The sequence below is a fragment of the Candidatus Dedyshia acidiphila genome, assembly GCF_051025295.1.
Classification (GTDB): domain Bacteria; phylum Acidobacteriota; class Terriglobia; order Terriglobales; family Acidobacteriaceae; genus KBS-83.
On record NZ_JBMGJV010000026.1, the window covers coordinates 1 to 56,892 of the forward strand.

53 protein-coding genes (1 of these 53 only partly in view) are annotated in these 56,892 nt (G+C 63.3%); 25 read left to right on the forward strand and 28 right to left on the reverse strand.

Features of this window, described 5'->3' with window-relative positions:
* The 3 genes from uxaC to AC5IJH_RS11780 all read left to right on the forward strand — a co-directional run.
* Positions 1-1,232, forward strand: a 1,232-nt coding sequence (gene uxaC, locus AC5IJH_RS11770; protein ID WP_491903015.1) for a glucuronate isomerase, incomplete at its 5' end; no start/stop codon positions are given.
* A 36-nt stretch (positions 1,233-1,268) separates the two neighbouring features.
* Positions 1,269-2,075 carry an SDR family NAD(P)-dependent oxidoreductase gene (locus AC5IJH_RS11775; protein WP_491903016.1) on the forward strand — a complete coding sequence of 269 codons (807 nt, stop codon included), beginning with the start codon at positions 1,269-1,271 and terminating at the stop codon, positions 2,073-2,075.
* Between the two features lie 19 nt (positions 2,076-2,094).
* Positions 2,095-2,532 (forward strand): hypothetical protein, encoded by a 438-nt coding sequence (locus AC5IJH_RS11780; protein WP_491903017.1) that lies wholly within the window; start codon positions 2,095-2,097, stop codon positions 2,530-2,532.
* Here AC5IJH_RS11780 and AC5IJH_RS11785 read toward each other — a convergent pair.
* Both AC5IJH_RS11785 and alaC read right to left on the reverse strand, forming a co-directional pair.
* Entirely contained in the window at positions 2,529-3,134 is a 606-nt protein-coding gene (locus AC5IJH_RS11785) for a hypothetical protein (protein WP_491903018.1), read from the reverse strand. The genes AC5IJH_RS11780 and AC5IJH_RS11785 overlap by 4 nt on opposite strands.
* 71 nt (positions 3,135-3,205) lie before the next feature.
* Positions 3,206-4,321 carry an alanine transaminase gene (gene alaC, locus AC5IJH_RS11790; RefSeq protein ID WP_491903068.1) on the reverse strand — a complete coding sequence of 372 codons (1,116 nt, stop codon included), beginning with the start codon at positions 4,319-4,321 and terminating at the stop codon, positions 3,206-3,208.
* Positions 4,322-4,634: 313 nt separating this feature from the next.
* On the opposite strand from alaC, the gene AC5IJH_RS11795 reads away from it, so the two are divergent.
* Complete coding sequence (locus AC5IJH_RS11795) at positions 4,635-6,449, forward strand: DUF8728 domain-containing protein (protein ID WP_491903019.1); 1,815 nt, start codon at positions 4,635-4,637, stop codon at positions 6,447-6,449.
* Positions 6,450-6,686: 237 nt separating this feature from the next.
* Positions 6,687-8,516, forward strand: coding sequence for a DUF8728 domain-containing protein (locus AC5IJH_RS11800; protein ID WP_491903020.1), 1,830 nt, complete (start codon positions 6,687-6,689; stop codon positions 8,514-8,516).
* A gap of 22 nt (positions 8,517-8,538) precedes the next feature.
* Here AC5IJH_RS11800 and AC5IJH_RS11805 read toward each other — a convergent pair whose 3' ends face one another.
* From AC5IJH_RS11805 to AC5IJH_RS11845, 9 genes are all read right to left on the reverse strand, one after another.
* On the reverse strand, positions 8,539-10,071 hold the full coding sequence (locus AC5IJH_RS11805; protein WP_491903021.1) for a glycosyltransferase family 39 protein: 1,533 nt from the start codon (positions 10,069-10,071) through the stop codon (positions 8,539-8,541).
* Positions 10,072-10,082: 11 nt separating this feature from the next.
* Positions 10,083-11,135: a flagellar motor protein MotB gene (locus tag AC5IJH_RS11810; RefSeq protein ID WP_491903022.1), complete on the reverse strand. Its 1,053-nt coding sequence runs from the start codon at positions 11,133-11,135 to the stop codon at positions 10,083-10,085.
* The gene (locus AC5IJH_RS11815) at positions 11,135-11,623 is read right to left on the reverse strand and encodes a MotA/TolQ/ExbB proton channel family protein (protein WP_491903023.1); all 489 of its coding nucleotides are present in this window, start codon (positions 11,621-11,623) and stop codon (positions 11,135-11,137) included. Before AC5IJH_RS11815 ends, AC5IJH_RS11810 begins: the two co-directional genes overlap by 1 nt.
* On the reverse strand, positions 11,610-12,035 hold the full coding sequence (locus AC5IJH_RS11820) for a motility-associated protein (RefSeq protein WP_491903024.1): 426 nt from the start codon (positions 12,033-12,035) through the stop codon (positions 11,610-11,612). The genes AC5IJH_RS11815 and AC5IJH_RS11820 overlap by 14 nt, the downstream gene beginning before the upstream one ends.
* A gap of 86 nt (positions 12,036-12,121) precedes the next feature.
* Positions 12,122-12,694, reverse strand: coding sequence for a GNAT family N-acetyltransferase (locus AC5IJH_RS11825; RefSeq protein WP_491903025.1), 573 nt, complete (start codon positions 12,692-12,694; stop codon positions 12,122-12,124).
* A gap of 52 nt (positions 12,695-12,746) precedes the next feature.
* Positions 12,747-13,184, reverse strand: coding sequence for an RNA-binding S4 domain-containing protein (locus AC5IJH_RS11830; RefSeq protein ID WP_491903026.1), 438 nt, complete (start codon positions 13,182-13,184; stop codon positions 12,747-12,749).
* Positions 13,185-13,234: 50 nt separating this feature from the next.
* Positions 13,235-13,603: a hypothetical protein gene (locus AC5IJH_RS11835; RefSeq protein WP_491903027.1), complete on the reverse strand. Its 369-nt coding sequence runs from the start codon at positions 13,601-13,603 to the stop codon at positions 13,235-13,237.
* A gap of 110 nt (positions 13,604-13,713) precedes the next feature.
* Positions 13,714-15,210 (reverse strand): sensor histidine kinase, encoded by a 1,497-nt coding sequence (locus AC5IJH_RS11840; RefSeq protein ID WP_491903028.1) that lies wholly within the window; start codon positions 15,208-15,210, stop codon positions 13,714-13,716.
* A 50-nt stretch (positions 15,211-15,260) separates the two neighbouring features.
* Positions 15,261-16,913, reverse strand: a complete 1,653-nt coding sequence (locus AC5IJH_RS11845; protein WP_491903029.1) for an FAD-dependent oxidoreductase — start codon at positions 16,911-16,913, stop codon at positions 15,261-15,263.
* Positions 16,914-17,480: 567 nt separating this feature from the next.
* Between AC5IJH_RS11845 and AC5IJH_RS11850 the strand changes: the two genes are divergently transcribed.
* Positions 17,481-18,200, forward strand: coding sequence for a response regulator transcription factor (locus AC5IJH_RS11850; protein ID WP_491903030.1), 720 nt, complete (start codon positions 17,481-17,483; stop codon positions 18,198-18,200).
* Between the two features lie 623 nt (positions 18,201-18,823).
* Positions 18,824-20,260 carry an MFS transporter gene (locus tag AC5IJH_RS11855; protein ID WP_491903031.1) on the forward strand — a complete coding sequence of 479 codons (1,437 nt, stop codon included), beginning with the start codon at positions 18,824-18,826 and terminating at the stop codon, positions 20,258-20,260.
* A gap of 59 nt (positions 20,261-20,319) precedes the next feature.
* Here AC5IJH_RS11855 and AC5IJH_RS11860 read toward each other — a convergent pair whose 3' ends face one another.
* The 3 genes from AC5IJH_RS11860 to AC5IJH_RS11870 all read right to left on the reverse strand — a co-directional run bounded on the left by AC5IJH_RS11860 (position 20,320) and on the right by AC5IJH_RS11870 (position 21,852).
* Positions 20,320-20,763 carry a DUF421 domain-containing protein gene (locus AC5IJH_RS11860; RefSeq protein WP_491903032.1) on the reverse strand — a complete coding sequence of 148 codons (444 nt, stop codon included), beginning with the start codon at positions 20,761-20,763 and terminating at the stop codon, positions 20,320-20,322.
* 37 nt (positions 20,764-20,800) lie between these two features.
* Positions 20,801-21,337, reverse strand: coding sequence for a hypothetical protein (locus AC5IJH_RS11865; protein ID WP_491903033.1), 537 nt, complete (start codon positions 21,335-21,337; stop codon positions 20,801-20,803).
* Between the two features lie 65 nt (positions 21,338-21,402).
* Positions 21,403-21,852 carry a DUF421 domain-containing protein gene (locus AC5IJH_RS11870; protein WP_491903034.1) on the reverse strand — a complete coding sequence of 150 codons (450 nt, stop codon included), beginning with the start codon at positions 21,850-21,852 and terminating at the stop codon, positions 21,403-21,405.
* A 344-nt stretch (positions 21,853-22,196) separates the two neighbouring features.
* Here AC5IJH_RS11870 and AC5IJH_RS11875 point away from each other — a divergent pair, with 344 nt between their 5' ends.
* From AC5IJH_RS11875 to AC5IJH_RS11885, 3 genes are all read left to right on the forward strand, one after another.
* Complete coding sequence (locus AC5IJH_RS11875) at positions 22,197-23,549, forward strand: DUF4382 domain-containing protein (RefSeq protein ID WP_491903035.1); 1,353 nt, start codon at positions 22,197-22,199, stop codon at positions 23,547-23,549.
* Positions 23,550-23,723: 174 nt separating this feature from the next.
* On the forward strand, positions 23,724-25,640 hold the full coding sequence (locus AC5IJH_RS11880) for an alkaline phosphatase family protein (RefSeq protein ID WP_491903036.1): 1,917 nt from the start codon (positions 23,724-23,726) through the stop codon (positions 25,638-25,640).
* A gap of 8 nt (positions 25,641-25,648) precedes the next feature.
* Positions 25,649-26,563 carry a dihydroorotate dehydrogenase gene (locus AC5IJH_RS11885; RefSeq protein WP_491903037.1) on the forward strand — a complete coding sequence of 305 codons (915 nt, stop codon included), beginning with the start codon at positions 25,649-25,651 and terminating at the stop codon, positions 26,561-26,563.
* Positions 26,564-26,642: 79 nt separating this feature from the next.
* Here the strand turns inward: AC5IJH_RS11885 and AC5IJH_RS11890 are convergent, their stop codons facing one another.
* The 6 genes from AC5IJH_RS11890 to ppk1 all read right to left on the reverse strand — a co-directional run bounded on the left by AC5IJH_RS11890 (position 26,643) and on the right by ppk1 (position 33,269).
* Positions 26,643-27,173, reverse strand: a complete 531-nt coding sequence (locus tag AC5IJH_RS11890) for a hypothetical protein (RefSeq protein ID WP_491903038.1) — start codon at positions 27,171-27,173, stop codon at positions 26,643-26,645.
* An 84-nt stretch (positions 27,174-27,257) separates the two neighbouring features.
* Entirely contained in the window at positions 27,258-28,253 is a 996-nt protein-coding gene (locus AC5IJH_RS11895; protein ID WP_491903039.1) for an MBL fold metallo-hydrolase, read from the reverse strand.
* Positions 28,254-28,354: 101 nt separating this feature from the next.
* Positions 28,355-29,257 (reverse strand): phosphotransferase, encoded by a 903-nt coding sequence (locus AC5IJH_RS11900; RefSeq protein ID WP_491903040.1) that lies wholly within the window; start codon positions 29,255-29,257, stop codon positions 28,355-28,357.
* 69 nt (positions 29,258-29,326) lie between these two features.
* Positions 29,327-30,187, reverse strand: a complete 861-nt coding sequence (locus AC5IJH_RS11905; RefSeq protein WP_491903041.1) for a 3-hydroxybutyryl-CoA dehydrogenase — start codon at positions 30,185-30,187, stop codon at positions 29,327-29,329.
* 73 nt (positions 30,188-30,260) lie between these two features.
* Positions 30,261-30,866, reverse strand: a complete 606-nt coding sequence (locus tag AC5IJH_RS11910; protein WP_491903042.1) for a YceI family protein — start codon at positions 30,864-30,866, stop codon at positions 30,261-30,263.
* A 108-nt stretch (positions 30,867-30,974) separates the two neighbouring features.
* Positions 30,975-33,269 (reverse strand): polyphosphate kinase 1, encoded by a 2,295-nt coding sequence (ppk1, locus tag AC5IJH_RS11915; protein WP_491903043.1) that lies wholly within the window; start codon positions 33,267-33,269, stop codon positions 30,975-30,977.
* A 229-nt stretch (positions 33,270-33,498) separates the two neighbouring features.
* Here ppk1 and AC5IJH_RS11920 point away from each other — a divergent pair, with 229 nt between their 5' ends.
* The 7 genes from AC5IJH_RS11920 (at position 33,499) to AC5IJH_RS11950 (ending at position 41,744) form a co-directional block, all read left to right on the forward strand.
* The gene (locus tag AC5IJH_RS11920; protein WP_491903044.1) at positions 33,499-34,122 is read left to right on the forward strand and encodes a hypothetical protein; all 624 of its coding nucleotides are present in this window, start codon (positions 33,499-33,501) and stop codon (positions 34,120-34,122) included.
* Positions 34,123-34,497: 375 nt separating this feature from the next.
* The gene (locus tag AC5IJH_RS11925; protein ID WP_491903045.1) at positions 34,498-35,781 is read left to right on the forward strand and encodes a TolC family protein; all 1,284 of its coding nucleotides are present in this window, start codon (positions 34,498-34,500) and stop codon (positions 35,779-35,781) included.
* A 1-nt stretch (position 35,782) separates the two neighbouring features.
* Complete coding sequence (locus tag AC5IJH_RS11930) at positions 35,783-37,042, forward strand: HlyD family secretion protein (RefSeq protein WP_491903046.1); 1,260 nt, start codon at positions 35,783-35,785, stop codon at positions 37,040-37,042.
* A gap of 218 nt (positions 37,043-37,260) precedes the next feature.
* Positions 37,261-37,905 (forward strand): Dps family protein, encoded by a 645-nt coding sequence (locus AC5IJH_RS11935; RefSeq protein WP_491903047.1) that lies wholly within the window; start codon positions 37,261-37,263, stop codon positions 37,903-37,905.
* A 146-nt stretch (positions 37,906-38,051) separates the two neighbouring features.
* The gene (locus AC5IJH_RS11940) at positions 38,052-39,005 is read left to right on the forward strand and encodes a rhodanese-like domain-containing protein (RefSeq protein WP_491903048.1); all 954 of its coding nucleotides are present in this window, start codon (positions 38,052-38,054) and stop codon (positions 39,003-39,005) included.
* 184 nt (positions 39,006-39,189) lie between these two features.
* Positions 39,190-40,827 carry a UbiD family decarboxylase gene (locus tag AC5IJH_RS11945; protein ID WP_491903049.1) on the forward strand — a complete coding sequence of 546 codons (1,638 nt, stop codon included), beginning with the start codon at positions 39,190-39,192 and terminating at the stop codon, positions 40,825-40,827.
* On the forward strand, positions 40,824-41,744 hold the full coding sequence (locus AC5IJH_RS11950; protein WP_491903050.1) for a hypothetical protein: 921 nt from the start codon (positions 40,824-40,826) through the stop codon (positions 41,742-41,744). Before AC5IJH_RS11945 ends, AC5IJH_RS11950 begins: the two co-directional genes overlap by 4 nt.
* 15 nt (positions 41,745-41,759) lie before the next feature.
* Here AC5IJH_RS11950 and AC5IJH_RS11955 read toward each other — a convergent pair whose 3' ends face one another.
* Positions 41,760-42,227, reverse strand: a complete 468-nt coding sequence (locus tag AC5IJH_RS11955) for a MarR family winged helix-turn-helix transcriptional regulator (protein ID WP_491903051.1) — start codon at positions 42,225-42,227, stop codon at positions 41,760-41,762.
* Between the two features lie 31 nt (positions 42,228-42,258).
* Here AC5IJH_RS11955 and AC5IJH_RS11960 point away from each other — a divergent pair, with 31 nt between their 5' ends.
* The 5 genes from AC5IJH_RS11960 (at position 42,259) to AC5IJH_RS11980 (ending at position 46,453) form a co-directional block, all read left to right on the forward strand.
* Entirely contained in the window at positions 42,259-43,830 is a 1,572-nt protein-coding gene (locus AC5IJH_RS11960; protein WP_491903052.1) for a DHA2 family efflux MFS transporter permease subunit, read from the forward strand.
* Positions 43,831-43,870: 40 nt separating this feature from the next.
* The gene (locus AC5IJH_RS11965; RefSeq protein WP_491903053.1) at positions 43,871-44,635 is read left to right on the forward strand and encodes a class I SAM-dependent methyltransferase; all 765 of its coding nucleotides are present in this window, start codon (positions 43,871-43,873) and stop codon (positions 44,633-44,635) included.
* 69 nt (positions 44,636-44,704) lie between these two features.
* Positions 44,705-45,559, forward strand: a complete 855-nt coding sequence (locus tag AC5IJH_RS11970; RefSeq protein ID WP_491903054.1) for a hypothetical protein — start codon at positions 44,705-44,707, stop codon at positions 45,557-45,559.
* Between the two features lie 106 nt (positions 45,560-45,665).
* On the forward strand, positions 45,666-46,250 hold the full coding sequence (locus tag AC5IJH_RS11975; RefSeq protein ID WP_491903055.1) for a class I SAM-dependent methyltransferase: 585 nt from the start codon (positions 45,666-45,668) through the stop codon (positions 46,248-46,250).
* Positions 46,247-46,453 carry a hypothetical protein gene (locus tag AC5IJH_RS11980; RefSeq protein ID WP_491903056.1) on the forward strand — a complete coding sequence of 69 codons (207 nt, stop codon included), beginning with the start codon at positions 46,247-46,249 and terminating at the stop codon, positions 46,451-46,453. The genes AC5IJH_RS11975 and AC5IJH_RS11980 overlap by 4 nt, the downstream gene beginning before the upstream one ends.
* Positions 46,454-46,465: 12 nt before the next feature.
* Here the strand turns inward: AC5IJH_RS11980 and AC5IJH_RS11985 are convergent, their stop codons facing one another.
* The gene (locus tag AC5IJH_RS11985) at positions 46,466-47,572 is read right to left on the reverse strand and encodes a hypothetical protein (protein ID WP_491903057.1); all 1,107 of its coding nucleotides are present in this window, start codon (positions 47,570-47,572) and stop codon (positions 46,466-46,468) included.
* Positions 47,573-47,693: 121 nt separating this feature from the next.
* On the opposite strand from AC5IJH_RS11985, the gene sixA reads away from it, so the two are divergent.
* Positions 47,694-48,227: a phosphohistidine phosphatase SixA gene (gene sixA, locus AC5IJH_RS11990; protein WP_491903058.1), complete on the forward strand. Its 534-nt coding sequence runs from the start codon at positions 47,694-47,696 to the stop codon at positions 48,225-48,227.
* On the opposite strand, the gene AC5IJH_RS11995 is transcribed toward sixA, so the two are convergent.
* On the reverse strand, positions 48,179-49,762 hold the full coding sequence (locus AC5IJH_RS11995) for a Ppx/GppA phosphatase family protein (protein WP_491903059.1): 1,584 nt from the start codon (positions 49,760-49,762) through the stop codon (positions 48,179-48,181). The genes sixA and AC5IJH_RS11995 overlap by 49 nt on opposite strands.
* Positions 49,763-49,812: 50 nt before the next feature.
* A complete protein-coding gene (locus AC5IJH_RS12000) occupies positions 49,813-50,829 on the reverse strand; it encodes a CHAD domain-containing protein (RefSeq protein WP_491903060.1) in 1,017 nt (338 codons plus the stop codon).
* Between AC5IJH_RS12000 and AC5IJH_RS12005 the strand changes: the two genes are divergently transcribed.
* On the forward strand, positions 50,828-52,774 hold the full coding sequence (locus AC5IJH_RS12005; RefSeq protein WP_491903061.1) for a glycosyltransferase family 39 protein: 1,947 nt from the start codon (positions 50,828-50,830) through the stop codon (positions 52,772-52,774). The two genes, AC5IJH_RS12000 and AC5IJH_RS12005, sit on opposite strands and share 2 nt — an antisense overlap.
* Positions 52,775-52,792: 18 nt before the next feature.
* On the opposite strand, the gene AC5IJH_RS12010 is transcribed toward AC5IJH_RS12005, so the two are convergent.
* Both AC5IJH_RS12010 and AC5IJH_RS12015 read right to left on the reverse strand, forming a co-directional pair.
* On the reverse strand, positions 52,793-54,028 hold the full coding sequence (locus AC5IJH_RS12010; protein ID WP_491903069.1) for a glycosyltransferase: 1,236 nt from the start codon (positions 54,026-54,028) through the stop codon (positions 52,793-52,795).
* A gap of 69 nt (positions 54,029-54,097) precedes the next feature.
* Positions 54,098-54,514 (reverse strand): MerR family transcriptional regulator, encoded by a 417-nt coding sequence (locus AC5IJH_RS12015; RefSeq protein WP_491903062.1) that lies wholly within the window; start codon positions 54,512-54,514, stop codon positions 54,098-54,100.
* A 391-nt stretch (positions 54,515-54,905) separates the two neighbouring features.
* On the opposite strand from AC5IJH_RS12015, the gene AC5IJH_RS12020 reads away from it, so the two are divergent.
* Positions 54,906-55,430 (forward strand): hypothetical protein, encoded by a 525-nt coding sequence (locus AC5IJH_RS12020; protein WP_491903063.1) that lies wholly within the window; start codon positions 54,906-54,908, stop codon positions 55,428-55,430.
* A 78-nt stretch (positions 55,431-55,508) separates the two neighbouring features.
* On the opposite strand, the gene AC5IJH_RS12025 is transcribed toward AC5IJH_RS12020, so the two are convergent.
* Positions 55,509-56,732 (reverse strand): DnaJ C-terminal domain-containing protein, encoded by a 1,224-nt coding sequence (locus tag AC5IJH_RS12025; protein WP_491903064.1) that lies wholly within the window; start codon positions 56,730-56,732, stop codon positions 55,509-55,511.
* A gap of 65 nt (positions 56,733-56,797) precedes the next feature.
* Positions 56,798-56,892 carry the 3' portion of an Fpg/Nei family DNA glycosylase gene (locus AC5IJH_RS12030; RefSeq protein ID WP_491903065.1) on the reverse strand. It continues 715 nt past the right edge of the window, so the window shows 95 of its 810 coding nt (coding positions 716-810); its start codon lies off the right edge, out of view — the gene reads right to left on this strand; the stop codon is at positions 56,798-56,800.

Genomic DNA, 56,892 nt, shown 5'->3' on the forward strand with positions numbered 1-56,892 from the left:
TTTTTTTGTTGCCCGATCACTACGTGCTGCGCATGCTGTACAGCCAGGGTGTGCCGATGGAGACGCTGCGCGCCGGCGCGGACTCGGCAAAGGCACGCGAAGTCTGGCGGCTCTTCGCCGCCCACTACTCTCTGTTCCGCGGCACTCCCACCCGCCTGTGGCTGGACTACGCGTTCGAAACGCTCTTCGGTCTCAGTGAGCGCCTGAGCCCAGCGACGGCCGATCTCTACTGGGACAGGCTCTCCGAGCGGCTCGCCGCACCCGACTTCCGGCCACGCGCACTCTATGAGCGCTTTGGCTTGGAGGTCATCGCCACCACGGACAGTGCGCTCGACGATCTGGCCGCGCATACCGCGATCCGCAACTCCGGCTGGTCCGGACGCGTGCTGCCCACCTTCCGCCCGGATGCAGTGGTCGATCCGGACTTCGCCGGGTTTCGCGCAAACGTAACCAAGCTGGGTGAGATCACGCGCGATGACACATCCACCTGGAAGGGCTACCTTGCCGCACTCGCGGCGCGCCGGCGCTTCTTCCGTGACCATGGTGCGACCGCCACCGACCACGGTCACCCGACGCCGGCCACGGCTGATCTCCCGGCGTCAGAAGCAGAAGCGCTCTTCACGCGCATTCTGCGGAGCACGCAGCACTCCGCAGCCGATGCAGAGCTGTTCCGCGCGCAGATGCTGACCGAGATGGCGCGCATGAGTATCGAAGACGGGCTCGTGATGCAGTTGCACGTGGGCAGCTACCGCAACCACAATCCCCTGCTGTTCGCGGATTATGGGCGCGACCAGGGCGCGGACATCCCGATGCCGACCAGCTACGTGCATGCGCTGCATCCGCTGCTGGCGCGCTTCGGCAACGAGCGCGACTTCCACCTGATTCTCTTCACGCTGGACGAGTCCAACTACAGCCGCGAGCTTGCACCGCTGGCTGGCCATTACCCGTGCCTGCTGCTCGGGCCGCCTTGGTGGTTTCACGACAGTCCCGAGGGCATGCTGCGCTTCCGTCAGCAGACCACTGAAACGGCCGGCTTCTACAACACCGCGGGATTCAACGACGACACGCGCGCATTCCTCTCGATTCCCGGCCGACATGATGTTGGGCGCCGCATGGATGCTTCCTACCTGTCCATGCTGGTGGCGGATCACCGGCTGGACGAGGACGAGGCACTCGATGTCGCCCAGCAACTCACCGGCCCGCTGGTTCGCCGCGCATACAAGCTTCCGTAGCCAGAATCGTCACATCGATTGTCTAAAGGGGAACTCATGGCAGAAACCACGTCCGCACCTGCTGCACTGTCCGGCCCTGCACTGTTTGACCTCGGCGGCCGCCTGGCCGTAGTGCTCGGCGGCACCACCGGCATCGGCCGGGCAATCAGCATCGGACTCGCAGCCGCGGGCGCGGATGTTGTCGCGACGGGCCGACGCCCGGAGCCGCTCGAAGAGACGGCGAGCGCGATCGAGCAGCACGGGCGGCGAACACTGCGTTTTCCTGCAGACGTCAGCGATCGCGCGAGCCTCGAAGCACTACGAGATCGCGTAGCAGAGCTCGGCCCCGTCGATATCCTCGTCAATTGCGCCGGTCGCATTCGTCGCGTCCCCACCCTTGAGATCGACGAACAGGAGTGGAACGGCGTACTCGATACCAATCTCACCGGAACGCTCCGGGGCTGCCAGGTCTTTGCGCCGCAAATGCTGGAGCGCGGACGCGGGCGCATCATCAACATCGCCTCGCTCAATAGCTTCGTCTCGTTCCACGAGGTCGCCTCGTATGCCGCCAGCAAGGCCGGGGTTGCGGCACTCACGCGCTCGCTCGCCGTGGAATGGTCACGCCGCGGCGTGCTGGTGAACGCGATCGCACCCGGCATCTTCCGCACCACTCTGAACCAGGAGCTGCTCGACGCAACACCGCGCGGCAACGAACTTTTGATGCGCACACCGCAGGGCCGCTTCGGCCGCACAGAGGAGTTAGTCGGTGCCGCGATCTTCCTTGCCTCGGAGGCGGCCAGCTACGTCACGGGCATCGTGCTGCCCGTTGATGGCGGCTTCCTTGCGTCCGGGGTGAATCAGTAAACTGGAGGAGGGCCGGACCATGATTCCTCTCATCCTCGTTCTCGTCCTCCTGGCATGCGTTACAGCGGCTCTCCTCTGGCGTCGCTCGCGCACGCTCGACCGGATAAAAAGCATTCGTGGCTATGCGGACGAACAGGGCTTCACCTTTCTCGATCACCAGCTTCCGGGCGAGCTCGATCTGAGTCACAGCTCCGTGCGCGAGATGAAGTCGGCCGCCAACGTTTTCTCCGGCACACGTTCGGACAAGCGATTCGTCTTCTTTGATTGCCAGGTTCCGTCCGGCCGCACGAACCGCACGCAGTCTGTTCTCGCGCTCCACCAGTACCCCGGCGAGTACCCTGCCGCCCGTTGGGACCGCGAGCTGCGCGAAGAGCGGTCAGGCGAGTGGAAGCTGATCTACCACGAGGGGCACGCCTGGTCCGTCAGCGAGATCGACGCACACCTGTCCACTCTTTAGCCGGATCGCGCACTTCCCCGTCGCAAGAGCAGTCGCCGCCACAAGGGCGCACCCCATGTGGTGACCGCGAGCAACGCACCGAAGAGCACCACTGCGTCAATGCTCTCGCGGCCCTGCCGCGACCAGTACGCCGCTGCATCCAGATTCAGCCAGAGTGCAAACTCGTCCAGTGTCAGTGCAGCCCCCACGCCGTATCCGATCGCCACGAGACGGCTGAGCAGGATGTCGCCCGGCCGGGTGCCCTGACCCACCTCCGCCAGCGTGGCGTGTCCGGTGATCAGCAGCAGCAGGATGCCCCAGACAAGGTGGTGAATGTGCCGGCCACCGATCTCTACATATCCAAACGGACCGATGTGGTGCGTGATGGAATACACCAGCAGCCGCACTGCCAGGAATGTGATGAAGAAGCTGAGTGATGCGAGGAAGAGCCGGCGGTGCGGGCGATCCGGAATCTGCTGGTGCACGATGCGACCCAGCCGCGTCAGGCGCAGCAGCAGCACCAGGACGATTGCAAGCGCGACGATGAAGAGGAGCAGGATGAGCGCACCCGAAATGTGCATGAACAGCATGATGCGTGCGCTGGCACGGTGTGGCAATGCCACATTCCGATTGCTGCTTGGAACTGCGCACCGCAACGGCACGCGCATACGGCTATGCAGACGACCAGCGGGGTCTAAGTCTGCTCGAGCATGCGACGAATGCCGCGGATCGCCTGGCGAGTGCGCTCTTCGTTCTCGATCAGTGAGAAGCGCACGTGCCCATCCCCATAATGGCCAAAGCCGATGCCAGGGCTGACCGCGGTCTTCGCCTCGCGCAGCAGCTTCTTCGAAAACTCGAGCGAGCCGAGCGGGCGGTACAGCTCAGGGATGCGCGCCCAGACGAACATCGTGGCGCGTGGCAGCTCGACCGGCCAGCCAATCTTGTTGAGGCCGCCCACCAGCACATCGCGGCGCTTGCGATAGGTGTCCGCAATCTGCGCAACGCACTCCTGCGGTCCTTCGAGTGCCTGAATTGACGCGACCTGGATGGGGGTGAACGTGCCGTAATCGAAGTAGCTCTTGATTCGCGTCAGTGCACCGACCAGTTCGCGGTTGCCGACCATAAAGCCCACACGCCAGCCCGGCATGTTGTAACTCTTCGAGAGCGTGAAGAATTCGACCGCAATGTCCTTCGCGCCCGGCACCTCGAAGACGGAGGGTGACCGGTAGCCATCGAAGGCGAGATCGGCGTACGCGAAGTCATGCAGCAGGTAGATCTGCTCGGCACGACAGAACTCGACAACACGTTCGAAGAAAGCACGATCCACGGTCTGTGCCGTCGGATTCGAGGGAAAGTTGAGCAGCAGCATCTTCGGCCTGGGCCGCATCGCCGGCAGCTCATGCTTCAGCCGATCAAGAAAGCTCTGCGGATCGGACAGCTCGAGCGAGATCACCTGCGCGCCCGCAATGGTGGGTCCGTAGATGTGGATGGGGTAGCTCGGGTTGGGAACGAGAATCGCGTCCTGTTCATCGAGCGTTGCGAGGCACAGGTGCGCGATACCTTCCTTTGACCCGATGGTGACAATCGCCTCAGTGTTGGGATCGAACTCCACTCCATAGCGTCGCTGGTACCAGTCGCAGATCGCTTTGCGCAGCCGTGGAATTCCCTTCGACAGCGAGTAGCGATGCGTCGAGTCGCGCGCGGCTGCCTCGATGAGTTTGGCAACGATGTGCGGCGGCGTCGCGCCATCCGGATTGCCCATGCCGAAGTCGATGATGTCTTCACCGCGGCGACGCGCCTCCGCCTTCATCTCCCCGGTCGTGTTGAAGACGTACGGCGGCAGCGAGGCAAGGCGGCGAAAGGCTTCCAAGTGCGGGTCTCCTGCGCTCTATTGTGCCTCACGACTCCGTCACAGCGTTGTCCCCGAATCTGCACGTGCACTGGAGTGCGCGCATTCCGACATGCGCCAGTTCTGACCACTTCCGCAGAGGGGAGCGCAGGCCGGGCTTGATACACTCAGCCTGACTCTCCAACGTCTCGTTATGTCAAGCACCCCCAGGCAGGCCCCTCCTCTTCTCAGTCCGGAACCCGCGGTTCGCGGGCGCGATCAGAGATCGCTCTGGGTGCTACTGATTCTCGTCTCTGCCGTGGCGCTGACGCTCGAGGTTCGGCACTTCTGGCCGTTCATCACGGACGACGCATATATCTCGTTGCGCTACAGCCAGCGGCTGCTGCAAGGCCACGGCCTCACGTGGAACGATCTCCCGCCGCGCGTCGAGGGCTACACCAATCTGCTGTGGGTTCTGCTCTGTGCTGTGCTTGGCGCGATCGGCATGAACCTGGAGACTGCAGCCCATCTGCTTGGGATCGTCTCCACCATCGCCGTATTGAGCGCAGTGGCCGCACAGGTCTACCGCGACTTTCCTGCGAAGCTCCGCTTTGTCTCAGCCCTGGTGCCGTGCCTCGCCCTCTGCTGCAGCGCACCAATCGCTGTGTGGGCGATCGGAGGACTCGAGCAGCCACTGCTCTCTGCATTTGTCGCGTGGGCCGCCTTCTTCGCCCTGCGTTGGATCTCTGCCTCTAGGGGAAACCCCAGAGATGCCGACATCGCCGGTCTGCTCCTCGGCTTCGCGGTGCTCACGCGCGCGGATGGGGCCCTGTTCACTGCCCTGTTTTTCGCCGGCGCTGTACTGGCGGACGGCATCCGGGTACGCTCGCTACTCACGCGCGTGCGCATCACTCTCATTCCCGCTGTGGTATTCCTCGGGCAGGAGCTCTTCCGGCACGCGTATTACGGTGAGTGGGTTCCCAACACTGCATATGTCAAGGTGGCGTTCACCCTGCATCGGCTGAGTACTGGCCTCAAGTACGACATGCGGTGCACCGGTGCAAACGCTGTCTTCTTTGTGCTCGCCTTGATTGGTGCGGTCGCGCTCTGGATCGGCGGCAAGCGGCGGCAGGTGATTTTCCTGGCCACAGCTTCCATCGGATGGCTGCTGTACATTTTGGTGATCGGTGGCGATATCTTCCCCGCCGCGCGCCACTTCGTTCCATCCATGGCGCTGATGGGGTTCTTGATTGCTGGCTGCGGACTACTCACCCTCAGCGCACCCTTCCGCTTCTCCCGCATTCGCGTGGCATTGTTTCTCGGGCTCGCACTCCTGACCCTGACATCCAACCTGTTCTCCCCGGTCGAAACATGGGAGCGGGAAGGCAAGTCGATCGGTCTGTTCCTGCGCACTGCCTTCGGCGCGCAGCACCCGTTGCTGGTCTCAGACGCTGCCGGCGTGGTGCCCTTCTACTCGCAATTGGAGTCGATCGATCCGCTCGGTTTGAACGATTACCACATTGCACGTCACTTCGCGGTCTATCGCGGCCATGGCTTCGTCGGGCATGAGCTCGGCGACGGCGCCTATGTTCTCGACCACAAGCCAGATCTGCTGCTGCTTTCAGACTTTCATAGCACCATCGCACTCGCGGCCGATCGCGAGCTCGAGCAGGACCCGCGCTTCGCCATGTATCAGCTCATCCACTTCGACGCGAGCACCCCCTACCCGTATCGCGCAGGCATCTTCATTCGCCGAGTCGATGGCAAGCTGGGCATCGAACAGACCGGAGACAAGGTCACGATCCCGGCATACCTCGCAAAGCTGAACGATGCGAATGCAGTGCGCCTGATCGACAGCCATGCGGAGCTGGTCATAGCACCCCAGGGAACGGCGTCGTTCACCGGGATTCCGGCCAGCCAGGGCTGCTGGATTCCGAGCCTGGCCGGCGCGGGCACGCCACACCTCTCCATCGGGTCAGATGGGAATGCCAGCACCGGCAACTCTTGCCTGCAGCCTGGAAGGGACGGAACCGTCTCGCTGACAGTTCACAACCAGGGCGACGCGCCGGCAACGCTTGCACAGGTCCTGCTAGACCGGAAGAGATCGTAACTCTTCCTGCAAAGTATTCGGATGAATCTGAGAGTCCACTGATCGTGGTCCGATCAACACCACTCGCGCAGGCTCGACCGTGTTTGTGCCCTGCTCGATCGCGCACGCACAATCGAATCACGCCTATTCGCTTGATACACTCACCCTGGACTACACACCCTCCCCATGTCGAGTACGCCTAGCCGGGTCCGCCCACTTCTGAGCCCGGAACCGGACACCCGATCCCGCGATCTGACCTTGCCAGCACTGCTGACAGTAGCGGCTTTGTGTGCCATTGCGCTTGCATTCCAGATTCATCACTTCCGCTACTCAATCACGGACGACGCATTCATCTCTCTTCGTTACAGCCAGCGTCTGCTACAGGGGCGCGGGCTGACCTGGAACGACATGCAGCCGCGTGTTGAGGGATATACCAATCTGCTGTGGGTTCTGCTCTGTGCCGGACTTGGTGCGTTGGGCGTGGGTCTCGAAACATCGGCGCGGGTGCTCGGCATTACGTCCACGGTCGCTGCCATCGCGGCCGTGGTGGCGCACGTGTTTCGCGAGTACCCCAGGAAATTGCGGTTCCTCGCAGCACTGATCGCTTCGCTCGCGATGGTGCTCAGTGCGCCGATCGGGATGTGGACGGTCGGGGGCCTCGAGCAGCCACTGCTGGCTGCCTGCGTCGCGTGGGCCGCTTACTTCGGCGTGCGCTGGGTGGCAACGTCGCGCCCCACCTCGCGAGACGCTCGTCTTACAGGACTGATGCTCGGGCTCGCGCTACTCTCCCGCGCGGATGCCGTGCTCTTCACCGTCCTGTTCTATGCCGGCGCAGTGCTGGCAGACGGCCTGCGTCCGCGCAGCCTGATCGCGCGAGCGCGCCTGCTGCCTCTTCCATTACTGTTGTTCGCCGCGCAGGAGCTCTTTCGCAAGGAATACTACGGGGCTTGGGTTCCTAACACTGCGTACGTGAAGGTGGCGTTCACGCTGCATCGGCTCTACACCGGGCTTCGTTACGACGTATACGGAGCGGGAGCCGACTGCGTCTTTCTGCTGCTCGTGGCGATCGGTACTGTCGCCCTCTGGATTGGCGGCAAACGGCGGCTGGTCATCCTCCTCGGCACCGCCTCGCTGGGTTGGCTCGTCTACATCTTCGTCGTGGGTGGCGACATCTTCCCTGCGTATCGACACTTCGTCCCAGCCATGGCGCTGATGTCCTTTCTGATCGCGGGATGCGGTCTGTTCACGCTCGGCGCACCTCATCGCTTTTCGCGACTGCGAGTCGCCGCGCTGCTCACTCTCACTACGCTGGTTCTCACGTCAGACCTGACGGTGGCTTCGGACCGGAACGTCGAGCAAGGCAAGTCAGTGGGCCTCTTCCTGCACGACGCGTTCGGCGCGAAACATCCCCTGTTTGCGTCCGATGCGGCAGGCGTTATGCCGTTCTACTCCGAGATGCCTGCGATCGATCCGCTGGGCTTGAACGACTATCACATTGCGCGCCATCCCGCGCCGCACCGTGGTCAGGGTTGGGTTGGTCATGAGTTGGGTGACGGCAAGTATGTTCTCGATCTGAAGCCGGACCTGATCATGCCCGCGAACTTCGATGGCAGAATGGATCTGTCGGCCGACCAGCAGCTAGTGGAAGATCCACGCTTCGCGCGGGACTATCAGGCCATCCGTGTCGATACAGATGCTGCACTGCCAACTCGCTCTATCCTTTACGTTCGTCGCGTGGACGGGCCGCTTGGGATCACAGCGTCCCCGCAACACGTCACCGTGCCAGCCTACCTGGCCACCGTCAAGGATGCGAACGCAGTCCGCCTGGTCGGCGGCAAAGCACAGCTCGTGATTCCGCCGCATGGCTCCGCATACTTCACAGCGATCCCGCTTGCAAAAGGGCAATGGAATATCGCGCTCGAAGGCAGTCAGGCATCGCATCTGCTAGTTCATTCCGAGCCCACCGGTTCGGCATGCACCGCGTGCCTTCATGCAGACGCGAATGGATCCGCAACGATCGTGATCGAGAACCCGGACAATGCACCGGGAGTGCTTTCCGATGTTCAACTAACCAGGGTGAAAGAGTAGCTGCCGCGGTCGCGCTCATTCGTCACGAATGGGCATTGCTGAGCGAGGGCAGTGCCGCACCATTCCGGACATAGATACGGTAGCCGTGCTTCTGCTCCGCTGGGAACTGACGCGTAACGACCACTCGGTAGTTCTCTGCTAAGTATCGTTCAAACATCGGCCACTCATCGAGCTTTGCAAAAGTGGGTGGGCGATTGAACCACTCGTTTGACAATACAAACACCGTGGGTGGATTCGCCTGAACCATTTTCCAGAACCGCTCGCGATAGGAATCCACCTCTTGGCTATTCTCGGGGGCGAACAACAACAGATCTCCCATAGAACCTGTGCTTTGCACGATGTGCAGGTGATAAAGCACATTGAGGCAGCCGTCGACCATGTCAAGACATTGAATGCTGCGATTGATCCGACTGGGACCGAGGCGGCTCAGATCTTGCTCGAGTGCCGGCGTGTACTCATGGGCAGGCACATCGTGCCGCATGCGGTAGATGTACCAGGGCGCCAGCGCGAGGCAACTGACGCTGAGTGCGGCGACGGCTATGCCGCGCCTCCAGCCAGGGTCTCGCAGTGCTTCGGTAAGAATGATTGCCATCCAGAGAAACAGAAATGCAGTCGCTGTGTAGCGGTGATACGCGAAACCTTTGCCTTGAACAAAGTAGGACAGAGCGCCAAACCCAGCACCAAGCAGGAGAGCCAAACGCTCCCAACTTATCTGGGCACGACTGCCTACCGCAACAGCGACGGCACAAGGTAGCAACACCAGGGCAGCGACAGGCAGGCTAACTCGAATCATCACCCGCAGAGGAGGACGACCGAGCGAAGCGTAAAAAGGAGTCAGCTGGCGGGTGATCGCGATCAGCGCCGCCGTTGCGTGCTGATTCGAGAGAAAGATCGCCACAGGTATTGCGGCGAGTGCCGCTCCGAGAAGGCTGTAGCCAATGAAAGCTGCCCATTGCCGGTTGTGTCGCCTCTTGTCCCACACAAACATAGCCAGCAGAACAAGCCCGAGAGGAGCGGCAGTGGGCTTGATTGAGGTGGCAAGCCCTAATGCCATGCCGAAGAAAAGCATCATCCAGGGGCGCTGCTGACGGCGGCTTTCAAAGAGGAAGGCATACGCCAGGATCATGAGTACGGCCATGATCTCGTCACGCTGCCCGGCACTCTGCGGGCCTTCCGAGACATGGACTAAACAGAACATCATTCCTGCGAAGACTCCCGCCACCCAGTCGTAAACGCGCGCGATCGTTGTCATAGCTAGACAGAGCATCGCGAGCAGTACAAATTCAAACATCCGCCACGCTAAATCGCCGGGACCAAATACCTTAACGGCCCAGCTATCCACGAGATATATGCCCGGCAAGTTGAAATCCAGAATGTCCCGGTACGGGGCGAAACCGTGCGCGATAAGGAAGTTGCCATAGTGAAAGACCTGCTGATCCCAGATCAGCGGCCAATGCCAGGTGATCAAGACAACTGCAAGGGCAGCGAATCCAAATGCTGCGACGATCACATAGCGAATTGCAGAGAGAGCAGGACGCAAGCCTGAATCGGGCATCTACTTGGATTCTACCGGCTCACACTCCCACGACCCTCTACTGGACCTGTGCCTCCAGCGTTGCTCGTCCAGCTGCGATGGAAGACATGCAGCACACTCCCGAGGCGGGCTGTTTGTTCTTGCAACCGGTCCATCGCGCGGCCCGAGTAGCGTTTCGTTGGCAGAGCCGCTGCAGTATGCGGGCGCTCACTGGACGCGACCGCTCCACCGGGAGCGGGACTGACAGCGGGCCGCGGAGGCTGTTGGGCGGCGTTATCGTGGTCCTCTTTGACCGGCGTCGAAGCCGCACGGACAGTCGAAGGAGGAATCGATGCAGCCATGTTCCCATCGCGCGGCACCTTCATCTGCACCACGTAGTGGACGATGACCGAAATCCGGCGATTCGACGGATCGAGTGGATCGTTCGGCACCCGTAGTTGCCGGTCTGCGAAACCGCGAACCTGCGAGATCTGCCCCAACCGCAGACCAGTGCGCTCCATCAGCCGACGCGCTGCGTTAGCGCGGTCGGAGGAGAGCTCCCAGTTTCCGTACTCGTCTGCGTACGCATAGGCGCGAGCATCGGTGTGGCCCTCGATCGAGACCAGGTTCGGCACATCGCCGAGCTGGTGCGCCAGCAGCTTCAGCAGGTCGCGCCCGTTCTGATTGAGCGTCGCGCTGCCGCTGTTAAAGAACGTACCGTCACGCGATTCAATGAGCTCGATTCGCAGCCCTTCAGGCGTAATGGTGATCTGGATCTGCTGCTTCAGTTTGACCAGCGCAGGCTGGTTGGCGATCTCCTGCTCCAGCTTCGCTTTCAGGTTGCGCAGGTCGTCGCGCGTCATCGGCATCGCCTCCGCAACCCCGGCACGGTCCGTGCCGGGAGTCGCTGCGACACCGCGTGGATCGTTGAAGTACCCGGCGATGGCCTTCCGCATGTGGTCGCTCGAGTTCATCAGCCAGAGCACGATGAACAATGCCATCATGGCCGTTACGAAATCGGCGTAGGCGACCTTCCACGCGCCGCCATGATGCGCGGCATGCGGGGCTCGCTTTCGAATGATGATGATGGGACGCACGTCTGCCATCAGGCAGCCTTTCCTTCGCTCGCCTCTGCTGCAGCCGCGGCCGAGGCAGAGCCGCCACGACACACCGCCTCTACTTCAGCGAAGCTGGGCCGCACATGCAGCGGGATAGCACGGCGTCCGATCTCAATAGCGATCTGCGGCGCACTGCCCTTGATCGTCGACAGCATCACAACCCGCAACACATGCGTATAGCAGCGCTCTTCGTCTGCAGACTTCGACATCTTCGAGCCAATGGGGCCGATCAGACCATAGCAAAGCAGGATGCCCAGGAAGGTGCCGACCAGCGCCGCCGCCACCTTGCGCCCGATCTCCTCCGGCGGTCCACCCAGGGCGCCCATCGTGATCACCACGCCCAGGACGGCAGCGACAATGCCCAAACCAGGCAGCGCGTCGGCCACCGTGGTCAATGCCGTAATAGGCAGGCTGGCGTCATGGTGCTGCACTTCCATGTCGAGCTCCATCATCTGGTCAATGTCAAAGGCCTCCACGCCCCCCCGTGATCATCATGCGCAGCGTGTCGCATACGAAGTCGCGCGTGTGATGGTCCTTAAGAAAGGAGGGGTACTCCGCAAAAAGCTTGCTGTCCTGCGGAGCCTCGATATCCTGCTCGATCGCAAGATTGCCCTCGCGCCGCGCCTTATTGAGCACGCCAAACATCATCTTCAAGGTCTGTAGATACTGCGGCTTTCCGTAGTGGCCGGAGCCAAACACGGCCCCGACTCCCGACCCGATGCCTTTCAAAATGTGCATGGGATTGGCGATCAGCAGCGTGCCGATTCCCGCTCCACCGATAATGAGCAGTTCCGCCGGCTGCACGAGCACCAGCAGGTTGCCCTTTTCCATCACGTATCCGCCGAGAACGGCGCCGAGGACGACAAGAATTCCAACAATGGCAAACAAGAGGAGACACTCCGCAGGCGAGAGTTGAAGGGACCGGCTCTCCATGGAGCCGTCTTCTCACTTATCGGCAGTTCGCAGCTAAAGGTTCAGTTGCGAGTGATTGCAGCTCCGGTAACTGTTCCTGGCACACTCTGTTGGCGTGCGAAGTATTCCCCTTCGAGCAACGACATCAACACCTGACTTTGGTACTCGCCGTCCAGCAGGATGGCATCGCGCAACACACCTTCTTCCTGAAATCCGAGCTGCGCATAGGTGTGGCGGGCACGCGTGTTGGTCACGAAGACATCGAGCCACAGCCGGTGTGCGCGATGCACTACGAACGCCCTTTCCATGGCGAAGCGAACCAGCGCACGGCCCATCCCTCGCCCCGGTGTGCGCACAGCAATGCGCTTGAGCAGGATGGCCCGGTGGGGAGAGGTAACCCCCTGCAGAATGGCAAAGCCCTCGACGGCACCGTGGTTTCCGTTGGCCTCCCCATCTGCTCTGGCCTCGCCGTCTTCGCTGCTGCTCTGAAGAATCAGGTATTCCGCATCCTCGCCTCCCATGGCCGCGCGGTGCTCATCCTCACTCCATGCGCCGATGTATTCGCGGTACTCGGGAATCTGCTCGATACCCAGGATGGGTGGGATGTCGACGGGAGTGGCCAGGCGCAGCGTCATGCAGGGAGTCTAACGGGCTCTCAATAGAAAGCTCACTTTCCCGGAGGGAGTGTCAGCCCCGCCCGCGAAAACGATTCAGTTGACGCCGGTCGCGCCCAGTCGGCCGATGCTCGGTGACCAGGCCCTGGGACATCAGCACTCGCCTCTCTTCGGCCTGCTGCTGGCGCTTGACACGGCTCTCGTCGGTTTCGCGGTAGAGCGCCTGCGCGACCGCTGCCGGGCCCCGCACCTCGCTCACACCGAGCACGTCTACGTGAAACTCGCCTCCCTCGGTGCGGATCTCCAGGCGATCCCCCGTATGCACCTCGCGCGACGGCTTGCAGGTGTGCCCGTGGCAGACGATGCGGCCCAGTTCGCAGGCGCGCACGGCGAGGGCGCGCGTCTTGAAGAAGCGCGCTACCCACAGCCACTTGTCCAGCCGTACGCCTTCCCGTGTCCCCTGCTTCTGCGGCGCACCGGCAGCCTGCACGTCCGAGCGTTGCGATCCCATGCGCCTATTGTCCAACAGCTCTGCCGGCTGCGCGACCGCACACCTGCCCTTCAGTAGCGGTCGTAATTGCGGCCATACCCACGTTCATAGCCATGCAGGTAGGCTTCGCGGTAGATCGACTTGAAATCGTCGCGGCGCAGTCCGGCATGGTTGCCATGGTCTGGCGCGTCCTCGTAACGGTCGCTGTGCGTGGGGCGGAAGCTGTGGCCGGTCTCGCGATCGCGCTCACCATCCGCAAGTCCGTCGTGATATCCGAAGCTGCGCGCGCGCTCCACCGTCTCATGCGCCGGATCGTACTGGTAATAGCCGCCGTAACGGCCAGAATCGCCATACTGCGCGAGTGCCGCGCCCGTGCCATCAAACGCCATCAGCGCAATCACAGCACTGCCCACAAGGCCTAGGGAGATTCGACGTGCCATGGTGCCTCCTTCAGGGCTGGGAGAGCCCTTTCGACTGGAGAAGAAGACACGCAACAAAGCGGCAAGTTGTGCGGTACAGAGGCCTGCAGACTTAGGGGCGAAGCCGAGGTCTAGTCGCGGGAGGAGGCAGCGGAGAGTTCCGCTTTTACATCGCTGCTCGGCTTCGGCGTGTCGAGATCACGAATCGACAGCAGAACAGTGAATTCCGTTCCAGCGTCGCTCGATTTCAGCCGGATCTCTCCGCCGTGCTTCGATTCCACGATGCGTCGCGCAATATCGAGCCCCAGCCCGGTGCCGCTGCCGACCGGCTTGGTTGTGAAGAACGGCTCGAAGATGTGCTTCTGATCCTCTTCCGAAATGCCAGGACCCTGATCAGCAATGCTGACCGCGACACGGTCGCCTTCGATGGTCGTGCGAATGCGAATCTCGCCACCCTGCGGCGATGCATCGATGGCGTTGTCGAGCAGATTGGTCCACACCTGGTTCAGCCCCGGCGCCGGGCCTTCCAGCGGCGGCAGTTCGTGAGCGAAATCCTTGCGCAGCACGATCGCCTTATGACGAAGCTTGTGGCCGAGGATGACCAGGGTGCTGTGCAGGCTTTCGTGCACGTTCAGAGCACCGCCCACGCCCTTGCCCTCGTAGGCATATTTCTTGACGGCGACGACCAAGTCGGTGATGCGGGCGATGCTCGACTCGATCGTCGAGACAAGCTGCATGTTCGAGATGACCGATTCGAGCCAGTTGAGAACGTCGGACAGGTCCTGGCCCTCGAACACAGAACGTGCACAGTTCAGCCGCTCGGCGTCCATGCCCATTTCCGCCAGGCCCGGCGCCAGCCGCCATGCGTTCTCGACGCCGGCTTCTTCAAGCCAGGTGGCCAGCTCCTCTTCCCGATCGGACTGCTCCAGCGAGCCGAGCAGCACGCAGCAGTCGCGGCGTGTCGCATGCTCCTGCAGCCCGTACATACAGGCAAGCTGCTCCGGCGTGCGCAGCTTGCTGGTGAAGCGAAGCGCGCGGTCCTGCATGCCGGAGAGGTTCTCACGCAGGTGAGAGGTGGCCCGCAGCGCAGCTGCGCCCGGGTTATTCAATTCATGCATCAGCCCAGCGGCAAGGGTGCCGAGTGAGGCGAGCTTCTCGCGCTGCACCTCGGATGCCTGGTAGGACTCCAGCCGGCGCGCCATGTTGCCCAGGATTGCTGCACGCACTCGCGGGCAGGAGAACATCAACTGCCAGAAGGCCTCTTCGTCGAAGCGCACGGCACGCACTCGTGTGACCGCCACCATCCCCACCGAGGCCTGCACGCCTTTCAGCAGCACCATTTCCCCGAAGGCCTCGCCCGCATAGTGCGGAATCAGCCGCATCGGCTCGCCTTCGCGCTCCCGCTTGCGGACCGAGATCTCGCCCTCAAGTAACACGTAAAACGAGTTCACGAACGAGTCGTCGCCGAGAATCGTTTCGCCGGCGTCACACTCGATCGTCTCCACCTCACCCAGGCAGCTCAGGTTGTCCTGCGTCAACTCGGCGAAGACAGGGACCTGGATCAGGTCCTGAAAGAGGCTCGACGACGGGACACGCTGGATGCGGAGAGTGGTTGGCTGACTGCTCATGGTTTTTGCGTTCTCTGGATCGCCCTTTCCCTTTTCAAAGCCCATGACCGTTATCGGCCCGCCATGTACTGATGGATGAACTGCACAGCGATCGACCCTTCGCCCACCGCCGAGGCCGCGCGCTTCACCGAACCATGGCGTACATCGCCCGCCACGAACAGCCCCGGCACGCTCGATTCGAGCAGGTAGGGATCACGCGGCAAAGACCAACTACGGCCGAACTGGGCACAGCGCTTCAGATCGTTTCCGCTCAAGATGAAGCCTCGTTCGTCCTTAAGCACCGCGGACGGCAGCCAGTCTGTCTTCGGCTCTGCGCCGATAAAGATGAACAGCCCTGTGGCATCGACCGTCTTCTCCCCGTCGGGGCCGTCGATCCGCAACTGCTGGAGATGGCCGTTTCCGATGGCTTCCAGCACCCGTGACCCGGTCCAAACCTCAATATTGGATTCGCGAGCGATCTCATCGATCAAGTATTTCGACATGCTGCTTTCGAGGGATGAGCCGCGCACCAGCATCACCACCCGGCTGGCATGCCGGCTGAACTCAAGTGCCGCCTGCCCTGCCGAATTGGCTCCGCCCACAACGTACACGTTTTCACCCTTGCTGGCCCGTGCCTCCGCCAGCGCCGCACCGTAGTACACACCTGCTCCGGTCAACTGGTCGACCCCGGGGACGTCCAGCCTGCGCCAGTCCACACCGGTGGCGATCAGCGAGGTCTGGCAGGAGACCTCCCGCCCGTCACCCAGGCAAATGAAGTGATAACCGCGGTCAGTGCGCAGGGAGGAAGCCTTCCCGGAAAGGAACTCGACGTGGAAGCGCGTCGCCTGCTGATAGGCACGGTTCGCTAGTTCGGCGCCGCTGAGCCCGTTCGGGAAGCCGAGATAGTTCTCGATCCGCGAGCTGGTGCCGGCCTGTCCGCCGGGCGCCATGTTCTCGATCAGCAGCGTGCGCAAACCTTCACTCGCGCCATAGACGCCCGCGGCGAGCCCGGCGAGCCCCGCGCCGATCACCACCAGGTCATAGACGTCGCTCGATGGCTGCGTGCGCAGGCCGATGCGCTGCGCCAGATCACTCTGGTCCGGCTGCTCGACGAAGCTGCCATCCCTGAAGAACAGCACGGGGAGCTTCGGCGAGGTTAGCCCCTTGCTTGCCAGCAGCTCGCGTGCCTCGTTCGAGGTCTCGATATCGTGCCAGAGGTAAGGCACGTAATTCCGCGTCAAAAACTGGCGTACCTCGTGATCCCTAAGCGAGTAGCGCGTACCGACGACCTGCATGCCTTCAAACGGCGCCTTATAAGTGCTGCACCAGGTCTCGAGAAGGTCGTCGATGATCGGGTAGAGCTTCTCTTCGGGTGGATCCCACGGCTTCGTCAGGTAGTAGTGAATGCGGGCCGCATTGATGGCCCGGATCGCCGCCTCGGTATCGGAGTAGGCCGTGAGCAGCGCGCGCTTCGCCTCCGGAAACACCTGGATGGAGCGCTCGAGCAGCTCCGTCCCGTTCATGCCTGGCATGCGCTGGTCAGAGAGAAAAAGCGCTACTGTCTCCGAACGATCGCGCAACTGCCCTGCCAGATCGAGCGCGGCCTGTCCGGACCCGGCGCGCAGGATGCGATACGTCGCGGCGTACTTGCGGCGGAGGTCCTGGACCACCGCTTCGAGCACACTCACGTCGTCGTCGATGGCGAGTATGACTGGCTTGCTCATCTGATCCCTTCGGCGGAGCCCCTCCGCCACGTTGCGTTCGCTCGCGTCTGGTTCCCGGATGCCGTGTGCTCAAGCCCGTTTCGGGCTGGCAGCTCCGTCTCAACAGTGTAGTGCCTTGCCAGCCAATCAGCAGTGCGCCGGACGCTGCTGCATATCTGCTGTCAATGACACATTTCGATGGAGCCGCCGAGCAAAAGACGCAAAGGTTGCGCTCTCTCTTGCGCCCTTGTCAAAGCGCTTCTTACGCGTGTCTACACTCCCGTAACACTATCGTGGGGTTGTCGCTACAGGCTCCATCGCCGATCTTTAGGGGGCAACATCTGGTGCGACGAATGTTTCGACACCTCCCTTTTTAAGGTGCGAGCGTTCCTTCGCTGTATCCAGCGTTTTGCTGTGAAGCAGTGCAAGCGATCTGCCGATAACGGAAGTGACAGTGCATGCGGAGTGGGGCGGGGCAGGACACAGACCTCCACACGTGGCCTCGTTGGGAAGAGATCAGTCCCCGGGGAGCGGATGCAGGAGTCGTGCACTCCGGCCGTCGGCGAAGGGACATGTAAACGAGGCACAATGAATAAGATCATTCTCGGTGACAATCAGGCCATCTTCCGCGCAGGCATCGCCAAGGTTCTGGCGAGCGAGGAAGACTTTCGTGTAGCGGCACAGTGTAGCGACATGGCTCGCATGCTGCTCGCCGTCGAGACCTATCGTTCGTCGATTGTGGTCTTCGCCTCCGCGCTCCGCCCGGAGATGACAGACTTCATGACCCGGGTCAAGACAGCGGGCAGCCGCGCCGTCGTGATCGCAGAGAACGGCGAGTCCGCCTCCTCCTATACCGCGCAGGGAGTCCGCGGCGTGGTCTACCGCAACACCACGGGCGCTGCCCTGGTGGACTGCGTGCACAAGGTGATCCATGGACTCACCTGCGTGCAGCGTCCTGCGGATGCCGGGCATGCCGAGGACGAAGATTCGGTCGGCGCACGCGTGCGCGACCGCCTCACGCCCAAGGAGATGAAGATCGTCGCCTTGATCGTGCAGGGCTGCAAAAACAAAGAGATCGCGCAGCGGCTCGGCACCACCGAGCAGGTCATCAAGAATTATCTGCGCTCGGTCTATGACAAGACTGGCGTCTCCGACCGACTGGAATTGGCGCTGTTCACCATTCATCACCGAATTCTCGCGGCCGCAGCCGCCGAGGCCGTCAATGGACTGCAGCCGCCCACACCGGGCGTGCAGCAGACCCCGGCCAACGCACTCACCGCCAATGCTCTACAGATGCGCAGCGCCTAAAACAACGCAAGCGCACATTGCAGTCATTCGGCCTTCTACAGCCCTCCGCAAGGAGGGCTTCTGTTTTGACCCGCACTCTCGCCGATTCCCAATTCGGCACCAGCGCAGATGAGAGCTGAGCGGGAGCTCACCGACCGCCACCCTCACCGTGATCGTCACTGACTTAGACACGCGTTGCTCATCGCCAGGCACGGGAACGCGTCGCTACCCAATATGGGAAGCCTGCTGATGCACCAGCGCAAGCTGACTCCCTGCCCCGTAAGCCGAGCCTCCCCCAAATCTGTTCCTCTGGATCACGCCGCCTTGGGTCCGGCAAGGCTGGCATCGCGTTAGTTACTGTCCATGTGTTTGACCTGCGGCGCGTTCTCTCCGCATGCGCGGTGAAATGTTGCTGGCCGAGGGAAACCACTAGCGCAACATAAACAGGCAACTAGTAGGGTCCGCGAACCTCGGTGTTACAGGTGAGCACAGGATCGCGTTCGCCAGCGCAACCGACTCGTTCGGCCCTATGTCGCGGCATCCTAATCAGCAGCATTCTCACCCTCCGCTGCGAGTCCCGGCATGCCCGCGATCTCCACCTCTCATCGCATGATCGACTCTTCACTTCTTGAGGCCAAACCTCTATGAGCCAGACGATTTGCTCCGATATCCCTGCCCGGCTCGACAATCTGCCGTGGTCACGCTGGCACGTCCGCATCCTGATTGCGCTCGGCACGTCCTGGCTGCTCGATGGACTAGAGGTCACGCTGGTAGGCTCGCTCGCCGGCATCCTCACCAGCCCGAGCGGTCTCAGCCTCACGGATAAGCAGGTCACCGGCGCAGCAACGACGTACCTGATCGGCGCGGTCTGGGGCGCGCTGCTCTTCGGCTATCTGACGGATCGTCTCGGGCGCCGCAAGCTGTTCCTGCTTACGGTCGCGACTTACTCGATTGGTACGCTGGCGAGCGCATTCTCGTGGAATTTCGCCTCTTTTGCGCTCTTCCGCACCATCACCGGCCTCGGCATCGGCGGCGAATACTCGGCCATCAACTCGGCGGTCGACGAACTGATCCCGGGCAAGGTGCGCGGCACCGTGGACCTGATCGTGAACGGCACCTTCTGGGTCGGCGGCGCTGTTGGATCGCTGGCGGCCCTGTACCTGCTCACGGGACACGCCATCGGCGGAAACCACGGCTGGCGCTACGCCTTCGGCATCGGCGGATCGCTCGGGGTGGTCATCCTGCTACTGCGCCTCTCGGTTCCGGAGTCACCACGCTGGCTCATGCTGCGCGGCCGCAACGATGAGGCCGACCGAGTCATCACCGGAATCGAGCGCAAAGTGGCTCAACACGCAGCTCTTTCGCGCCCAAGTCGGGATAAGTTGCTCGAGATCGAGCCGCGCGACCACACGCCCTGGGGCGACATCTTCCGCAACATGCTGGTCGACAACCGCCAGCGCACGATCCTCGGGCTCGCGCTGATGATCTCGCAGGCCTTCTTCTTCAACGCCATCTTCTTCAGCTACGGGCTGGTGGCCAAGCGCTACTTCCACGTGCCGGATAACCGCATTCCGCTGCATCTGCTTCCGTTTGCTATCGCCAGCTTCCTCGGACCGCTGACGCTTGGGCGCCTCTTCGACTCCGTGGGCCGCAAGCGCATGATCACCGCCACCTACGGCATCGCCGGAGTGCTGCTCATCGCCACGGCGATTCCCTTCGCCATGGGCAGGCTGAACGGCCTGGGTGTGGGCATCATGTTCAGCATCATCTTCTTCGTCGCCTCTTCCGCAGCCAGCGCGGCATACCTCACGGTCAGTGAGATTTTTCCGCTTGAGATTCGCGCCTTTGCCATCGCGATCTTTTATGCCGTCGGCACGCTGGTGGGCGGCGCCGGGGCACCCATCCTGTTTGGGTGGCTGGTCAGTCAGGGCACGCGCATTCCGCTGGCGATTGGCTACACATTCGGTGCAGTGCTGATGCTCATCGCTGCCGTCGCGGAGATGAAGATCGGCATCGAGGCGGCGGGACGCTCACTCGAAGAGATCTCGAAGCCGCTGCAGAGCCGCTCGCGCAGCGCCTGAGTCATCGCTGCTGCTGGACTCCAGAATTGGCTGAAAGGCAGTAGCGGCTTCGAAGAGCGCTACTGCTGCTTTTTGATGATGCTGATGCCGCCGTTGCGCTCGAGAATCGCGTACTCCACGTCTTCGAGGGTTCGTACACCCTTGCCGCGGGCTGCCGCCATGATGTCGTTCTCATCCAGCCGCATGCCGCGCATCACTTCCTCACGCCACTGCCCATGCTCGAGCACCACGAGTGGCGTGCCGTCCACGATGGCGCCGACGCGCGGCCACTTCAGCTTCGCCCACGACACCAGACTGTGCAGCAGCCCGACCGTGATGATCGCGCAGGTGCAGTTCGTGACGGAGCGATCGTTCGAGACGGTGGACAGGATGATGATCCCGCCGATCAGGAAGACGATCACAAACTCAAACATGGTCATCTGCGCGCCCGGCCTGCGTGTCAGCACGCGTACCGTCAGCAGCAGGAAGAAGTAGCCCACGATGGCGTGAACGATGGTGCTCATCTGTCTTTCCCCTTCGAAGGCACTCAGCCCAGCCCGCTTAAGGCACAACGAAAATATGGATCGGTTCAACCGGGCCGTTGGCAGCCTGCACGTGCAGTGTGACCGGTCCCGCATGGCCGGGCTGCAGGGCGAACTCCAACCGCGCCGGCAGGTCCCTTGTCGGGAACAGATAGCGCACTCCGCCACGTTCGATCGTCGAGCTTGCCGGTTCGGGAATCACGCGCTGGTTACCCAGCTTGCCCGAGAGTTCATCGCTAAACCAGATGCTTGCCTGCCCATTCGAGAGCGCCGCCGGGCCGAAATCCACGGTCAGGACGGACGGCGTGTTCACCCGTTCCACGCGGTCGTACTCTAACTGCGCAGCGCTGTTCGGCAGGACGCGCCGGGTCTTCTCCAACCATCCACTGCCGAAGCCGCCCAGCAGGTCGAAGAGAACAATGATGGTGAACATGCCGAGCACGACACGCTCAACGGACCACCAGCGGCGTTGGAACTGAACATCCTCGCCGACGGCGAGTCGGTTGTCGATCTTCGGGACTGGGTCGCCGATCTCCTGCATGGATGCATGTGCCATGGACCTGCACTACTCCTGTGCCGCCGGACGCGAGTGCGTGTCCGGCGCCTTGTGTCTGCCCTTACTCAGGCGTTCTGATCTTTGGGGATGATGCTGATCTCGCCGTTGCGCTCGAGCACCGCGTATTCCACTTCATCCAGATTCGTGATGCCCTGCTCGCGCGCCGACGCCATCACGTCTTCATAGGCAATGCGCGAGTGCTGCAACACATCGGTACGCGCGTGGCCCTTCTCAGACAGCAGCAAAGGCGTGCCATCGACAAGGCTTGCGAATCGGCTGGAGCGTGCGCGCATCCAGGCGATCGCTGCATGCAGCAGCGCCACCGTCATGATCTGGCACAGTGCGTTAGTAAGAGAGGCCTCCTGCGCGACCATCGCGGTCAGCATCAGCCCGCCCATGAAGAAGATCAGCACGTACTCGAACGGAGTCAACTGCTTGCCAGGACGCCGCCCCACCACACGCACCATGAAAACCAGAAACAGGTAGCCGTAGGCCGCCCGTAGTACCGCACCCATGCTTGACCCCTTACTGCTTGGATGCGCAGCGGCAGCGGAGTTGTCCGGGACCATGCATTGCTCGCCCGGGTTTCCCTTACTCGCGCCTTCAGCCGGTGCCTTCATCTTTGCGAGGACGGACCAAGATGCCGCCAGCGGCAAGATTGTCACCACGACTGATCGCACCCATAGCCACTCTCCCTGGCGCGTAGTTGTTTCTCTAACACGAAGGATGTATTCGAAGCTCGTCGTTACAGAAGTAAGGTGCCCTTTGGACGATATCGGGCTTACTATCCGAGTCGCTCTCCCATTTACGAACACAGCGAGGTCGCTGCTTGCGTCACGTTCTCCCAACACTGGCCCTGATGTCTGGACTGGGCATCCTGGTCAGTTGCAGCTCCTCCGGAACCTCATCCAGCGGCACAGCCAATGCCAACGCCAGCGCCAACGTCATGCTGAGCGATCCGGCCACCTGCCAGGCGCCGAACGGGCCTTTCGCGCACGTCTACGTCACCATCACTGATGTAAAGGCGAGTACAAACGGCAGTGCCGGCGACAACGACTCGAGCTTCGTGGATCTGACACCCGGGCTCTCGTCTGCACCAAGGCAGATCGACCTGCTCGGGCAGGCGAACAATCAGTGCTTCCTTGCCAGCCTCGGCGCAACGCAGCAGCTTCAGCCGGGGAGCTACCAGCAGATCCGGGTGCTGCTTGCCGACAACACCTCGACGGTCGCGAACAACGTCTGCAACGGCTCAGCGAATTGCGTGGTGTTGAACGACGGCACCGTCGCTCCCCTGCAGCTCTCGAGCGAATCAAAGACCGGAATCAAGATTCCCTCCGGCCAGATCGCCTCCGGACAGTTCAACATCGAGAGCGGCCAGACGAAGGATCTCGACATCGACTTCAACACTTGTGTGTCGATCGTGCGCGAGGGAAATGGCAAGTACCGGCTGAAGCCGGTTCTGCATGCGGGCGAGGTGAGCACGACGGCGACCTCGATCAACGGCACCGTGCTCGATGGCTCGACCGGCAAGCCGGTCAACGGCAACGTGATCGTTGCACTCGAGCAGAAGGATCCCGCTGGAGTCGACCGTATCTTCATGTCGGCGTCGACAGACGGCTCTGGCGGATTCGTCTTCTGCCCACTGCCGGCCGGGTCCTATGACCTGGTGATCGTGGCAGAGACGAGCGCCGGGACCGCCTTCTCTCCGGCTGTCATCACGGGCATCAGCCCGGGGCAGACGGTGGCAAACGTTCTGCTGCAGGCAGCTGCCGCACCAGCGACGCTCACAGGTGTAGTCACGTCCCAGGGTGCCTCCGCCGCAACGGCCGCAGACATCCAGCTCAGCTTCCTGGAGGCTGCGTCGAGCAGCCTGACAGTCACCGTCCCGCTGCTGCCGAACGCGACCCAATCGGCGGCCATGCTGTCACTCGCGACGGCATCGGGCACAACCTGCGCCAACGGCACCGACTGCGCCGCCTATAGCGCCAATCTACCGGCGGGCGCTGCCTACCTGGGGGCGTATGCCTCGAGCGGCATCACCCTGGCCCAGGCGACCACCTCGGGGTACACAGCGGATGCCTTCGCCTACGTTCCCTCGCAGGGCGGCACGTCAGACTGCTCGCCCAGCGAGTTGAAATCGTCCACACCAGTGCCGCCGGTCGCCGGCAGCACAGCCACCGTCCCCACCCTGGTGTTCGCCGGCTGCCAGTAACGCGATCCTGTTGAAATCGGGCGTGGACAAGTCCAGATCTCCGGACCGGTCCACGTCTTCGCTATTCATAAGGTCGCTTTCAAGCTGCGTTCCTCGCCTGTTCATGTCTTTTTGCGATACTGAGAGGCGATGCCATCGTCGCGACGACTCCTGTCTCTCGCCCTCGCGTTCCTGTTGCCGATCCTCCCCCCGTTACCCGCCCATGCCGCTGCGTACGACGGCAAGCCGAAGCTCGTCGTGCTGCTGGTGATCGATCAATTCCGAGAGGACTACCTCGAGCGCTACCGCGCTGACCTGAAGGCGCCGCATGGGTTCCGGCTCTTCCTGGACCACGGCGCGTACTTTCCTGACTGCTACTACGACTACGCGAACACAAAGACGGCACCCGGGCACGCCACGCTCGGCACGGGCGCCTACACGGACGGGCACGGTATCAACTCCAACGAATGGTGGGACCTGAGCCGCAACAAGACTCGCCCTATCAGCTCCGTTGAGGACGAGCGGTATAAGGTCGTCGGCCTGGTCAATGTGAATGCCACCGCGAGCGAGGGCGCCTCCCCGCGCAACGAGCGCGCCTCGACACTGGGTGACGAACTGCGCCTGGCCACGGTCGGCCAGTCGAAGGTGTTCGGCATCTCGCTGAAGGACCGCGCCGCCATCCTGCCGGTCGGTCACTCCGCGAACGCGGCGTACTGGGTCGATCACACCAGCGGCTCCTTCGTGACCTCCACGTACTACGAGAGCGCTCTGCCGGAATGGGCCGTCACCTTCAACGCCAGCCAGCGTGCGCAGCAGGCGCTCGACGAGGCGCATGGCGTCCCCGACAAGTCGTTCTACGACCAGGTTGTCGTCTCACCAGCGGCAAACGACTACGAGCTCGACTTTGCCCGCGCGCTGATCACGGGCGAGCAGCTTGGCCGTCATGCCACGACCGACATGCTGACCATCTCGCTCTCCGCCAACGACGGCCTGGGCCATAGCGTCGGCCCCGACGCGCCGCAGATGCGCAACATGCTGGACCAGATGGACACGCAGCTCGACGGCTTCTTCTCCTGGCTGGACAAGAACGTCGATGGCGGACTCGCGAATGTCTGGGTCGCGCTCTCTGCGGATCACGGCATCGCATCCACCCCGGCGCAGGCCACCTCGCTCGGCATGAACGCCGCAAGCTGGAACATCCCGGCGCTGATCGCCAAGCTGAACGAAGCGATGAATGCAAAATTCTCTCCCGGAGAGAAGGGCGAGTACCTGCTGAGCCATCAGGAGCTGCCGTACATCCAGCTCAACCAGCCCGCCTTTGACCGCGCCGGCATCAATGAGCAGGAGGCGGAGGATGCGATCGCCGCTGCCCTGCCCACCGCTATCGATACGCTGCCCGCCCAGCCTGCGTACCAACCGCCGGCCGGCACGCCCCCGGCTGTCGTCGACAGCGTCGCCGCGAGCCACGCGACAAAACCCGCCGCTGCCACGCGCTCGCAGGTCGCGCGGGGTGCAGCCCGCCGCGGTCGTCACGAGCCCGCGGCCGAGCCACCGCCGCCAGCCGTGGCCGCACCCACGCCGCCTGAGCCCTTGCAGCCGGCCTCGAACAAGCTTCCGCCGCGGCCCGCGCTGGCCGGCGTCTACACGCGCGTCCAGTTGATGGGCGGTCCGCTGCCTCCGGATGAGTTCGGCCGGTTACTCGCGCACAGCACCAGCCCTAACGGCGGCTGGTACGTGATGCTGATCCCGACCGCCTACCAGATGAACGGCAACGACGCGGGCACCGGAACGACCCACTTCAGCGCCTGGTCCTACGATCGCCATGTGCCGCTGGCCTTCTACGGCACGCCGTTCACGCCTGGCATCTACCGCGGGCGTGTCGCGCCGGTCGACTTCGCTGCGACCTTTGCGTCGCTGCTCGGCGTTAACCAGCCATCGGCCTCAATCGGTCGCGTGCTGACCGAGGCGCTTCGGCCCGTCGCAGCAGCTCCGGCAAGCACGGCCGAACCCGCCAAGCGCACCATACGGCGCGCGCGTTCCGGTACGCGCAGCAAGGCTTTGCAGGAGCTCGAACCCGAGGCTACCGAGCCGGGGAGCACCCCACCCCAGTGAAGCCTGACATGCGCATCCACCTGTGCGGCCTGGAGCTGCGCAACCCGGTCATTGCGGCCTCTGGCACCTTCGGCTACGGCATTGAGTTCGAAGACATCCTGTCGCTCGACCGGATTGGCGCATTCGTGACCAAGGGCCTCTCGCGCGAGCCCATGGCGGGCAATGCCGCTCCCCGCATCATCGAGACGGCCAGCGGCATGATGAACGCCATCGGCCTGCAGAACATGGGCGCGCAGGCCTTCGTGGATGAGAAGCTTCCGCTCTTGCAGCGTCACCATCCCAGCACGCCCTGCATCGCGAATGTCTTCGGCTACACCGTCGAGGACTACCTGGCCGTGATTGAGATCCTCAATACATCCGAGGGCATCGCCGCGTACGAGATCAACGCATCCTGCCCGAACACACGCCACGGCGGCCTCACCTTTGGCGCGGACCCGCCACAGCTCGCGGAGCTGGTCGTCCGCGCGAAACGGCTGGCTACCCGGCCGATCATCGTGAAGCTCTCACCTAACGTGACCTCGATCGCCCAGATGGCGCGCGTGGCCGAGAGTGCCGGCGCGGATGCGCTCTCGCTGATCAACACCTTTGTCTCGCTCGCGATCGATGTGAAGACACGGCGTCCGCGCATTGCCAACATCACTGGCGGCCTCTCCGGCCCGGCGATCCGGCCGATTGCGGTGCGCATGGTGTGGGAGGCGGCAAAGGCAGTACGCATCCCGGTGATCGGGATGGGGGGAATCACCACTGCCGAAGATGCAGTCGAGTTCCTGCTCGCCGGAGCGACAGCGGTGCAGGTCGGGACCGCGTCCTATGCGGATCCCCGAGCAGTCGAGCGGCTGGCCAAGGGGCTGACACACTGGTGCCGCGATAATCATGTGGAGCGGGCGGCGAGCCTGACCGGGGGTATGCTGCTCGAATCGTGATGGCGGGGGCAGTAAACGCACAAGAGCGAAGCCCGCGGGCTTCGCTCTTTTCGCAATTACGCTGATTCTGTCTGAAGTCTCAGGCGACCCGGGAGCCGCGATCGCGCCAGTCGATGGAGCGCTCCTGCAGAGAGCGCGCCTGGTTCATGGCGACACCTGTGAGGAAGACAGGCGCCGGAGTCGCAACGGCGACCAGCAGCCAGCAGAGTAGTGACACCAAAAGCCCCAGGATGGCAGCGGCTTGCAGGCTGAGCACGATCGGAATCTGCCACAGATGCAGTGTCACAAGCGCCCAGTGCTGCAAGGGTTGAATGTGATGAATGATGGCGAGCGCCAGCAGAAAGGCAGCAGTCGAGATCGTGGTCAGCCCGACGAGTGTCACATCGACGGTGCGATGCAGACGCTGCCGGCTCCGGCACGACGCGCACTCCACGAAGTGATCTTCGTAGTCACCGCGCATCGCCGGTGTGATCCCGGAGATGTCATACCGCCAGCTCGACAGGATGTCGCCCACCACGGGGTCGACACACGCCTCATGGCGCGCCATCGTGTGCGACGGCGGCGCCTCCTGAACGAAATCAGTCGTGCGTTCCTGCTGAGTTGAAGTCATCGTTGTAACTCCATGATAACCGTCAGATGATCTGAACAGCCAGAGGTTTCCGGTTTTTCGCCCCACCCGAGGTACTACCCGGGGCTAGAGAGCGATCGCCGGCAGCGGCCGATCTTGTTCTGCCAACAGGAGCTTATTGGCCAACAGGCTCATCCGGTCACGCAGCGCCCGCTCCGCACAGACCCGGGCCAGCGCCGGCAGATTGTTGCTTTCCGACAGGTGAGCCAGCACCACATAGGTGGCCTGCCCGTCGTAGTTGCGCTCCAGAAACTCCGCTGCTGCCTCGTTCGAGAGGTGCCCCACGCGCGACATCACCCTTTGTTTGACGCTCCAGGGATACGGCCCGTCACGCAGCATTTCTGTATCGTGATTCGACTCGAGCAACAACATGTCACAACGACGGAGCGCCTGCCGGGCGTTCGCGGGCACATAACCGAGATCGGTCGCGAATCCGATGCGCACGCCATCCCCTTCAAACACGAACCCCACCGGATCGGCGGCATCGTGTGGAATCGTGAATGGCTCCACATCGATATCGCCCACAGCGAAGCGCTTGCCTGCCTCGAAGTATTCGACCCGCGGCAGAGCTGCCGGATCCCGGCCGCTCACCGAGGCCTGTCCTGCTGATGCTGCTTCCTGACACAAGTCCCGACACAGCTCCGGGCACGTATTTTCGCCCGTCACGCTCTCCTGCTGCGCTGGATCCGTCTCATCCGTTGCTGCCGCAGAATAGTCAGGCACCTCTCTGGCTGCCGCGGCTGCCTGTCGGCCGCGCAGCCAGTCAGCGTAGGTCATCCGGCGCTGTGGCCGCATGGAGCGCATCCACGCGCGATGCGTCATCTCGGTGAAGTACACAGGGATGCCCAGCCGCCGCGCGAGGACGGCGATGCCCTGCACGTGATCCTGATGCTCATGCGTGACAAGGATGGCATCGAGTTGCCGGGGATCTTCGCCGACCTGCTCCATGCGCTTGAGCAGCTCGCGGCAGGAGAGTCCGGCATCGACCAGCAAACGGGTGCGACTGGTCGCCACCACGGTGCTGTTGCCCTTGGACCCGCTCGCGAGCACCGTCATCCGCATGGAGTCGAGGATACCCGAAAATCCTGGAAACCCGGCAAGAACCGGAGAAACCCGAAGTGGAATACGGGACAGAATCCGTGTGGATTCCCGCTCCGGAGCGCCTATTGCCCGAAGGCGCCCGAGTGCGGCTGCCGGCGCTGCCACTCATGCAGGCGCGCCCGCGCGTCGGCCACCTGCTCGGGAAAGCGCTCCGCCTGCACCTGCCAGTAGATGACCGCCTCGAGCTCACGTGCGCGCAGGTAAGGCAGCAGTTCGTCCCAGCCGGGCGCGCCAGGGAACGCGGCAAGCGCTGCTTCTATGCCCTCGGGCGCCGTTCGCACCAGGCAGGCAGTATCCCAGGCAATCGGCCCCGAGCACGCGTCCTCAAAGTCGGTCCACATCCAGCCCTGCGGCGTCTTCAGCAGGTTCTTGCGGTGGGCGTCGCCATGGATCGGCTGGGTGACACGCCCGCCATAGCGCAGCGTCTCGGCCAGCCGCCAGTGGGTCTCGCGCAACTGGATCAGTTCGCCACCGGAGAGCGAGCGGCGCGTCTCGAGGAACTTCAGCCAGCGCGTGATCTCGTTAAAGATCTCAAGCAAGGGCAGCTCGCCGTGTGGCCCCGGCGCGACATAGCCGCGCAGTGTCTGGTGCAGGTCGCGCAGCATCGGCCCAGCCTCGGCCGTCGTCGCGATGGCATCGCGGTCGTGCTCCACCCACTGCCAGAAGCTCATGGTGTAGCCGTCGTACTGATGCGGGCCCGGGGGCAGCAGATCGCTGGGCGGCACCACCGGCGCGCCCTGCGCATGCAGGTACTGCGCCACCGAGACATCGCGGCCCAGCCACGCGCTCACCGGCCGTCGCAGCAGCGCGGTCGTGGTGGCCACCCGGGCGAGCAGCGGCGCCGGCTTCAAATGAACAAGCAGGTTCGAGCCGTCGGCCACCACCTCCGGATTGCTCACCTTGACGCCGTGAGCCTCGGCCAGCTGCTCGGCCGCGTGCAGAGCTCCTACGCTAAGTGCGTCCATCCCGACTTCTCCCCAAAGTGAAAGTCACCAGAAAACGGCAAATGTGCCTTCGCCTGTATCTATTTTCAACTACGACTGCGGGTAGACGAAGAACCCGCGCCCCGACTTGCGCCCGCGCCAGCCCGCATCGACCATGCGGATCAGCAGTGGGCAGGGCCGGTACTTGGGATCGCCCAGGCCGTCTTCGAGCACCCGCATGATGTCCAGGCAGACATCGAGCCCGATGAAGTCCGCCAGCGTCAATGGACCCATAGGATGCGCCATGCCGAGCTGGAAGACCTTATCGATTGCCGCAGGCGTGGCGACGCCCTCCATCACGGCGAACATCGCCTCGTTCAGCAGTGGCATCAGGACTCGGTTGGAGACGAATCCGGCAGCATCGTTGACCTCGACCGGCGTCTTGCCCAACTGCTCGGCCATCGCCTTTACCTGGTCGTAGGTCTGCTCCGAGGTCTGCAGGCCACGGATCACCTCGACCAGTTGCATGACCGGCACCGGATTGAAAAAGTGCATGCCGATGACGCGGTCCGGACGGCCGGTGGTGGCAGCGAGCTTTGTGATCGAGATCGACGAGGTATTCGACGCGAGGATCGCGTCAGGGCCGAGCCGCTGGTCCAGCTCCTGGAACAGCGACTGCTTGATGGCGAAGCGCTCAGTCGCGGCCTCGACGACCAGGCCGCAGTCGGCCAGGGCGGCCCGATCCAGCGTGCCGGTGATGCGGGCACGCGCCGCCTTCGCATCCGCGTCGGCCAGCTTGCCCTTCGTCACCTCACGCTGCAGGTTCTTCTCGATGGTGGCGAGGCCGCGATCGAGCGCGCCCTGCTCCACCTCGGCCAGCACCACTGGAAAGCCGCTGCGGGCAAAGACGTGGGCAATCCCGTTGCCCATCGTCCCTGCCCCAACTACGCCGATCGACCGCATCTCCGCCATCGTATTGACACCTGCTTTCAGAAAACCTCTGAGTGTAGCAGGCGGTCGCACGATCCCGGCCCGGCAGCCGGCCTTACTTCTTCGTCGCTTCGACCTCGAGCGTCACCTTCACGTCGTCGGCCAGCATGGAGTCGCCTGACTTCAGAGTGCCGTTCCAGTTGAGCCCGAAGTCCTGGCGATGGATCGTGGTCGTGGCGTCAAAGCCGCGGCGTACCTTGTCGCCCATGGCCTGCTCCTTGCCGATCGGGTCCATTGCGAGCACGACCGGCCGCGTGACGCCGTGCAGGGTCAGATCGCCGCTCACGGCATAGCCGTCGGCAGTCTTCGCGATGCTCTTGCTCACAAATGTCATGGTCGGGTACTTGGCGACTTCAAAGAAGTCTGCGCTCTTCAGATGAGTGTCGCGCTGTGGCACGCCGGTATCGACGGTGGTTACGTCGACGGTGGCCTTGACCGATGCCTTGCTCAGGTCTGCCGGATCGAGTGTGATCTCGCCGGTAACGCCGCCGAAGTGGCCTTGCACGTTCGAAAGGCCCATGTGGCGGATAGAGAACTGCGCGGCCGAGTGGGCCGGGTCGATCGTCCACTGTGTGGCTTGTGCCGAGGCAGCAAGTGTGAGCGGAAGACTCGCCGCGGCGATCGTGCAGAGACGAAGGGACGATGGGAAAAAAGAGTGCACGGGGGCTCCTGAAAACGGCCATGACATCGGCCGTGTCAAAACCATACACGTTAATCCGAAATCTTGATGACAAGGATTCTTCGAAAGGGGCAGTGAAACGAACGACACTTACGATGCTGGCGCGGAGGGCAGTTCCTCGTTCGGGTCCTCAGCTGCTTTTGCAGTCCGGCTCCCGACTGGCTTGCGCTTTTTTGCCGCGGTATGGCCAGCATGGCCATTGACCGCTGGCTTGCGCCGGGTCGGCGTCGCTTTGCTCGTCCCACCACTCGCACGAGCAGGCGTGCTGCGCTTGCCCTCGCCCAAACGAACCGGATCCGGGATCTGCTCGCGCGAGGTGCGCCCCTCTGCCAGGTGCATGAAAAAGTCCTGGGCTGAGAAGGCTGGCTTGCCCGAAGGAGCAGTGACCCGGCGATAATCACCGTCGGGCAGAAGGATGCGTGTCTTCGCGGTGTCCGCAAGGTAGGCAGCCAGAATCTCGTCGCGCAGCCGTGAGCGAAGCTGCGGGTCCTGGATGGGGAACATCACCTCACAGCGCTCGAGGAGGTTGCGCGGCATCCAGTCTGCGGAGCCGCACCAGATCTGCTCATCCCCGCCGTTCGCGAAGGCGAAGATGCGACTGTGCTCGAGGAAGCGCCCCACGACCGAGCGGACACGAATGCGCTCGCTCAGGCCCTTCACGCCGGGGCGCAGCGAACAGATGCCGCGCACAATCAGGTCGATCTCGACCCCAGCCTGCGAAGCCTCATAGAGCGCCTCTACCACGCTCTTCTCGAGCAGCGAGTTCATCTTCCCGATGATCCGCGCGGGCCGACCATTGCGGGCGTGCTCGGCTTCGCGGCGAATCATCTGGATGGTGCCTTCCGCAAGCGTGAGCGGCGCGACGAGCAGTGGTGAGTAGTCATCCGACTCAGAGTGCGCGGTCAGGTAATTGAAGACCGCCTGCATGCTCGCTGTGATCGCCGGGTCGCACGTCAGCAGGCTGATGTCGGTGTAGAAGCGCGCGGTGTTGGGGTTGTAATTGCCCGTGCCCAGGTGCGCGTAGCGCCGCGTGACACCGTCCTCATCGTGCCGCACCATCAGGGCCAGCTTGCAGTGCGTCTTCAGCCCGACGATGCCATGGAACACCTGGACGCCAGCGTCTTCGAGGTTGCGCGCCCAGCGGATATTCGAGGCCTCATCGAAGCGAGCCATCAGCTCAACAACGACGGTGACCTCTTTGGATTGCGCGGCCTCGATCAACGCCGTGAACATCGGCGAGTCGGCGGAGGTCCGGTAGAGCGTCTGCTTCATCGAGAGCACGTTTGGGTCATCCGCGGCCGACTCGATGAAATGCACCACGCCGTCGTAGGAATCGTAGGGGTGATGCAGCAGGATGTCGCGGCGGCGAATTTCGTCGAAGATGCTCGCCGAGTTGCGATTCATGCGCAGCTCACGCGGTGCGAATGGCGGGTACTTCAGGTCAGGCCGCGGCGTCTCGCTGTAGAGCGTCATCAGGCGCGACAGGTTGACCGGCCCGTCGGTGCGCACCACCTGCGACTCGTCCAATTCGAAGTTCACGCGCAGGCGGTCGATGATCTCGGGGTCTGCGCCCTTCTCCACTTCCAGGCGCACCGCGTCGCCCTTGCGGCGATTGTGCAGCTCCGTGCGCACGCTCTCGAGCAGCGAGCGCGTCTCTTCCTCCTGCAAGTACAGATTGCTGTTGCGTGTCACCCGGAAGGCCGCGGCTGAGAGAACTTCATACCCGCGATACATGCGCGCGGCGTTTGCCTCGATCAGTTCGTGCAGGAAGATGAAATCGGTATTACTGTCCGGTGAATACACGGGCACCAGGCGGGGCAGCGCGCGCGGCACCGTGACCACGCCCAGCACCGTGCCGGCCTGCGACTTTCGCTTGCTGCGCAACAGCAGCGCCAGGCACAGCGCCTTGTTCAGCACGCGCGGAAACGGGTGCGCCGGGTCCAGCGTGACCGGCGTCAGCAGCGGATCCACCTCACGCTGATAGAACTCCGAGGCGTGCTCCAGTTGCTCCGCGCTCATGTCGGCGTAGTTCAGCACGCGGATGCCCGCCGCATGAAGTGCGGGACGGAGTGACTGGTTCCAGCAGTGGTACTGGCTCTCGACGAAGGTGCGCAACTCGGCGGTGTCGCGCTCGAAGGTCTGCTCCGGGGTCAGGCCGTCCGGACCCGGCTCGTTGTAGCCATCCTCGATGCGCTGCATGACGCCAGCCACGCGGATCTCGACAAACTCGTCGAGGTTGGACGCGGTAATCGCGAGGAACTTGACCCGTTCGAGCAGCGGGTTCGCCGAATCTTCGGCCTCCTGCAACACGCGTCCGTTGAAACGCAGCCAGGATTCATCGCGGCTGAAGAAGAGCTGTTCACGTGTGGAAGGTTTTGCCGGCATCCAGATCCTGCTGGTACATCCGCTCGATCAATACAGCATACCCGCTCCGGCTACGATGAATTTTTCACCCGATGCTGGTGAGAATCACCTGTTCGGATGCGCTTTTCGCTCCTGCGAAACGTCTCTTCGCTCGAAGCGAGACGTATCGAAAGCCTGCATTGACCTGCTGCCTCGCCGGGCGGAGGATTGTAAGATCAGAGTGCGCCAATTGGCGGCGAGTGGAGGAAGTATGAGTCAGACCGAGACAGCCGTCCCCCAGAACCAGAGCGCTAGCGTGCCCCCAGCCGAAGGCTGCGGCGACGGCGCGGCGTTCGAAGCCACTGCCCGCGAACTCTACCAGACAGCCGCCCTGTTCCTCGGTCACGAAGGAGAGGCAACGGACCTGGTGGAGCAGACGCTGGCCAATGTCGATGTGGACCCGTGTGCTGAGCCGGGCATGGCGCGCCATGCAGTCATCGGCGACCTGGTCAGTCGCACCCTGGCACGTGCTGCGGCGAAGTGGCCCTCAGAGATGCACCCTACGGCGGCTGCCGATCTGCACGGCTGCGTCGAGACGGACGAGTTGAGCGCGGCCGGCGTTACGCAGGATCAGTTGAACGCACACCTCGAAGCCATGGTCTCCGGAGCCGGACGCAGTGGCATGCGTCAATGGCTGGAGAGCCTTGGCCCCGCCGAGCGCGTCGTGTTCGTGCTGCGTGCCGTGCTTGGACGCACCGGAACAGAGTCCACAGAACTGCTGCACCAGGCCACGTCCGACCCCTGGACCGAGGCCGAGGTGGGCGGGGCCTACCGCGCTGCACTGTGCTCGCTGGCCAGTTCGCTAGTTCACGCCAACTCGTCGGCTGCATCCTAGCCCGGCCGGCCTGACACTATCTGCGAGGTCCCTCAGACGCTTGCCTGCTGTCGAAATGCTCTCTTCTGGTGTGTCTCGTCATGGCTGCGGCACACTCTGCTAACTTTTAAGTCCTTGCGGCTTCAACAGCATCCAAGTGACGACGCGCATGTTTGTGAGCAAGAGAAAATCCTTAATCGAACCGATGGGTACTGATCTGCCTCGTGCGGACCGGCGCGGGCGGCATCTGGCCGTCATCCTGTTGCCGCTCCTGATCGCAGCCCCGGCTGCGCTGGCCCAGGCCAGAGCACGGGGTCGAGCTCGAATTCGAACTCTAACGACGCGGCGCCCCCGACGATCCCGGCCTTCCCAGCGCAATCGACGTTCCAGGGGAGTGTGGCCACACAGCCGGTTCAGCCGGGAGTCCTGCCGCTCGGCATCAAGGCGGCGGTTCTGCTCGGGCTCAGGAACAATCTGGGGCTAATCCTCTCCGGAACCAACCAGAACCAGGCCGGCGGACAGCGGCTGCAGTACCTGCAGCGCCTTCTGCCAACGATCAACGGCACGTTCAAGGAATCGGTGCAGCAGGTCGACCTGCAGGCGCAGGGGCTGAAGATCCCAGGCTTCCCTGCCGTCGTTGGGCCGTTCTCCTATACGGACGTGCGCGGCACAGTGGACTGGACCTTATTGAGCGTGCCCTCGCTCGATAACTTCCTGGCGGCCCGTCACATTGCGAATGCCACGAAGCTCAGCTACGACGACGCGCGCAACCTGGTCGCCCTGAGTGTCGGCTATGCGTACCTCGCCTGCATCTCGGACGAGGCCAATATCGCCAACGATCAGGCGCAGGTCTCCTCGAGCAAGGTATCGCTTGACCAGGCGAATGCGAATCACGAGGCCGGCACAGCACCCGAGCTCGACGTGCTGCGCGCGCGTGTGGACTACCAAACACTGCAGCAGGCGCTGATTCGCGATCAGAACAGTTACGAGAAGGACAAGATTGCGCTGGCGCGCGCCGTCGGGCTGCCGCTCGAGCAGAAGTTCGAGCTAAGCGACCGGCTGCCGTTTGCGCCGCTCGACAGCATTCAGCCGGATGAGGCGCTGCGCGTTGCCTACTCGACCCGCAAGGATCTGCAGGCTTTACAGTCCCAGGTCAAGGCCGCGGAAGAGAGCCGCCGCGCCGCCACCGCGGAGCGCTATCCCAAGGTGACGTTCAACGGCGACTACGGGGACATCGGGCCCACGCTGGGGCATTCGCACGGCACGTTCGACGCGGTCGGGCAGGCCAGCGTGCCGATCTTCGAAGAAGGCCGGCTGCGTGGCGATGCTCGCATCACGCAGGCCCAGCTCGACGTGCAGCGCGCGCAGCTAAGCGATCTGCGCGGCCAGATCAGCGCCGACATTCACGACGCGTTTCTCGATCTGAACTCGGCCGCACAACTGGTCGAGGTAGCGCGCAGCAACATGCAGCTCGCGGGCCAGACATTGAGCGATGCCCAGGAGCGGTATGCTGCCGGGGTCAGTGACAATCTAGCGGTGGTGCAGGCGCAGGCCAGCGTGGCGCAGGCCAGCAGTCAATATGTCGCCAGTCTTTATCAGCACAACGTGGCCAAGCTCTCACTGGCCCGCGCCATGGGCGTAATAGAGACGCGGTATCAGGAATTCCTCGGAGGAAAGTGACGTGGCGGAACAGGATCCGGAGTCCGGACGGGCCGGCGGCGCAGCGGTAGCAGAGCAGGGCGAAGATCAGGAACAACGCGAACGACCGCAGAAGAAGCGGCGCCGCAGCTTTATCCTCTTCTTCGTGGTGGCAGTCCTGGTCGTGGGCGCACTGTTGTATTACTGGCACTCGACGTTTTACGAAGACACCGACGACGCGCAGGTAGCTGGTCACATCATCCAGCTCAGCGCGCGTGTCCAGGGCCACGTCATCAACGTGCCCATCCGCGAAAACCAATACGTGCCGGCCGGCACGCTGATCGCCGAGATCGATCCCCACGACTACGAAGTCGTCGTGGCCCAGGACGAGGCCAATCTCGAGGCCTCCGAGGCGAACTACGAATCGGCCAAGGTGAACGTGCCCGTCTCGGACATTCAGTCAGGGACAAGCATCTCCTCAGCGCAGGCGAATGTGCTCGCATCGGATGCGCAGATCAAGCGTGCACAGCGTCAGCTCGATCAGGCGAATGCGGCGGTCGCGCAGGCTGAAGCCAACAACGTCAAGGCGCAGCTTGACCTAAAGCGCTACAGCACGCTGGTCGCGAAGGACGTGATCTCCAAGCAGCAGTACGATCAGGCAGTCGCGACGGCCCAGGCCGATGAAGCCGCCGTGGTCTCTGCCAAGGCAGACGCGGCAGGGGCGCAGGACCAGATCGCTGTCTCGCGTCAGAACCTGATCGTCTCGCAGGCGCAGCAGCGCAATGCAGCCTCTGGCCCCCGGCAGGTCCAGGTGCAGAAGGCCAAGGCCGATCAGGCCGCAGCACAGGTGGAGCAGGCGCGCGCAGCGCTCAACCAGGCGAAGCTCAACCTCAGCTACACAAAGATCGTCGCTCCGGTTGCCGGCATCATCACCTCGAAGAACGTCGAGGTCGGCCAGAATGTCTCGGTCGGTCAGAACCTCGTCACGCTGGTTTCGCTCGACGATCTCTGGGTCACCGCCAACTTCAAGGAGACACAGCTACACCTGATGCGTCCCGGGCAGGAAGTGAAGGTTCACGTTGACCTGAACGGCCGCGAGTACAAGGGCCGCGTCACACAAGTCGGAGGCGCAACCGGCTCGATGCTGAGCTTGTTCCCACCGGAGAATGCCACCGGCAACTACGTCAAGGTCGTGCAGCGTATTCCGGTGCGCATCGACTTCGAAGACCTGGCGAACCAGGACCGCGACCACACGTTGCGCCCCGGCCTGTCGGTCGAACCCACCGTGCGCGTCAAGGAATAGGGCGGGCCACAAACAACCAGGGTCCGGCTCTCTGCCGGACCCTTTTCTTCTGCCATAAAGGCCCATCCACCTTCTGGGGCCGCCTCCTCCTCAACTCTGCTTTGTTCGTCGAGACAATGCTGGTGTAAATCCGTTTCGCTCCGCTCGAAAGCGCCACCGCTGCCTTTCTGCGCCGGCCTGGGATGGCGCGCATCCAACCAAGCGAAACGGAGGAATCGATGAGCAGCAATGCATTGAAAGAGCAGTCCCGCACAGACCAGTCTTCGGCACAGACGAGCGGGCGCAGCGGCGCCAAGACTGGCGACCTGATCACGCCGAATTGGCGGCAGAACGCGCGCACCATCCAGAAGTACGGCACCGTCATCCAGGATCTGCCGATCGGGCTGGACGCGAAGGCGCGGGAAGAGATCGCCGGCAGGCTGAACCTGTTGCTGGCTGACACGATCACGTTGCGCGACCTCTACAAGAAGTCGCATTGGCAGGTGGGCGGCCCCACCTTCTACCAGTTGCACCTGCTCTTCGATAAGCATGCAGGCGAGCAGTCCGAGCTGGTGGACGAGATTGCAGAGCGCATCCAGATTCTCGGCGGCGTCAGCCTGGCCATGGCGCACGACGTAGCCGCGAACACCCGCATCGAGCGCGTGCCGATCGACCGCGAAGAAGTGCCGGTACAGATCTCGCGCCTGCTCGAAGCGCACCACCTTATCCTGAAGGACGCGCGCGATATCGCCGAACGCGCGGACGACCTGCAGGACGTGGGCACCAACGACTTGATGGCGTCGAGCGTCGTCCGCACAAACGAGATGGAAGTCTGGTTCGTGAGCGAGCACCTCGTGGAGATGCCGCTGGTCGTAGCCAAGTAGTACGCGCCTAACCCAAACCGAGTGGTCCGGGGCTCCCCGTGCCACTCGGCGGGCTTGCTCGTGACGCTTATCTTGGCCCGCACCAAGAATCAAGTCCTTTTTCGCTGCTGGCACATCTATCCTTTGGGTGCAGAAGGCCCATCGCTATGCCGGTCGCGCTTGATTTCTTTGTCCATCACGCTTACCTGATCCTGTTCGCCTGGATTGCGCTCGAGCAGATCGGGCTGCCGATCCCCAGCGTGCCGCTGCTGCTGACGGCGGGCACGCTAAGCGCCACGCATCAGGTCAGCCTGCCGCTGGTGCTAACCACCAGCGTCGCCGCCTGCCTGGTCAGCGATTCGATCTGGTATCTCATGGGCGTGCGCCACGGTGGCGTCATGGTCCGGGTCGTCTGCAAGCTGTCCTTTGAATCCGCAGCCTGTGTGCGCCGCACCGGAGACTTCTTTCAACGCTGGGGAGCGCGCGCCCTGCTGCTGGCGAAGTTCATTCCTGGGCTGGGTGCCGTGGCCGCGCCGATCGCGGGCCAGAGCCGCATGCCGTACATGCATTTCCTCGCATTCGATGCCGCAGGCGCGCTGCTCTGGAGCCTCACGGGCACGCTGATCGGCCGGTTCTTCGGCGATGTCCTGAAGCGGCACCCCGGGGCGCTCGCCGAGGTCGGACATTCCGCAGGTGCGCTCTTCGTATTGCTGCTGCTGAGCTTCTTCTGCTATCGCATCTATCGCCAGCGGGCTTTCCTGCGCCAGATTCGTGGCGCGAAGATCGAACCCGAGGAGTTGAAATCGAAGCTCGACGCTGGCGAAGAGATTTACATCGTCGATCTGCGCCATCCACTCGACTACTTGCCTGACCCGCGCCGGCTCCCGGGTGCCGTGCTGTTCAAACCCGACACGCTGGTGGCTGACGGAGAGCGCATTCCCCGCGATCGCGACGTTGTTCTCTACTGCACATGCCCCAGTGACGCGACCAGCGCGCGCACCGCTCTCCGCTTGCGCAGTCTAGGCATCTATCGGGTGCGACCGCTGCACGGCGGCTACGACGGATGGAAGAACCTCGGCTATCCGCTCGAGCCAATGGAACAACAGCAGACCGTGGCATGACCGTCCAGAGGGGTTCACCCCTGGCGTGGTGTCCTTAGGGATGCGATCACGGTCGGCGGCCTACTCGGCATTACGATGATTGTGTGATCAGCAGGCCATGAGCAGCACCGCGTCAAAGGCTCCATTGTTGAGGGCACACCCGATCCCCTGCCATTCGCTACGATAGGCATGTCAGGAGAGTCCATTGGCTTATCACGATCTGCGCGACTGGGTTGCGCACCTCGACAGCGCCGGCGAACTGAAGCGCATTCGCGAAGAAGTCAGCCCCATCCTCGAGATCACCGAGATCACCGACCGCGTCTCGAAGTTCGGGCGTCGCGGTGCGCCCATCAAGTCCGGAGCCAAACCTGCGGCGTACGCGCCGGGCGGCCCGGCACTGCTGTTCGAACGGATCAAAGGCCACCCCGGCCATCGCGTGCTGATCAACCAGTTTGGCAGCCTGCGCCGCATGCAATTAGCACTCGAAACGGACGACCTCAACGCGATCGCCGGCCGCATCTCCGCGCTGCTTGAGATGAAGTCGCCCGAAGGCATGCTGGGCAAGCTGAAGATGCTGCCCGTGCTTGCCGAGGTCGGAAAGTTTTTCCCGAAGACCGTCTCCGCGCGACAGGCCGCCTGCAAGGAAGTGATCCTGCGCGACCGCTTCGATCTGCTCGACTTCCCTGTTCTGCAGTGCTGGCCGCTCGATGGCGGCAGGTTCATCACGCTGCCGCTCGTGATCACACGCGACCCTCGCCACAACCGGCGCAACATGGGCATGTATCGCATGCAGGTCTACGACGGCCAGACAACGGGCATGCACTGGCAGCGGCAGAAGGTGGCAGCAGAGCACTTCCGTGAGCGCATGCGCAAAGCAGCGACGGGCGAGAGTGGCAGCCTGACGGCGGCTCTTGATCTGATGTCCGCAACCGACGGTGGCAGCACACGATCGTCAACAAACGTGGCGGGCATGCCAGCCGTCGCGACTACTGCCTTGCGCGGCGAGCGCATGGAGGTCGCGGTTGCGATCGGCACCGATCCGGCGACCACGTTTTCGGCCATCGTGCCCGCGCCGCCCGAGGTGGAGGAGTTCCTGATCGCGGGCTTCCTGCGCCAATCACCCGTAGAGCTCGTGAAGTGCGAGACAGTGGACCTCGAAGTACCGGCGCATGCCGAGATCGTGCTCGAGGGCTATGTCGAGCTCGGCGAGCTGCGCTCGGAAGGACCCTTCGGCGACCACACCGGCTTTTACACGCTGCCGGATGACTACCCCGTGTTCCACATCACGTGCATCACGCATCGCAAGGACCCGATCTACGCAGCCACCATCGTGGGCAAGCCGCCGATGGAGGACGCGTGGATGGGGCTTGCGGTCGAGCGCATTTTCCTGCCGCTGATGCGGCTGACCGCGCCGGAGATCATCGATGTGCACCTGCCGCCCGAGGGCGTCTTCCATAACCTGATGATCGTGTCGATCCGCAAGAGCTACGCCGGACAGGCGCGGAAGGTGATGAGCGCGATCTGGTCGCTGGGCCAGGCGATGTTTACCAAGTGCATTCTGGTCGTCGACGAAGATTGCGATGTGCAGGATCTTGCGGAAGTCACACTGCGGGTGACGAATAATATCGATCCGGAGCGCGACATCCAGTTCACCATGGGCCCGATAGATTCTCTCGACCACGCCTCACGTTTGCCCAACTACGGCAGCAAGATGGGTGTCGATGCCACGCGCAAGTGGCCGGCGGAGGGCTTTGGACGACCGTGGCCGCCCATGATCGAGATGGACAACACGACCCGCGATCGTGTCGACGCGATCTGGAAGAAGCTCGGGATCGAACGATGACGGGGCGTCGGGTCCTCGAATTTTTCGCTCTGGCTGTACTCTTTCTGTGCGCGCGCGGAGTCAACGCGCAGTCGATCGAGAACTTCCGCTGGCTCGACCTGCACCAGGGCGGCGACACGGAGACCATCGTGACGCGCGCACTTGTCAGCGAGCCGTATACGTCACTGCGCGAGATCGGCTACATCGGCCTGCCGCCCCGCGAGGAGCCCATGGCAGCACCGCGCCCGGTTACGCCCGCTGCACCGGTGAACCCGTCGCGGCTACCGGTGCCTCGCGATGCGCACCTGCTGGTGATTACGGCGCTGCGTACGAACCCTGCGGCCCTGCCAGACGATGATGTGCTCAGCGTCTATGACGTGAACCAGCGGCAGATCACCGCGACGCTGCTGCTGCGCGGGCCTGGGCTGCGCCTGCTCGGCTGGCTCCGGCTGTGGCGCGAGGGCAGCCCGGAGCTCATCGCGACGTACAACGACTGCGTGGAGTGCCAGCGCACCACGTTCTTCAGCACCTTTTACATCGACCTGAAAACGCACCAGTGGCAGGCGCGGTGGCCACGATCCATGACCGGTGCGCCCATCTTCTCCGAGGGCCAGGAGGCCAATGGCGGTCAGCAGGTGTACGGGCTGCTGGATGACGAAGCCGGCCGCGTCGTCCTCGGGACATGGGTGCATTTCAGCGGCCGAGGCCGCGCGGACAGCGACATCGTCTACACGTACCGGGTGGAGAACTACGGCTCGCACGAGGCCGGGCAGCCGCTCTATGGAACACAGGCGCGCGCGATGGAACAGCGGCTGTGCCAGGGCCAGGGCGTCGTCTTCGGCTTGGCAGACGGCCAGGATGGCCCACTGTGTCGCGCACTCGGCATCACCAGCACACCGCAGAGCACGGCCACGCGACGGCGTCACCGCGAACGTTAACGGAACTTGAACGCTCTACTCGAGGTTAGCGATGAGCCGCTCGAGCGACCGTTCGAGATGGCTGACCTCTTCCGCAGTGAGAGTACGCAGCATGCGCTTCTCCAGACGGCGGGCGACGGTGCGAGCTCGCGCGAAGAGGCGCTTGCCTTCCGGCGTGAGTGAGGCCAGCAGCACGCGGGCGTTCTCGGGATGCGGTGTACGTCGGATCCAGCCGCGACGCTCCGCGTCTGCCAGCAGCACCTGCGTGCTCTGCGGGGTGACACGGCAGTAGCGCGAGATCTGGGCTCCGCTGCGCGCCGCATCCGGCTCCTCTGCAAGCGCGGCCATCATCATCAACTGCGCCGTTGTCACCTTGAGCGGCCGAAGCGCCTCATCCACATGATCACGAAAGAGCACAGTGAGGCGCTTGACCAGGCGCAGGACACCCCCGGGCGGCACGAGGGACGCCCCCTTCGACGAATCTGCTTTTCTCGCCGTGGACATATCAGTCTCCTGATACTCTATCAGGGTCCTGATGAGCGATCACTGGAAGCCGAGTCATAATCCGTGGGCCGTGGCGCTCACCGTCACGCTGGCGACGTTCATGGAGGTGCTCGATACCTCAATCGCCAACGTGGCGCTGCCCCACATGGCGGGCTCGCTTGGCGGCAGCCAGGAGGAGGCGACCTGGGTCCTGACCAGCTACCTGGTCTCAAGCGCGATCGTGCTTCCCATCTCCGGCTGGCTCGCGAACCGGTTCGGACGCAAGCGCTTCTACATGACGTCCGTCGCGATCTTCACAATCTGCTCTTTTCTATGCGGCATCGCGACGACGCTGCCGTTACTGATCTTTGCGCGCATTCTGCAGGGCATCGGCGGTGGTGGACTTGCTCCGAGCGAGCAGGCCATTCTCGCGGATACCTTTCCGATCGAGAAGCGCGGCCAGGCCTTTGCTGTTTACGGCATGGCCGTGGTGGTTGCGCCGGCGATCGGCCCCACGCTTGGCGGCTACATCACAGATAACCTCAACTGGCACTGGATCTTCTTCATCAACATCCCGTTCGGTCTACTCTCGCTGTACCTATCGAACCGCATGGTCGAAGATCCGCCGTACCTGAAGGAGCGCATGAGCCGCCCCGGCTCGATCGATGCGATGGGCCTCGGGCTGATCGCGCTGGGCGTCGGCTGCCTGGAGTATGTCTTCGATCGTGGCCAGGAGAAGGACTGGTTCGGTGACCCGACGATCACAGCACTTGCGATTCTTGCGGCCGTGCTGCTGATCACCTTCGTTATCTGGGAGTGGCGACACCCTGATCCGATCGTCGACCTGAAGCTGCTGCGCATTCGTAACTTTGGTACAACGATATTCCTGCAATTCATTCTCGGAATGGTGCTGTTCGGCTCTACGGTGCTGATCCCGCAGTTTCTGCAGACACTGCTCGGTTACACGGCCGAGCGATCCGGCATGGTGCTCTCGCCCGCCGGGTTCACCATGATGGTCACGATGTTTATCGCCGGCCGGGTCATCGGGAAGATCGATCCGCGCCTGCTGGTCACGATCGGCTATCTGATCACTGCGATCGGCCTGCTGAACCTGACGCGGCTCGACCTGGGCGCGAGCTACGCGCACGTCACGATGTGGCGCGTGTATCAGGTGCTGGGGCTCGCCTTCATCTTCATCCCCATCAGCACGCTGAACTACATCGGCGTACCGCAGGAGAAGGGGAACCAGATCTCCTCGCTGTCGAACTTCGCGCGCAACCTGGGTGGCAGCATCGGCACTGCCCTGCTGACCACATACCTGGCACGCAGCGCGCAGGTGTATCAGCAGGGTATGGCAGCGCACATCACACCGGACGGGCGCACCTATCGCAACTACGTCGGCGTGACGACCGCAGGACTGATGCGGTTGGGGCAGACTGCGCAGCAGGCCTCTCAGGTGGCCTTCGGCCGTGCGTACACCCAGATGCTGCGGCAATCCGCAATGCTGAGCTATAAAAATGCGTTCTTCATCCTTAGCATCACGGTCTTCTGCCTGTCGCCGCTGCCCTTTATCATGAAAAAGCCACCGCGCATGGCGAAGCGTCCGCTCGACGCCGCTCACTAGAGGCGGCGAGCGATACACTCCCGATGAGGTGAGAAGCGCCATGCGTCACGATCAACTCATCCATGAGCAGTTCGGCAGCACCGCCCAGGCTTATCTCGACAGCCCGACGCATGCTTCCGGAGATGACCTTGAGTGGCTGACACACGAGGCAGCTGCGCAACCGGGTGCCGCGATGCTCGACCTGGGCTGCGGGGCCGGCCACGTCAGCTTCGCGATCGCGCCGCATGCGGGATCACTTATTGCGTGCGATCCGACGCCGGAGATGATTGCGCTGGTGCGCCAACAGGCTTCAGCCCGTGGCTTCGCTCATCTCACGACCGCCCTCGCCGGTGCAGAACATCTGCCCTTCCCTGACGGGCAGTTCGATGTCGTGATGAGTCGGTACAGCGCTCACCACTGGCGGGCTTTACCCGCCGCTCTGCACGAGGTGCACCGCGTGCTTCGCCCGGGAGGACGCTTTCTACTCGTCGACACCGCTGGTGGGGACACGCCGCTGCTCGACACCTGGCTGCAGGCGATTGAGCTGCTCCGCGATCCCTCTCACATTCGCAACTACAGTGAGGACGAATGGATCGCGCTGCTGGCCGGCGCGGGATTTCGGGCCATGGTGAAACAACGGCTTCCACTCACGCTCGACTTCGCGAGCTGGACTGCACGCATGCGCACACCACCCGAGCGGATCGCCGCCATCCAGTCTCTGTGGTCTGCTGCGCCGGCTGAAGTGCTGGCGGCTTACCGGGTTCAGCCGGACGGCACCTTCACCATTGGGAAGTTGCTGCTGAGTGGCGAACGCCCTCTGGCCTGACCGCTCCGCCGGTGTTCACCTGGCGCACGGGACAACTGTCGGCCGGTTGAGCGCGCTCTACACTGGAGTGTGCCCTCACTCTTCGCCAAGGCGCTCCGCTACTGGCACCTGCTCAGCCTGGATGCACCCACGGTTGCAGGTCTGTGGTGCTGGGCGTTCGGCATTGCGGCCCGCCTGCACCTCGCGCTCTCGCTGCCCGTGGCGCTCGCCATGGGAACCTGGCTGTTTTACGTCGCGGACCGCCTGCTCGATGCGCACCTCGCGCCTGCGGAGATGCTCCGGGCTCGCCATCACTTTCATCGCGATCACCAGGCCGCCTTTCTAATTGCCGCAGCGCCGGTCGCGCTCGCACTTGCCGTGCTGGTGGCGCACATGCCGCGCTCGCTGCTGCTCGACTACATCGTGCTCGGCCTGCTCTCGCTTGCCTACCTGGCCTGCGTCCACCTGCCGGCACGCCCGCTGCGCTGGTTCCCCAAGGAGTTTGCAGTCGCTCTCCTTTTCGCCGCAGCGACCGCGCTGCCCGCGTGGGATGAGGCACGGCGCCGGGCAGCAGGTATGCCGCGCGCCCATCCGCTCTTGCTGCTCTGCCCGCTGTTCGCCGCGCTCTGCTGGCTAAACTGTATGGCGATCGACGAGTGGGAGGCGGAGCGGCAGCCGCGGCTCCGGCACGCACCGCAACTCGCGCTGCTCACGGCAGTTGCGGGTCTGCTCTGCCTGGGCGGCTTGTTCAACGATGGCGCACGCGCACTGGCCATGCTCGCTGCGGGCAGCGCGACATTGTTTCTGCTACTCGATCGCTCGCGGCTGAAGGTGAGCGCCAGACGCATTGCGGCCGACCTGGTGCTGCTAACGCCTCTGCTGCTGCTGGCGGTGCATCCTGGGGCACGCCCGCATTCACCAGCCACTGTGCAGCGCCGCGCCTGAGATGGCGGCTGACTTCGACCGGTTGGCAACCATCTATTCCCTGCTAGAGCACTTGAGCTTTGGTCGGTATCTGCATAAGAACAGAACGCTTCGTATCACAAGCTACATGCGTGCTCGCTCTCGGGCGCTGATCTATGGGGACGGGGATGGACGCTTCCTAAAGGAACTGCAGGCGGCCGCCCCTGAGATGAAAGTCACTGCCGTCGACGGTAGCGTGGCCATGCTGCGGGCGGCGCAAAGACGCCTGCCAGCGGCTACCGATGTGACCTTTGTGCACGCCGACGCGCTGGACTACTCACCGGATACAGAGGCTCAGTACGACCTCGTGGTCACGCACTTCTTTCTCGACTGCTTTGATGAAACGGGGCTCGACCAGCTGCTCGATCGCGTGGACCCGGCGGTGGCTCCGGGGGCGCTCTGGATCGTCTCTGATTTTGCGATACCGGCGCGACCGGCGCTGCTCCGGCTGACGGCGCGCGCGCTGGTTCGCGCTCTTTACCTGGGCTTTCGCATCCTGACCGGGCTTCGCGTGCAGCGGCTTCCGGATCATGCGCGGGTGCTGCGCGAGCATGGATGGCGTCTGCTGGACCGGCAGGATCTGCTGAGAGGTCTGCTGATCAGCGAAGTGTGGCAGCGTTCCACAGAGGAGCGGGCAACGCTGCTCGTGCCGGACCGCTCCCACTTGCTATGACCCTTCCCCATGGTGCCTGCACGCACGACGAGGATCGCGGCAGGCTGCTGATGGGCGGCTTTCCCGGCACGCCGCCTGACGTACTGCCCGATCCTTACCCACCGCCCGGCCCGGAGCCGGACGGCCCTGGGTTTCCCGAGCCTGACCCAGATCCCGACCCGTCACCACTCGATCCGGAGCCGAGCCCCGCACCGCTCAACTGAGCGCCGCGCGCGTTAGGGCGTGTGTGTTTTGCTGGCGATGTCCGGCGGCAACGAACTGTTGCGATTGCGCAGCCACTCGAGTGTCACGCTGTTGCGTGTCTGCTTGCGCACTGTTTTGTCCTTCAGGCTGGGCATGTAGATCTCAAGCCCGGCCTGAGCCGTCATCCGCGTGTCACCATGAACAAGTTGCGACTGATAGTTCACCAGGTCCAGGTCGAACCAGGGTTCATTCGCCGCGTCGATCATCGTCAAGTCAACGTGGTGCATGGTCAACTTGCCGAAGTCGAGCGCCCCGTTCCGGAAGCGTAGAAAATTGTGCCACTGCGCCAGTGACGGATCGTCCGGCGCACTCCCGTAGATCACTTCAATGTCCGGCACCTGCACGTGCACCTTCGTGATCTGCCCGTGGATGTGGGGTGGCGGCAAAAGCTTCTCCGTATCGAAGATCAGGTCGTTACCGTCCACGGTGAGCCCGGGCATTTTGGGATCTTTCACCAAGTCCGCAATCTTCACGTCCAGCCCGCCCAGGATGGCCTTCATCGGGATTTTCAGGATCGAAATCTTGTTCACGTGGAAGCGGATCAGGCCGCTCTGGGTTGGTGAAGGTGTACCAGTGATCTCGATCGGCAGCGAGATCATCTTCTTCACCGTTCCGCGAATCTTCAATTGCTCGCCATCGGGCGCGATGGTCAGGTTATGCAACGGCGAGCCTTTGTCGATCGAGTGGTTCAGGAAGTTCGAGATATCGCCGATATTGGCGCGGATGACGCCTTTCTTCAGTTGGAAGACAAACGAGTCCGGATCATCGAAGGTGGGGTTGATCTGCTCGTGCGTGCGCACCATCTCGCCTGAGATCCAAACCACATAGATACGGAAATCCGGTCCTTTGCGCAGCAACAGATTGTGCGCGTAGACGAGTGTGGGTTCGAGGTCGTCAAGCCGTGGCGTGCCCATGCCGTGCTGGCCATTGTCCGCGCTCGCGGTCGCGGGTACGTCGGCTGCGGCCTGGGTCGTCGGCTGCCACAGCCGCCAACCCGCAAAGATTCCGAGCGCAAGCGCTAGAACAACTGCAGCCAGCCCGATGGCTAGAGCCCGTACGCGCGGAATGGAATGACTCATCGGCACTTTGTGATGCGTTTCGGAGAGGAAGGGGTGTCGATGCAGTCACCGTGGGAGGTACTTGGTGAATTGTTACAATGAAGTTACAGCCGGTGAAGAACCGCGCCGTGCACCCCAGTCTATGATCGTCTATCTGCTGCGTCATGCAAGCGCCGGAACCCGGCGCGCGAATCCCCTGCTGGACCGAAAACGCGGACTCGACAAGGAAGGCAAAGGACAATGCCTCCTCGTCGGAGCCTACCTGAATGCCATGCGCGTCGGCTTCGACGCCATCCTCTCAAGCCCACTGAAGCGATCGCTCCAGACTGCATCGATGGTTGCAACGGAGATGGGCTTCGAACAACAGATCCGGATCGCCCCGTGCCTGGAGCCGGATGGCCGCTTCCAGGACTTCGAGGCCATGCTGGCAGGCTATGGACCGCAGGAGACGCTACTGATCGTGGGCCACAACCCTAACCTGGCGCAGTTTGCCGGCTCGTTGATCGCCGGACAAAACGGCCTGCGCGCGAGCGTACGGCTGCGGAAGGCAGCATTGGCGCGCATTGACCTGGGACGGCGTCCGGGGCAGTTGCTCAGCCTGGTCGACACCCGCCTGCTCCGCGCCTTTCAGGCGAGCGTGGCAAAGAGTTCGCGGCGGAAGATCTCGCGAAAGTAGTCCGCTTCCTTCCGCAATGACCAGAGCTCGAGCTCCGCGCCGGTCCTGCCAGGCTGTAGTTCGAGCAGCACCCGCTTGGGATAGAGCCGCACCGTCACGCGGCGCACGTCGCTGGCGCGGTCCTGATTGAGCGCGACCGCCAGCCGCAGCAGCACGATGGCTCGCTTCACATTGTCATGCTCGGCTGGCGCAATGTAGCGAAACGCGCGATCCTGCGGCGCCGGACGCGATTTGCCGAGGTAGCGCGCAATGCCGGAGACGATGGCGCGCTGCTGCGGGGTAAACCCGTACAGTTCCGATCCGGCGATGATGTACTGCGTGTGCCGGTGATGGCCCTGGTAGTTGATGTACTTGCCGACATCGCGCATCATCGCGGCCGCATCCAGCCACTGCCGATACTCGGGCGGGAGCTGGTGCAGGCGCTCCAGGTCACGAAAAAGCTGCGCGGCATGCGCGCGCACCGGCTCCGCGCGCCGCTGGTCCACGCCATAGCGCTTGCAGGTGGCGAGCACGCTTTCCCAACGATCGCGCTCGATCTGCTGATGCGCCGTGGTGTGGGTGTCCTGCTCGGCCAGCATCTGCGCGAGAATGCCGTCGCGCAGCCCTAAGGGTGAGTAGCGGAAGCCGGTCAACCCGAGATGCTCCAGCACCTGGGCGTAGACCTCGGCCCCAGCCACGATGATCTCGGAGCGGCGTGGGCCCACACCAGGGACGCGGCTGCGCTCCTCGTTCACCATCCTGGGCAGCTTCTTCGCCAGCCTGCGAATCTCCTCTGTGCTAGCAACGCGCTTGCCGGACGACGTCTTCCCGTGTGCATCGGCGTGCACAATGGCGCGCTTCTTTGAGGGCGCGCCGGCTCCATTCTTGAGGGGAGCGCCGGCGGCCTGGAAGAGCGCAGCCGCGGTGCCGGAGGTTGCGATCACCTGCACATTGGTGAGCCGGCCGAAGCGCCGGCCCGCGCGGCCCAGCTCGCGCCGGATGAACTGCTTCATGCGCGCCAGGTCTTCCGCCGCAGGCTGGTTGATGTCCGAGAGAAACTCCTGGGTGAGCCGCACAGCGCCGAGAGGCAGGCTCATCGTCTCGATAATGCGGCGACGATCGGAGAGGGTGATCTCGCACGAGCCGCCGCCGAGATCAAGCAGCAGGCAACGGCCATCAGTGCCCGGTTCGCGCATGACGCCGCGATGGATCAGCCGCGCTTCTTCAAGTCCGGAGATGGTCTCGAGATCCCACCCGGTCTCGGACTTCACCCATGCCACGAACGCCTGCCCGTTGCGCGCGTCGCGCAGAGCAGCGGTGGCGACGGCACGAACGCGATCCGGTGCGGCCTGCTGGACTGCTTTGTAGAAGCGCTTCAGCGCGCTCAGCGTGTTCGCCATCGCCTCCGGCGAGATCATGCCCGTTTCGAAGACGCTCTCGCCGAGGCGTGTGACCTCGCGGTCCTCGTGCAGCGTCTTCAGGCGATGGTTCTCAACCGATGCGATCTTCAGCCGACAGGAGTTCGATCCGATATCGATGGCGGCGAGCGTCTGCATCTTGTTCTCGAACCTTACACGAGAGCGCGAACGATTGCTGTGTTCAGGGCTTACGCGCTGGTCCGGGCCTTCCGCTGCGTGCTGACGGAGGCTGCCCCGGCACGGCGCGCCGGCTTGCCGATGCGCTGCGCCTGCCACTCGCCGACGAACCGCCGGCCCATGGTTGCCGTCAGCCGCAGGGCCCGCTGATACGCCTTGTGCATGCGTGCGGTGAGCTCGTCATGCAGCGCGGCACCGTCGCTGCCCAGCGCCTCGCGCGCTTCAGCGGCCAGCACCTCCAGGTCATGCCAGTCACCAATCGAGTCCTGCACACGCTTGATTGCCTTCGCCACGGCCTGCGCCGCGGTGTCCGTGTTGTCGGACTCGGCGACATAGCGAGCCTTCTTTGCGCCCTTGCGGAAGTCATGCAGGTTGGCTGCATCCAGATGAGGCATCTGGTCCATAAGCCGCAGGTAGTCCTCGAGCGCAAGCTGGCCCGCGGAGCGCGGCTTGCGACCCGATACAGCAGGCACTGCGCCCACGGCAGTGATGAACCTCTGCTCTGCCTCGTGCAGCCGGCGACGGTGATCTTCGAGCGTGCCGACCAGATTTTCAGCCGCGTCTGTCCGCCGCGCGTGCAGCCAGCGATCGAGCAGGTGCGCCTGTTCGTAGAGTGGCGTCTTGCCCAGATCCGCGCTGCTGGCCTCCGCGACTGCCGCGGATAGATCATCGTGCTCGCCGAGATAGTGCTGACAGAGTAAGTCGCGATGCACATCGAGATCGCGCACTCGCCCGGCCGCGCGGCGCACCTTCTTCAACTGCTTCAGCCAGCGCTGACGCGCCTCCTCGACTGGCTCCTTGAGTCCGCGCGCGCCGGCCTCGCGGGCCAGCGTCTCGAGCGTAGCCTCCACGCGTCGCGTGCCGGTGCGCAGATGATGGACGGCTTCCACCTGCGGATCGTGTCCGCTGGCAAGACATTCGGCAAGCTCGTCGTGCATCTCGCGCGCAACTTCGCGCAGGTGCGATAGCCGCGCCGGCTGTGTTGCCGTTGCCTTCTTCTTCGACTGGTATCCTGCTGGTTCGCTCATGTCTCGCCCTATCGTACTTCCGGTGCAGACGGATGCCGCACCGGCCCGCTTTCTGTCCGACCGCCGGTCCTGGACCATCCTCCTCCTCGTCTGGATTGCCGTCCACTTCGCTGCGCTGTTTTCTCCGCCGCTGCTGGACGATGCAGACGCCGCCCACGCCAACGCCGCCCAGCATATGGCGCTCTCGGGCGACTGGGTGACGCTGCACATCAACGGCATCCGCTATCTCGAAAAGGCTCCACTGCCCTACTGGCTGACGGCCATCAACGACCTCATCTTCGGATATAACGTCTTCTCCGCGCACTTACCGATGGCGCTCGGTGTGCTCGCCATCGCAGCGCTGGCCTGGCACTGGACGTCACGCGCCTGGAATGCACGCGCTGCCTTCTATGCCGCGCTCATGCTGCTGACCGCAGTCGGCGTCTTCCTCTTCACGCGGATCGATATACCGGAGGCGCTGCTCAGCTTCTTCCTCGGGCTTGCGCTCTATAGCTTTCTGCTGGCACTTGAGGATCGCAGGCCCGCACTGTTCTATGTCGCGTGGGCGTCTGTGGCAGTCGCCATGCTCGCCAAAGGACTGATTGCTCCCGTGTTCTTCCTCGCTGCCGTGATCCCCTGGCTCATCATCACGGGCGAGTGGCGACGCTGGCGCGAGATGCGGTTCGTCACCGGACTCCTGACTTTTCTCGCCATTGCTGCGCCATGGCACATCCTTGCGGGGCTGCGCAATCCGGACCAGGGCAACCCCGTCGGCAGCATCCCTACGCCGGGGCACGTGCACGGCTTCTTCTACTTCTATTTCATCAACGAGCACGTGCTGCGCTTCCTCGGCAGGCGCTACCCGCACGACTACAACAAGCAACCAGGGTGGATCTACTGGGTCGGCCAGATCGCCTGGCTCTTACCGTGGAGCCTGTTCGTACCGCTGGTGGCGCGGCGTGCGTGGCGCACGCGTTCTGCATGGCTGACCGGACTGCAGGCGGCGGATCCGGTAGTACGCTTCCGCGCACGCAGCCTGTGGCTGCTGGCCTTCTACGCAGGGTTCCTGCTGCTCTTCTTTTCGCTCTCGACCAATCAGGAGTACTACACCTTCCCTGCATACCTGCCGCTGCTGATCATCACGGCCGGCGTGCTTGCGTCGTTCGAGCTGCGGGCGGAGCGCGTCGATGCCACGGCGCGTGAGGGCACCGACCGCTGGCTGCTCGCGCCGCATGTTCTGCTGGCGATTGTTGGCGTACTCTCTGCGGCGGCCCTGGGGTATGGATTGTGGAGCTCCCGCCATCTGCCGTTCGTGCCGGATATCGGCACGCTGCTGGCGCATCGCGGCGTGGGTGACTATTCGCTCTCCATGTCGCACCTGTTCGATCTCACGGGCCCGTCGTTTGCCGCACTGCGTACACCGGCCGTGCTTGCTGCGGTCGTGCTGCTGGTCGGCCCACTGCTCGCGCTCGGCATGCGGCGCCGTGAGAGGCACTTCGAGGCCACGCTCTCGATTGGCTTCACGCTGGCGATCTTTCTCGTCGCCGCGCATATTGCCTTCGTGCGATTCGCGCCAATGCTTTCGTCCGAGCCAATGGCGGCCACCATCAATCACGTTGCCGGCTTCCCCGCGACGGACAGTCCGGACGACCCCGCAGCGAAGCGCGCCACGCTGATCGTCTACGGTGACCAGTCAGACGGCGCGTCCGTGCTCTTCTACACGAGGCGGCAGGCGCTGCTGGTGCATGGCCGCTCCTCGACGATGTTGTGGGGGTCCATGTGGCCCGATGCGCCGAAGATCTTCCTTGACGATGCGCAGCTTTCCTCGATCTGGGGCAGCGGCGAGCGGAAGTTTCTCTTCGCCGAAGGCGAGCGCCGCGACCAGGTGGAAGCCGCGCTTGGGAAGCGGCTGATCGCGATTCAGGAACTCGCGGACAAGACGCTCTACACGGATCGTCCGCTCTGAATCAGCGAGTGAACGGGATCAGCGGGTGAGTGCGGTCTCTTCTTCTCGGCTGGGGTGGTTGCTGTTCTCGCGCAGCGGTCGCATGCGTCCGCCGGGTTCGAGCAGATACTCCTCGCCACGCCACAGAATCTGCCGGCTGCCATAGCTCGCCGCCCAGAAGCCGAAGCCCATCAGGTCGCGCAACGGAAACAGGAGAATGGTGCGCAGCAGCGATGGCTCGCGGACGACGGCGCTTCCAATCACCCCCGCCAGCAGCATGCGATTCACCACACCCCATGCGAGCAGCGCGATGGCCACGACAGGCCAGTGCAGGGCTGCCGCGGATAGCGCAGCGAGTGTCGCGAACGGCATCGCGTAGGTCAGCGAACTGCCGAAGTGTCCCTTTGGACGGGAGAAGCGCGTGCTCTTGGCCCAGCGCACCTGGTGGCGAATCGAATCGACGAAGCCGGTGTTGAGCACGATGTGATCGATGGCGTAGTGCGAAAACAGCACGCGATGACCGTGCGCCGCGACCAGGTTGCCGAGCAGGAAATCGTCGGCACAGTACTGGCCGAGGACGTTGAGGCCGCCAATCTCGTCCACGCACGAACGCCGCACCGCCATGGTGGGCCCGAGTGCGAACTCCATGCCTTCGAGCAGGTTCGCGACCAGCACGCCGGCGGTCATCTCGATCGACATGCCCGCGGCCTCAAGCTCAGCCCACAGCGCAGCCGCAGGCTTGCCATGCGCCGGCAGGGCGCGGCTCGGAATGCCGCGGTAAGGACAGGTGACGAGGCCAAGCTTCGCGTCGGCAAAGGGCGCAACGACGGCGCGTAGATAGTCGCGCCCGACGCGCACGTCACTGTCACTGATCACAAAAATGTCGTGCTCGGCGGCCACGGCCATCCGGTCGAGCGAGGCGACCTTGGCATTTGCGAACGGCGGCTCTCCACTGACAACGAACTGCGATCGCACCTGCGGATAGCGAGCGGCGACCTCGCGCGCGATCACCAGGCCAGCATCCTCCCAGGTGCGCGCGCAGAAGAGGATTTCGTAGGCCGGGTAGTCCTGCTCGAAGAAGCCCTCGAGGTGCTCGGCCAGATTGGGCTCCGCACCATGCAGCGGCTTCAGCAGGCTGACCGGCGGCGCGAATGCCGGGTCGATGGCTACCCGCTGACGGCGAAAGTGCAGGACACCAGCGACAACGAGGCCCGCATAGACCGTCGATGTGACTAGGCCGAAGACGCCCAGCGCGAGCAGAACGTGAAGGAAAATACCGACGGGACACCTGCCGAGATACTGATATCAGGTTAAATCACGGCCTGCATGACTTACTCCGCCCGTTTAGCGCTTGCGCTCCCGCGCCGAGCCCGGAACCGGCGTGATGACCATCGCTTTGCGCAGCGGCACAATGGCTGCCTCGGCCTGATTCGGCGCGTGCTGCTGCATCCGCTCCAGCATCTCTGAACGCACGTAGTCGACGAAGCTCTGCATCTGCCGGTTCATCTCCTCCATGCGCTCCCGCATCTGCAGGATGATGGCGATGCCGGAGATGTTGACGCCCAGGTCGCGCGCCAGGTTCAGGATGAACTCGAGGCGCTCCAGGTCTTCGTCGGTGTAGAGGCGCGTGTTGCCCTCGGTGCGAGACGGCTTCAGCAGGCCCTCGCGCTCGTACAGGCGCAGCGTCTGGGGGTGAATGCCGTACATCTCCGCGACAGCGGAGATCATGTAGGCGCCCTTCGATTTGCGTTTCGTCGGCATGGTCGTCTTCCTGCTTAAAAGAGCACTCCTATGCCACGGATGGCTCGAGTTTACGCAATTCTGCCCGTTTCCGGTGCAACCTCTGCTGCCGTGTACCTGGAGCAGCATCGGGCGGCGTCAAAGAGAACAGATGCCGATTCATAGCTATAGCCATTCTTTCTGACGAGCAAGGGAGCGATCTGAACGTCGCTGTTCGAAGATCGTTCCCGTTCGGACCGTAGCGGGGAAGTCGTTCCGTTCTGGTCCGTTTGGATACTGCCGAGACTGCCGAATACCACCAAGGTGGTATTCAGAAAGCGCCATGTAGTTTTTGCCAACTTCCGGCACCAAGGTAACCAGTTTCGGTCACACCCGCCTAAGAAACCACATGACCGGGGTGCACACTCCAGTCATGAAGAACCTCCGGACCGCCCTCACCGCCCTCTCGCTCGCTGCCGCTTCCATCCTTGCCCAGCCCCTTCAGGCCCAGCAAGACTGGACCCCTGCCGCGGCCGATTATCCGGCCGTCAAGGTGCCCGCGGGTCTGACCACGGAGCCGATCATCAACAGCCCTGCAAAGGCGTTCTATAAGACCCGGATTCGCCAGGGATCGCAGCAGGGCACCAATTTCGGCGGCCATTACCGCATGCTCGAGTGGGGCTGCGGCGACGGCTGCAGCACCTTCTTCATCGTCGACGAGCTGAATGGCAAGGTTTACGAGCCGGGCTTCCAGTTGACCGCTCCCAAGAGCGGCGCGGATGAGACCTTCGGCTTCCAGTACCGGCCGGACAGCCGCCTGCTGGTCATGCAGGGCTGCCGTAACAATACGGTCGGCAGCTGCGGCAAGTACTACATGCTCTGGACCGGCTCAAAGCTCCAGACCCTGTTCCGCGAGCCGCTGACTACCACCATCGCGGCAGTTGGCGGAATGCAATAACCCGGCCCCGGAAGGTCAACAGGCCGCACAATGCTGACCGTCGCGGAGGGGAGCCTGCCCAGGCTCCCCTCTCGCTGTTTACACCTGGCTCCACAGATCGGAGCGTGGATCCTCCGGGTTCAGCGTGGCGAACTCCCGCAGGATCTCCTTCGAGCGCTCATCCCGCACCGCGGGCACCGTGATCTCGATGGTGACGATCTGGTCGCCGCGGTGGTTTTCCGCTGCCGCTGACGGCACGCCCTTCTCGCGCATGCGCAGCTTCTGCCCGCTCTGCGTGCCCGGCGGAATGCGCAACTGCGCGCGGCCGTCGATTGTGGGCACATCGATCTTCGAGCCGAGCGCAGCCTCATCGACGCGCACCGGGACAGTGATCTCAATATTGTCGGCCACGCGGTGGAAGACCGGGTGCGGTCCGGAGCGGATGATCAAGTAGAGGTCGCCTGCGGTGCCGCCGTGGAGGCCCGCATTGCCCTTGCCCGCAAGCCGGATGCGCTGCCCGTCACGCGTGCCGGCCTTGATGCGGAACTCGACCGTGTCGGTGCGGCTGACCGTACCTTCGCCGTGGCAGGTGGGGCAGCTCTCCTGGATCTTGCCGGAGCCGCCGCAACGCGGGCACTGGATGTTGAACTTCATCCGGCCGCCCATTTGCGTCACCTGGCCGGTGCCGTCGCACTCCGGGCAGGTCATGGGCGCGCCGGCGGATGCCTGGCCGTGACAGGTGGGGCAGACTTCCTGCCGCTGAATCTGCAGTTTGGCCACGCCGCCGCGCACCGTTGTCCAGAAATCGACGCTGACGGTGTACTCGAGATCGGTGCCGGGCTGGGGTCCGCGCTGTGGCTGGCGAACTCCGCCCGCCTGCTGATTGAAGATGCCGGAGAAGATATCCCGGAAGCCACCCCAGCCACCACCGGCCGGTCCACCCGGCTGCTGACGGCCCGCTCCAGCAGCGGCGCTCTCGAAGTTCGAGAAATCGAAGCCCTCGAAGTCGATCGGAACGCCCTGCGGCCCACCCGTGCGAGGCCGCCCATAGCCGCCCCGCGCTGCTGCTTCTGCGGCTGCGGGGTCGATCTGGTCGGAGTAGAAGCCCAGTTGGTCGTAGACCTTGCGCTTCTTCTCGTCGCTGAGGATGTCATTCGCCTCGGAGATCTCTTTGAACTTCTCCTCGGCCTTCTTGTCGCCCGGGTTCACGTCGGGGTGGTACTTGCGCGCGAGCTTGCGGAAGGCCTTGCGGATCTCCTCCGCCGTAGCCGTCTTCTTAACCCCGAGTAACCCGTAGTAGTCCTTATTCTGTGTCGCTGGCATGTCGTGTCTAACTTCCTGATCCTGCTCTCAATCCGTTCATCGGCAGACTGCGGTGGCACTCGACCCTAATCGTCTGCCTGGCAGCGAGGGCACCAGTAAAGGGTACGCCCGGCCATCTCCCGGCTCTCGATCTTCGTTCCGCACACCAGGCACGGTTTGC

Excerpts from the sequence above, each read along its gene's own strand:
- AC5IJH_RS11805 (WP_491903021.1), bottom strand. The coding sequence starts at position 10,071 with ATGCCCGATTCAGGCTTGCGTCCTGCTCTCTCTGCAATTCGCTATGTG.
- AC5IJH_RS11950 (WP_491903050.1), top strand. The coding sequence starts at position 40,824 with ATGACGGGGCGTCGGGTCCTCGAATTTTTCGCTCTGGCTGTACTCTTT.
- sixA (WP_491903058.1), top strand. The coding sequence starts at position 47,694 with ATGATCGTCTATCTGCTGCGTCATGCAAGCGCCGGAACCCGGCGCGCG.
- AC5IJH_RS11845 (WP_491903029.1), bottom strand. The coding sequence starts at position 16,913 with ATGAGCAAGCCAGTCATACTCGCCATCGACGACGACGTGAGTGTGCTC.
- AC5IJH_RS11810 (WP_491903022.1), bottom strand. The coding sequence starts at position 11,135 with ATGGCAGACGTGCGTCCCATCATCATCATTCGAAAGCGAGCCCCGCAT.
- AC5IJH_RS11965 (WP_491903053.1), top strand. The coding sequence starts at position 43,871 with ATGCGTCACGATCAACTCATCCATGAGCAGTTCGGCAGCACCGCCCAG.
- AC5IJH_RS11900 (WP_491903040.1), bottom strand. The coding sequence starts at position 29,257 with ATGGACGCACTTAGCGTAGGAGCTCTGCACGCGGCCGAGCAGCTGGCC.
- AC5IJH_RS11890 (WP_491903038.1), bottom strand. The coding sequence starts at position 27,173 with ATGACTTCAACTCAGCAGGAACGCACGACTGATTTCGTTCAGGAGGCG.
- AC5IJH_RS11960 (WP_491903052.1), top strand. The coding sequence starts at position 42,259 with ATGAGCGATCACTGGAAGCCGAGTCATAATCCGTGGGCCGTGGCGCTC.
- AC5IJH_RS11995 (WP_491903059.1), bottom strand. The coding sequence starts at position 49,762 with ATGCAGACGCTCGCCGCCATCGATATCGGATCGAACTCCTGTCGGCTG.
- AC5IJH_RS11920 (WP_491903044.1), top strand. The coding sequence starts at position 33,499 with ATGAGTCAGACCGAGACAGCCGTCCCCCAGAACCAGAGCGCTAGCGTG.
- AC5IJH_RS11905 (WP_491903041.1), bottom strand. The coding sequence starts at position 30,187 with ATGGCGGAGATGCGGTCGATCGGCGTAGTTGGGGCAGGGACGATGGGC.
- AC5IJH_RS11850 (WP_491903030.1), top strand. The coding sequence starts at position 17,481 with ATGAATAAGATCATTCTCGGTGACAATCAGGCCATCTTCCGCGCAGGC.
- AC5IJH_RS11940 (WP_491903048.1), top strand. The coding sequence starts at position 38,052 with ATGCCGGTCGCGCTTGATTTCTTTGTCCATCACGCTTACCTGATCCTG.
- AC5IJH_RS11855 (WP_491903031.1), top strand. The coding sequence starts at position 18,824 with ATGAGCCAGACGATTTGCTCCGATATCCCTGCCCGGCTCGACAATCTG.
- AC5IJH_RS11775 (WP_491903016.1), top strand. The coding sequence starts at position 1,269 with ATGGCAGAAACCACGTCCGCACCTGCTGCACTGTCCGGCCCTGCACTG.
- AC5IJH_RS11870 (WP_491903034.1), bottom strand. The coding sequence starts at position 21,852 with ATGGGTGCGGTACTACGGGCGGCCTACGGCTACCTGTTTCTGGTTTTC.
- alaC (WP_491903068.1), bottom strand. The coding sequence starts at position 4,321 with ATGAAGGCGGAGGCGCGTCGCCGCGGTGAAGACATCATCGACTTCGGC.
- AC5IJH_RS11980 (WP_491903056.1), top strand. The coding sequence starts at position 46,247 with ATGACCCTTCCCCATGGTGCCTGCACGCACGACGAGGATCGCGGCAGG.
- ppk1 (WP_491903043.1), bottom strand. The coding sequence starts at position 33,269 with ATGCCGGCAAAACCTTCCACACGTGAACAGCTCTTCTTCAGCCGCGAT.
- AC5IJH_RS11840 (WP_491903028.1), bottom strand. The coding sequence starts at position 15,210 with ATGAGCAGTCAGCCAACCACTCTCCGCATCCAGCGTGTCCCGTCGTCG.
- AC5IJH_RS11975 (WP_491903055.1), top strand. The coding sequence starts at position 45,666 with ATGCGTGCTCGCTCTCGGGCGCTGATCTATGGGGACGGGGATGGACGC.
- AC5IJH_RS12025 (WP_491903064.1), bottom strand. The coding sequence starts at position 56,732 with ATGCCAGCGACACAGAATAAGGACTACTACGGGTTACTCGGGGTTAAG.
- AC5IJH_RS11935 (WP_491903047.1), top strand. The coding sequence starts at position 37,261 with ATGAGCAGCAATGCATTGAAAGAGCAGTCCCGCACAGACCAGTCTTCG.
- AC5IJH_RS11830 (WP_491903026.1), bottom strand. The coding sequence starts at position 13,184 with ATGGGATCGCAACGCTCGGACGTGCAGGCTGCCGGTGCGCCGCAGAAG.
- AC5IJH_RS12000 (WP_491903060.1), bottom strand. The coding sequence starts at position 50,829 with ATGAGCGAACCAGCAGGATACCAGTCGAAGAAGAAGGCAACGGCAACA.
- AC5IJH_RS11860 (WP_491903032.1), bottom strand. The coding sequence starts at position 20,763 with ATGAGCACCATCGTTCACGCCATCGTGGGCTACTTCTTCCTGCTGCTG.
- AC5IJH_RS11865 (WP_491903033.1), bottom strand. The coding sequence starts at position 21,337 with ATGGCACATGCATCCATGCAGGAGATCGGCGACCCAGTCCCGAAGATC.
- AC5IJH_RS11885 (WP_491903037.1), top strand. The coding sequence starts at position 25,649 with ATGCGCATCCACCTGTGCGGCCTGGAGCTGCGCAACCCGGTCATTGCG.
- AC5IJH_RS12005 (WP_491903061.1), top strand. The coding sequence starts at position 50,828 with ATGTCTCGCCCTATCGTACTTCCGGTGCAGACGGATGCCGCACCGGCC.
- AC5IJH_RS12020 (WP_491903063.1), top strand. The coding sequence starts at position 54,906 with ATGAAGAACCTCCGGACCGCCCTCACCGCCCTCTCGCTCGCTGCCGCT.
- AC5IJH_RS11985 (WP_491903057.1), bottom strand. The coding sequence starts at position 47,572 with ATGAGTCATTCCATTCCGCGCGTACGGGCTCTAGCCATCGGGCTGGCT.
- AC5IJH_RS11955 (WP_491903051.1), bottom strand. The coding sequence starts at position 42,227 with ATGTCCACGGCGAGAAAAGCAGATTCGTCGAAGGGGGCGTCCCTCGTG.
- AC5IJH_RS11780 (WP_491903017.1), top strand. The coding sequence starts at position 2,095 with ATGATTCCTCTCATCCTCGTTCTCGTCCTCCTGGCATGCGTTACAGCG.
- AC5IJH_RS11825 (WP_491903025.1), bottom strand. The coding sequence starts at position 12,694 with ATGACGCTGCGCCTGGCCACTCCCGTCGACATCCCACCCATCCTGGGT.
- AC5IJH_RS12015 (WP_491903062.1), bottom strand. The coding sequence starts at position 54,514 with ATGCCGACGAAACGCAAATCGAAGGGCGCCTACATGATCTCCGCTGTC.
- AC5IJH_RS11875 (WP_491903035.1), top strand. The coding sequence starts at position 22,197 with ATGTCTGGACTGGGCATCCTGGTCAGTTGCAGCTCCTCCGGAACCTCA.
- AC5IJH_RS11835 (WP_491903027.1), bottom strand. The coding sequence starts at position 13,603 with ATGGCACGTCGAATCTCCCTAGGCCTTGTGGGCAGTGCTGTGATTGCG.
- AC5IJH_RS11895 (WP_491903039.1), bottom strand. The coding sequence starts at position 28,253 with ATGCGGATGACGGTGCTCGCGAGCGGGTCCAAGGGCAACAGCACCGTG.